Below are 56,310 nucleotides of genomic sequence, written 5' to 3'. Positions count from 1 at the left end.
GACGGCGAGTTCGACCACCTGCTCTGAAGAGGGCGGGTGCGATAGGGTAAATCGCCCTTGTGTCTGGTCTGCTGGGAGTCAGGATGTCCGCCGCGTCGCATCGCATCTCCCGTCTGGAACCCTACCTGGACAGGCCCGAGCCGGCGCCGACTCTGCTGAAGATGCTGGTCGGTGTGCAGCTGGCCGGCTGCCGTGAGGACGCCGGGCTCGCCCAGGACCAAGCGGCACGCGCTGTCGGATTCAGCCCCGCGAAGCTGTCCCGTATCGAGTCGGGCAAGGGCCGCCGCCCGCCGACGGAGAACGACGTCCGCGCGCTGCTGCGGCTGTACAACACCGGCGACTACGAGGCGTCGGTGCTGCTCAAGCTGCTGCAGCGGGCCGGTGAGCCGGGCTGGTGGCAGCGATACGACAAGCGGCTGATGCCCGAGTGGTTCGACCGGCTGGTCGGACTCCAGGAGGCCGCCGCCACCATCCGTACCTTCGAGATCCAGTACGTGCCGGGCCTGCTGCAGACACCCGCCTACACCAGGGCCGTGGTGGAGCGCGGCCTGCCGAACGCGCCCGCCGGCGAGGTGGAGCGGCGGGTCGAACTGCGCAAGCACCGGGCCCGGTTGCTGCTGCGGCGGGAGGCCCCGCAACTGTGGGCGATGATCGACGAGTCCGTGTTGCTGCGCGTCCTGGGCAGTACCGACGTGATGCGGGAACAGCTCGCGCACCTCGTCGAGATGGCCGGACGGCCGAATGTGACGGTGCAGATCGTGCCGCTGAGCGTCACCAACGCCTCGGCGCCGGCCATCCCGGTCACGTATCTGCGCTTCGGCGGCCTCGATCTGCCCGACGTGGTCTACCTGGAGCACATCAAGAGCGCGAACTTCCTCGAGGACCGTGACGAGACGGAGGAGTACCGGATCGCGCTGGACCGGCTCGCGGACGAGGCGCTCAAGCCACGTGACTCCATGGAACTGCTGCGTCGGACGATGGAGCAGCGCTACCCCTGATGATGGAGCAGCGCCCCCCGTGATGTGCGGGTGCTCCCGCTACATCTCCGTCACTTCTCCAGCGGAATCCGTCCCACGCCGCCGAACTCGATCCACTCGTGGGTCAGCTGACGCGGCGCCACCTCCGTGTCCGGTCGCCAGGTGGACACCTCCACGATGCCCGGCTGCAGGATCTCCAGGTCCTCGAAGTACGTCTCGACGTCCTTCGGCTCACGCACGCGGCCCCAGTGCCCCTGGGTGGCCTGGTCCATGAAGTTCGTGACGAAGTCCCGGACTTCGGCATCCTCGCTGACCAGCTGGCACATCACCAGGAAACTGCCGGGCGCGAGCCGCTCGCGCACACGGCGGGCCACCGCGAGCGGCCCGTCGGTGTCGCTGTCCGGGATGCAGTGGAACACCGAGTTGAAGAGCACGCACACCGGCTCGGAGAAGTCGATCAGCCGCTTGGTGTCGGGGTGGTCGAAGATCAGGTCGGTCTCGCGCATGTCCGCGTGGATCACCGTGGTGCGCTCGTCCTGCTCCAGCAGCGCACGGCCGTGGACCAGCACCATCGGGTCGTTGTCGACGTACACCACGTGCGTGGTGGGGTCGATGCGCTGGGCGACCTGGTGCACGTTGTCCTGCGTCGGCAGGCCTGAGCCGTGGTCCAGGTACTGCCGGATGCCGTACTCCTCGGACAGGGTCCGCACGACGCGCTGGAGGAAACGCCGGTTGTTGAGGGCCAGACGGCGCGTGCTGGGCACGACCTTGTCGAGTTCCTCGCACGCGGCGCGGTCCGCCGCGTAGTTGTCCTTGCCGCCCAGGTAGTGGTCGTACATGCGCGCTGCCGTCGGCACGGTCGCGTCGATCTCGGTGGACAACTGCTTCTCGGAGTGCATCGTTCCCCCTGCGAAGTGCCGCGCCTACGGCCTGGCTGGACAGGAAGTACATCCTAGGGAGCGGGAGTTGGGCGGTGCCAGCCTCTCGGCGCACATCCACCGGATCGAACGACAAGATGATTTCCCCGGGCCGGTCCGTCACCGCCGCTGCGCGGCGATCATGGCCCGGTACCAGCGGTAGCTGTCCTTCGGCGTCCGCTGCTGCGTGGCGTAGTCGACGCGGACGATGCCGAAGCGCTTGTCGTAGCCGAAGGCCCACTCGAAGTTGTCGAGGAGGGACCACACGTAGTAGCCGCGGACGTCCACGCCGGCGTCCATCGCGGCCCGCAGCGCGTTGAGATGGTCATGCAGGTAGGCGACCCGGTCGCTGTCGTGGACGGCCCCGTCGGCACTCACCTCGTCGTCCTCCGCCGAGCCGTTCTCGGTGATGTGGAGTGGCGGGAGGGTATCGCCGTAGCGCTCCTTGAGCCCCACCAGCAGATCCGTGAAGGTGCCGGGTGCGACGGGCCAGCCCATCGCGGTGTGCCGTACGCCGGGCAGTCGTACCTCCTCGTAGCGGTTGTCGGTCGCCACGCGCGACGCCGGGTCGCTCTCGCGGTACGGGGCGTCGGCGACGACGATCGGCCGGTAGTAGTTGATGCCGACGAAGTCCAGCGGCTGGGAGATCAGCTTCAGGTCGCCGTCCCGCCGGACGTCCTGGCCGGTGATCAACTCGCCCCAGGTCTCCTCCTCGGTGGCCGGGTAGCGGCCCGCCAGGATCGGCTCGGTCCACACCAGGTTGTGCAGGGTGTCGGCGCGGGTGACGGCCGACCGGTCGGCGGGGGAGCCGGTGGCGGGGAGGTGGTGGTCGAGGTTGAGGGTGATGCCCGCCTCGCGTACGCCGGCCGCCCGCAACGCCTGTACGGCCAGACCGTGCCCGACCAGCAGGTGATGGGCCGCGGCCAGCGCACCCCGGCCCTCGCGGGCACCCGGGGCGTGCCGGCCGACGGAGTAGCCGAGGAAGGCACTGCACCACGGCTCGTTGAGGGTGATCCAGCGCGGCACCCGGTCGCCCAGACGCGCGGAGACGACGGCCGCGTACTCGCCGAACCGCTCGGCGGTCTCCCGTGCCCGCCAGCCGCCGCGGTCCTCCAGGGCCTGGGGCAGATCCCAGTGATAGAGCGTGGCCGCGGGCTCGATGCCGGCCGCGAGCAGTGCGTCGACCAGCCGGGAGTAGAAGTCCAGCCCCTTGGGATTCACCGGACCGGACCCGTCCGGGACGATGCGCGGCCAGGCGATCGAGAACCGGTAGGAGTCCACGCCCAGCTCGCGCAGCAGCGCCACGTCCTGCGGATACCGGTGGTAGTGATCACAGGCGACATCGCCGTTGTCCCCGTTCGCCACCAGGCCGGGGGTGCGGCAGTAGGTGTCCCAGATCGACGGCCCACGGCCGTCCTCCTGCGCCGCACCCTCGATCTGGTACGCGGCGGTGGCGGCCCCGAACACGAAGCCGGGCGGAAAACTCGGGAAGTCAGTCATGCCTTCAACAATGCCCGGTCCTAGAATAATGATCTGGTAATAGTCAGAATTGGCAGGGGATCGAGAGGAGGAACGCGGCCGCTATTCTCACCGGATCAGGCCGATTCCCCAGGAGATGACCATGGACGACTACTACGACCTCGGCACCTACAGCCGTCCCGTCACCACGTCCTCTTCCGCAGCTCAGCTCTGGTTCGATCGCGGTCTGCTGTGGACGTACGCCTTCCATCACGAGGAGGCCGTCGCCTGCTACGAAAAGGCCGCCGAGGCCGACCCGGAGTGCGCGATGGCGTATTGGGGCATCGCCTACGCGCTCGGTCCGAACTACAACAAGCCCTGGGAATTCTTCGACGACGACGAGTTGGTGCGAACCGTCGAACGCACCCACACGGCCGTCGAACGGGCCCACGACAAGGCCGTCCGGGCCACCCCGGTCGAACAGGCCCTGATCGCCGCGCTGCGCGCCCGCTATCCGCAGCCGGAAGCCGTCGAGGACTGCTCGGTCTGGAACGAGCCCTACGCGAACGCGATGCGCACGGTGTACGAACTGGCACCCCACGACCCGGACATCGCCACCCTGCACGCCGACGCCCTGATGAACCTCACACCGTGGCAGCTGTGGGACCTGAGGACCGGGCAGCCGGCCGAGGGCGCCCGGACCGTCGAGGCCAAGGCGGTACTGGACGGCGCCCTCGCCACCGATGCCGGCGTGGGGCATCCGGGGGTGCTGCACCTGTACATCCACCTGATGGAGATGTCCCCGACGCCGGAGCAGGCCCTCACCGTGGCCGACCGTCTGCGCGGCATCGTGCCCGACGCCGGGCACCTGCACCACATGCCCTCGCACCTCGACGTACTGTGCGGGGACTACCGCCGGGTCGTCGCGGCCAACAGCGACGCGATCGCCGTCGACGAGAAGTACCATCGGCGCGCCGGCGCGATGAACTTCTACACCCTCTACCGGGCGCACAACTACCACTTCAAGATCTACGGGGCCATGTTCCTCGGCCAGGCGCAGGTCGCCCTCGACACCGCCGCTCAGCTCGAAGCGGCCATTCCCGAAGACCTGCTCCGCGTGCCGAGCCCCCCGATGGCCGACTGGCTCGAAGGCTTCCTGGCCATGCGCGTCCACGTGCTGATCCGCTTCGGCCGCTGGACCGACATCCTCGCCCTGCCCGCCCCCGCCGACCCCGGGCTCTACTCGGTGACCACCGCCATGCGGCACTACGCCCGCGGCGTCGCCCTCTCGGCCACCGGCGAGATCGGCCCCGCGGAGGCCGAGCGGGAGCTCTTCCGCGAGGCGGTGAGCCGGGTGCCCGAGACGCGGATGCTGTTCAACAACACCTGCCACGACATCCTCGCCATCGCGTCGGCCATGCTCGACGGAGAGCTCGAATACCGCAGGGGCAACCACGACCTCGCCTTCGCCGCCCTGGAGCGCTCCATCGAACTGGACGACAGCCTCCCCTACGACGAGCCGTGGGGCTGGATGCAGCCCACCCGCCACGCCTACGGCGCACTCCTGCTGGAACAGGGCCGCGTGGCCGAGGCCGAGGCCGTCTACCGCGCGGACCTCGGCCTCGACGCCACCCTGCCCCGAGCCCTCCAGCACCCCGGCAACGTCTGGTCCCTGCACGGCTTCCACGAATGCCTGCTCCGGACGGGCAAGACCGGCGAAGCGGCCCTCGTCGCCCAGCAGCTCAAGATGGCGACCGCCCTGGCCGACGTCCCCGTCGAGGCGTCCTGCTTCTGCCGGCTGGAAACGGGGCCCGGCCCCCAGCCGGACGACGCGTGCTGCCACTGACCCGCCGGCCCCGGCAGGCTCGGCCGGCTCGCGGTCAGTGACGGCACTGATCGTGGTGTGCGGCGCGCCAGGTCTCGCAGTTGTAGGTGGTGATGGTGACGTCCTTGGCCGGCAGATAGAGGGGGCGCTGATGCTTGTAGTCGTAGAGGACCACCGTGCTCGGTCCGCGCCCGATGTAGAGCAGCCGGTTGGAGTCGACACTGGTCAGGTCGAGCCGTTTGCCGCCGTCGTCGACCGCGAGCCGAATATCCGCGGGATACGCACGCACGGACAGGAGGGTGACAGGGCCGATATGGAGTGGCTCGACCCACTTGCCGCTCTTGACGTTGTCGGCCATCTCGTCGGCCACGTAGGAGACGAGGGCTCCCACCAGGAAGATGCCCGTAGCACAGCAGGCGAGCATGGTCAGAGCGCGGCGCTCACGGCCCCACAGAAAGGCCCGCGCCCGATCGGCGCGGTCACGAAGGCCGGACCAGCCCCATCGGCGTGCCATCACCAGCCCGAGCGCGACGGCGGCGAAAAGGGCGGCCGACGTGAAGATGCTCAGTGCCGCAAGACCTGCCGAACCGCTCAGCTGCGTGGAGTACTCGATTCCTACGTCGCCGGGGGCCATTCCCAGTTCACGGTAGAACTGGTCGTACTCCACGGTCAGCAGGCCGAACAGCAGTGCGCTTGCCACCGCAAGAGCCGGTAACAGGGACTTCTCGATCCAGGTGTTCCACTCGGGCGGCTCCGCGGCCAGTGCCGAGGTCGACCGGCCGGCGGACGACGTGGGACCCGGGCTTCCCGCCTGCTGCGGCACCTGTGCCGATGGGACGGAGGAACGAGGCGTCGAATTCATGCGGGAACCGTAGTGACCGCGACCTGGCAGACCCATGGAACGGACGCGACGGAGCCTCAAACCACACGTTCAGGTGATCCGGTCGACGAGTGTCGCCACGATCCGGAGAACACGGTGAGGAGGGAGGCGCAGAAGTAGCTCTATGGACCTTTGAGGTCCTGCCCCGTCGGCTCCCCTCGCGGCGGTACGGCCAACGTGGCCGCCGCGAGGAGCAGCACCACGGCGGCGATGACGAGCAGCGCCCGCCCGGTGCCCAGCGGCACAAGCAGCAGCGTGCCCAGCACGCCGCCGGCGAAGATTCCGCCCACGGTGGCAGTCCACCGCGTCCGCGCCAGCCGCTGCCTGGCCGACATCCCGCGCAGCGTCGCCCGGGGGCGCTTCAGTACGTCGTTGATGAGTTCGGCGATGGCTGTCTGGCTCAGCAGGGTCGGCATTCCCGGCACGTGGACCCGCAGCGCCGTGGAGGCACGCACCCCCATGGCCAGCGCGACGAGGGCGACAATGCCGTGATCGGGACCGGCCGCCTCGGTGCCGTGCCGCCACAGGGCCAGCGCCCCGGCGCACACCAGCAGCACGGCCTCACAGACGAGCCCGGCCTGGAACCAGGTGCTGCCCCGCTCCGCGAGCCACTTCAGCGCGACGGCCGCGAGCGCCGCCCCGACCATGAACGCGCCGATCGCGGTGGCGGGCCGCGCCACCGGGACGTCACCTTCACCGGCGAGCGCGAAGGACAGGAAGAGCACGTTGCCGGTCGCCAGCGCGCAGAACACCTTCCCCATCGTCAGAAAGCTGACGGCGTCCACCGCACCGGCCAGCATGGTGAGGACGGTCATGACGGCCACCCGCCGGGCATCGGTCGCGAGGGCTGGAGACGCGTCGGACATTCGGCCAGTGTGAGCAGCGCTGACGCCCCTCCGGGCGAACCGTCGCCCGGACACGCCGCCGAAGGCTACGCCCGGCCTACTGCGGTCCGAGAAAGAGAACTCGTCGATGCCACGTTCGCTCAGGGAACCTGACCCCGAGCGTCGAGGGAGCTTGCTGAACCTCGCGGCGGCCCGGTGCGCGCGACGCACGGGCGAAGGCGTGGCACGCTGACCGACGATCAGCTGCCGGGTGGTGACATGTCTGGGGTACGCGGTTCGCCGGGCATGAGCCATGCTCCCCTGGGATCCCTTCCTCACGTTTGGCCGCCGCTCCCGAGGTCACTCGGGAGGTGACCCCGAAGTCGGACACGACTTGGAGTGAGCGAATCGTGGCTGGAGAGCAGAAGTCCAAGGCGAAGGCCGAGCAGGCCAAGGGAAAGGCCAAGGAGACGATCGGCCGTGCGGTGGGTAACGAGCGGCTGACGGCCGAGGGCCGGGCAGAGCAGTCCAAGGGAGACGCCCGGCAGGCCAAGGAGAAGACCAAGGACGTCTTCAAACATTGAGTGCACAGGGGCCCTGCCGCGGCAGGGCCCCTCTCACATGCCCGTCGGCTCCGGCTCGAGAACGACGGGACGGGGATTGGCAGAATTCCGGATTGTCCAGTGCCAGGGGCACGACGAGGATGGCCGGACATGGGGAGACAGCGTCCGTCGCCGCACGAGGCGCGCAGCGCCGCGGAGTTCGTGGCCTGCTTGCGACGGCTCAAGGAACAGGCCGGCCTGACCTACCGGCAGTTGGAAGCCAACGCGGTACGGCGCGGTGACGTGCTCGCGCGGAGCACTGCGGCCGACGCGCTGCGCCGGGACTCGCTGCCGCGTACCGAGGTGGTCGTCGCGTTCGTCCGGGCGTGCGGAGAGAACGAGGATCCCTCCGTCTGGCTGGAGGCCAGGGACCGGCTGGCCGCCGCCGAGCCGTCGGGAGCGGACGACGGGGCCACGCCCGTGGACGACGGGTCGACGCTCACGCACGACGAACGAACCCCCGGGCACGACAGCCCGACACACACGGACGATCACCCGGCACACACCGCGGGCGCCCCGACCCCCGGTCCCACACCCGCCTCGGCCCCGGAACACCCCACCGTCCCCGGGAACCGACGAGCCCTGGCCGCCTCCGCCGTCGCCGCGCTCCTGCTCGCCGCCGTCGGAGCCTGGGCGCTGCTGCCCGGCGAGACGAGCGGCCGGGGCACGGGAACGCGCGCGGCCGGTGTCGGACCACGCCCGGATCCTTCCGCGATCCCCTCCTCGACCACCGATGTCGAAGGCCCGCCACCAGGACCCGCGCGGATCCGCCCGGCTCTGGCCCCCAAGCTGTGCGTCACCGAAGGCCACGACCGCAAGGGGCGCTACCGGAGCCAGGTCGCCGTCCAGCGCCCCTGTGCCGACGCCACACCGCCCGACCTGTCACTGGTGTCGGTCGGCACCACAGGCTCGTACTACATCCAGTGGCGCCACCCGGTGTACGGCGACGGCTGTCTCACCGCGCTGGGCAGCGGCCATGTCGTCGAGGGACTGCTCGAACCCTGGCCCTGGGAGAGCTGCTCGGCGGACCGCACCAGTCAGCACTTCTTCTTCGACCCCGCCGGAGGATCCGAGGCCGACGGCTATCGGATCCACGTCGTGCAGAACGGGATGTGCCTCGGCGTCAACGGCACCGACGACCGGGCGGCGGGCGCCGAGATCGCCCAGCAGCGGTGCACGGGTGCTCGGGAGCAGGAGTTCCTGGTGGACGCAGTCGAATGACACCACCCGTCAAGCCGTGACCGCGGGTGTCCCCTCAGGTGTCTCCTCCAGAGGGAAGTGGCACGCCGCACCGTGGAGGGGCGCACCCGGCGGGGGTCCGGGTACGACTTCGGCGCACAGGTCCCGCACCCGAGGGCACCGGGTCCGGAACCGGCAACCCGACGGCGGGTCGGCGGGAGACGGGATCTCGCCGGTGAGCACGATGCGTTCCCGCCTGCGACCGCTGCCGGTCACCGGCGAAGGGGCCGCCGACAGCAGCGCCTCCGTGTACGGGTGGCGCGGCCGCTCGTAGACCTCCTCCGTCGGGCCCGTCTCCACGATCCTGCCCAGGTACATCACGGCGACCCGGTCGGCGAGGTGCCGCACCACGGACAGGTCGTGCGAGATGAACACGTACGCCAGCCCCAGCTCGTCCCGCAGGTCGCACAGGAGGTTGAGCACCTGAGCCTGTACCGACAGGTCCAGCGCGGAGACGGGTTCGTCGCAGACGATCACTTCGGGTTCCAGCGCCAGGGCCCGGGCGATGCCGATCCGCTGCCGCTGACCGCCGGAGAACTCGTGCGGGTGGCGGGCCGCGTCCGACGCGCGCAGGCCGACCATCTCCAGCAGTTCGGCGACGCGCGCCGCCCGCCGCGCAGGGGGGACGAGGTCGCGATGGGTCAGCCAGGGCTCCCCGATGAGATCCGCCGCGCTGAGGCGGGGGTTGAGCGAACCGAACGGATCCTGGAAGACCATCTGCACCTTCCGCCGCCACGCGAGCAGCTCCGCACCCGACAGCGTGAACGGGTCGACGCCCTCGTACCGCACGGTGCCCGCGTCTGGCCGCTCCAGCCGCAGGAGGAGCCTGGCCAGCGTGGACTTGCCGCACCCGGACTCGCCGACGAGGCCCAGGGTCTCCCCGCGCCCGAGAACCAGGTCCACCCCGTCCAGGGCCCGGAGCCGGGTGCCGCCGCGCACGGTCCGCCGGACGGTGAAGCTCTTGGCCAGACCGACGGCCTCCAGCAGGGTCCCGCGTTCAGGCATCGGCCAGTTCCTTCCCGAAGTGGCAGGCGGCGGCCCGGCCTGCGCCGGTGCCGGTCAGCGCCGGACGGTGGGTCACGCACCGCTCCCGAGCCATGGGGCAGCGCGTGCGGAAGGCGCAGCCGGCCGGCACCGCGGCCGGGTCCGGCGGACTCCCGGGAATCGACGTCAGGCGCGAGCCCCGGTGCTGCTCGGCCGGCACCGACTCCAACAGGCCCCGGGTGTAGGGGTGGTGGGGTCGGCCGAACACCTCGGCCACCGGCCCGGTCTCCACCACCGTCCCCGCGTACATCACGGCTACCCGGTCCGCGTGCTCGGCGGCGAGCCCGAGGTCGTGCGTGATGAGGACGAGCGCAGTGCGCTGCTCGCCGCGCAACTCGCCGAGCAGGTCCATGATCTGCGCCTGCACGGTGACATCCAGAGCGGTCGTGGGCTCGTCGGCGATCAGGACCTTGGGCCGCAGGGCGACCGCCGTCGCGATGAGGAGGCGCTGCCGCATGCCTCCCGAGAACTGGTGCGGATAGGCGTCCGCCCGGGAGCGGGCCTCCGGGATGCCCACGCGTTCCATCAGCTCCACCGCCCTGGTCCGCGCCGCGCGCCGGGACATGCCCTCGTGGATGCGGAACGGCTCGGCCAGCTGCGCTGCGACCGTGTGGACGGGGTTGAGCGCGCTGAGCGCGTCCTGGAAGACCATGGCCAGGCCCGGGCCGGCCAGTCGGCGCCTGGCCCGCGCTCCGAGCCCGAGCAGATCCTGGCCGTCGAGCCTGACCTGCCCGCCCACCACCTCGGCGACCGGGTCGAGCAGACCGGCGACGGCGTGTGCGGTCATGCTCTTGCCACACCCCGACTCGCCCAGCAGCGCCAGCGTCTCGCCCGACCGCACGGCGAAGCTCACGCCGCGGACGACACGCACCGGCCCCGCCGGGGTGTGCACGTCGACGGACAGGCCGTCCACGACCAGGACGCCGCCCGGAGACAAGCCCTCGGTGCGGTGGCTGTCCACCGGAGCGGCGGTGCCCGTCACCGAACCCTCGCTGCCCCCGCCCCCGCCCGCCCCACGCGGACCCCGGGCACGCCGCCCCAGCCCCTGCCGCCACCGCTGCCCCGGATCCGTCGTCAGCCGGGCCCACGAGGCGAGAACGGTCGCCGACACGGTCGTGACGACGATCGCGAGCCCGGGAAAGAGCGCGATCCACCACGCGCTCTGCAACTCCTGCCGCCCCTGCGCGACCATCAACCCCCAGCTCACGTCCGGCGGTTGGATGCCGATGCCCAGAAAGCTCAGCGAGGACTCGGCCAGCATGACGAAGCAGAAGTCGAGCGCCGCGACGGTGAGCAGCGTGGGCAGCACGCCCGGCGCGACATGGCGCCGGATGGCCGCCCAGCTGCCTGTGCCGAACGTCCGGGCCGCGTCCATGAACAGCCGGCTGCGCAACTCCGCGGCCTCGGCCCGGGCGGTACGGAGATACACGGGGATCCGGGCGACGGCCAGCACCAGCACGATGCTCGCGGCACTCGGCGAGAACACGTACAGCACGACCACGGCCAGCAGCAGCGACGGGAAGCTGAGGATCACATCGGCCACCCGCAGCGACACGCTCTCGCGCCAACCGCCGTGGTAGCCCGCCCACATGCCCCACACCGAGCCGATGACCAGCGAGCACAGCACGGCGGGCACCGCCACGGCCAGGGTCGTCCCGGCCGCGGCCAGCAGTCGCGCGGCGACGGGCCGGCCGAGGGAGTCGCTGCCGAGGACGAAGGCCCAGCCGTGGTCGAGACCGAAGGGCGGCCGGCCCGGGTCACGCAGGTTCTGACGGGTCGCCAGGTCCCCGGCCACGAGCGGCCCCAGCACGGCGCTCAGCGCGATCAGGAACAGGAGCAGGGCCGCCGCGCAGGCGAACCGGTCCCGGAGCAGCAGGGCGAACCAGCGCCGCCGTACGGTCGTACCGTCCGTCTGGGATGTGGCTTTGTGAAGCATGTCCCGTCCTTGGCTCATGCCGCCGCCCGCTGCCGTACCCGCGGGTCGAGGAGCGCGTGGCAGAGGTCGACCAGGATGTTGAGGGCGAAGATCGCCAGGGCGGTCAGGAGCACGGCCGCCTGAAGTACCGCGAAGTCGCGCTGCAGCACCGAGTCGATCATGAGCTTGCCGATACCGGGCCAGCCGAAGATCGTCTCGACGACGACCGCCCCGTTGACCAGCCCCACGGCCAGATCGCCCGCGACGGTCAGCGCCGGTGCGGCGGCGTTGCGCAGCGCGTGCCCGAAGACCACCCGGAGTTCGGAGGCCCCCTTGCCACGCGCCACCTTCACATACGGGGCGGACAGCGCCGAGACCATGGCGCCCCGCACCACCTGGACCAGCACGCCGAACGGGCGGATGAACAGCGTGGCCACGGGCAGCACCCACGCCGCCGCGCCGCTCGTGCCGGAGGTGGGCAGCCAGCCCAGGGTGACCGCGAAGACCAGCACGCCCATGATGGCGATCCAGAAGTCGGGGACGCTGGCGGCCGTGGAGGACAGGAAGCTCGCGATCCGGTCGGTCGCCGAGTTCGGGCGGTAGGCAGCCAGACTGCCGATGACCACCGCGCCCACGATGGCGAGCAGCATCGTCCAGCCGGCCAGCTGGAGTGTCGCGGGGAAGGCCCGCAGGACGGCCTCGCCCGCCGGCTGGGCGGTGCGCAGCGACTCGCCGAAGTCGAGGTGGGCGACCTGGGCGAGATAGTCGCCGAACTGGGTGATCAGCGGGTCGTCCAGGCCGTTGCGGGCGGCGAAATCGGCCCGCATCTCGGGCGTCGCGCTCAGCGGCAGATACAGGTTGGCGGGATCCCCCGTGAGGCGGGCCAGGAAGAAGACTCCGAGGACCACCACGAGCAGCGGGACGACACTGGAGACCGCGCGGCGGCGCAGCAAGGTCAGCACGTGATGTCCCCCTCAGTCCGCGCGGCGCATGTCGGCGAGCCGCATCTCGTCGCTGGTGGCCGAGTCGGGCCGGTAGCGGACCTTGGGGGAGAGGGCCAGCAGTCCGGTCATGTTGGCCATGACGGCGTCCCGGACGACCTCGTCGTTCTGGTGGGTGAACGCCTCCGCGAACGCCTGCTGCCGTTTCCCGCCCGAGGCGAGCTGCGCCTCTTCGATCAGCGTGTCGAGCGTGCCGGTGCCGTAGCTGCTCTGGGCGCCCTCACTGCCGTAGATCTGCCCCATCGTGAAGGCGGCGTCGCCCGCCTGGTTGCCGTGCTGGGCCTGGAGCAGAGTGGGGCCGGTGTCGCCGGCGGGGAAGGGGCGCAGCAGGTACTCCAGCCAGGCGTTGACGTCGAGCATCTTGATCCTGACCTTCAGCCCGGCCTTGATCAGACCGTCCTGGACGACCTCCATCGCCTCGGCGGCCTTCGGGTAGATGCCGTTGCGGCCGACGAGGGTGAGGGTGGTGCCGGTGCGGACTCCGTCGGCGCGGGCCTCGGCGACGAGCTTTCGGGCCCGTTCCGGGTCGTACGGCCATGGCTTGATGCCCGGGTCGTAGCCGGTGACGCCCTTCGACACGAGCTGTCCGCTGGGCCGGCCGGCGAAGACCGCGGTGACCAGCCCCTCCCGGTCGATCGCGTAGTTGACGGCCCGCCGGATCCGGATGTCGTCCAGGGGCGGCTTCGTGGCGTCCATGCGCAGGTACGACACCTCGTTGGTGGCGAACTCGACCGCGCGGTCACCGGCCCCGTCCTCGGGCGCGAGCCCGATCGCGACGTCCGCCTCGTTGTTCGTCACCATGGCCGCGCGCACACTGCCCTCGGCGCGCCAGACATAGGTGGCCGCGGCGAACTCGGGAGCCTTGCCCCAGTAGCCGGGGAAGCGTTTCAGCCGCAGGTGACGGCCCTGGTTCCAGTCGTCGATGCGGTAGGGCCCCGTGCCGACCGGCTCGCGCACCCGGGAGTCGGGGTCGGTGCTCGTCGGCACGATCTCGACGAAGGACAGGCGCAGCGGCAGGATCGGGTCGGGCTTCGCCGTGGTGACCCGGAGGGTGGTGTCGTCGACGGCTGTGGCGGTGAGCTCGCTGTCCGCGAAGATGTAGCCGTCGACGTTGCAGTCGATGCCGGAATCCGTGGCGCGCTGGATGGAGAACGCGGCGGCGGCCGCCGTGAAGGGTGTCCCGTCGTGGAAGGTGACACCCCTGCGGAGGGTGAAGGTCCACGAAGTGGCCGCATCCCGGGTCCACTTGGTGGCGAGGGCGGGTTCCAGGCGTCCGGTGGACGGTTCGCGCTCGGTGAGCGCCTCCGTGATGTTGGCCCGTGTGACCCGGCCCGTCGCGGTCAGCGAGGCGTCACAGGGTTCGAGAGTCGGCGGTTCCTCGGGCAGGACGACGCGCAGGGTGTCCGGACCGCCGCCGATCGGGTCGGCACCGGCCACCGAGCAGCCGGAGACGGCGAGCAGGGCGGCGAGGGAGGCGACGATCGGACGACTGCGGATGGTGCATAAACCGGTCACTGCGCCTCCGTGCTCGCTCACGTACACAACAGAGAACGTCGTTTAGATATGTGGACGGCGGATGGATGGTCATTATTGGGGTGGCGAGGCGGAACGCGTCAAGGGGTGTGCGTCGATCCCAACTCGCCCCACCTCTTGACGTGTTGATTGCCGTCCTAAAACATTCGGGAAACTCGATTGGTTCTGCGCGGTTCTGTTCACTCTCGAAGGGAATCCATGTCCAGCAGACATCGCCTCGCCCCGGCCTTGGCGGTCGCCCTCCCTCTCGTCCTCGGCGCGGGACTCGTGACCGTGCCTCCCGCCGCTGCCGCCGAACCGCCCGGCAGCGCGGTCACGGTACGGATCGACCCGTCCTACCGGCAGCAGGAGTTCGAAGGGTGGGGGACGAGCCTCGTCTGGTTCGCCAACATCACGGGCGGCTACCCGGAACCCATCCGCCAGAAGCTCGCCGACATGCTGTTCGGCGAGGACGGCCTCCGCCTCAACATCGCGCGCTACAACATCGGCGGCGGCAACGCGCCCGACGTCCGCAAGGACTACATGAAGACCGGCGCGACGATGGACGGCTTCTGGAAGGCCCCGGCGGGCACCACCAGGGAGGACACCGACTGGTGGAACCCCGACGACCCCGAGCACTGGGACTGGTCCGCCGACCCCGGGCAGCGCTGGTGGGTGGACCGGGTCAAGAACAAGGTCACCAAGTGGGAGGCCTTCAGCAACTCGCCACCCTGGTTCCAGACCGTCAGCGGCTATGTCTCGGGCGGCTTCGACGCCAACACCGACCAGATACGACCCGACCGCGTCGACGACTTCGCCACCTACCTGGTCAAGGTGACGGAGCAACTGGAGAAGAAGCACCGCATCAAGTTCGACACCCTCGCCCCGCTCAACGAGCCCAACACCAACTACTGGGGCACCCAGATCGGCCCCGACGGACAGCCCACCGGCGGCCGCCAGGAGGGCGCCCACGCCGGCCCGGAGCTCCAGCAGAAGGTCGTACTCGCCGTGCGCCGCGCCCTCGACAGGGCGAAGACCCGCGCCACCGTCTCCGCCATGGACGAGACCAACCCGAGCACCTTCGTCCGCAACTGGAACGCCTACGACAGCTCCGCCCGGGCCGCCGTCGACCAGCTCAACGTGCACACCTACGGCACCGGCATGCGCACCAGCGCCCGCGACAGCGCCAAGGCCGCCGACCGGCCGTTCTGGATGAGCGAGGTGGAGGGCACCTGGGGGACCGGCACCGACTTCACGGGCATGGAGCCGGGGCTCGGCATCGCCACCCGGGTCGTCGAGGACATCCGTGAACTGGAGCCGTCCGCCTGGGTGTTGTGGCAGCCCGTGGAGGACTCCATCCCCCAGGCGCAGGCAGGAAAGAACTGGGGCAGCATCCACATCCCGTTCAACTGCACCGCGAAGGACACCCTGGAGACCTGCCCGGTCAAGGCCAACACCAAGTTCCACACCCTGCGCAACTTCACCCACCACATCCGCCCCGGCGACCACTTCGTGAAGGCCGACGACCCCTCCAGTGTCGCCGCCGTGCGCAAGTCCGGCCGCGGAGCGACCGTCGTGCACGTCAACAGCGGAACGGCCCCGCGCGCCGTGACCCTGGACCTCTCGCGCTTCGGGCGCGTCGCACCCGGCGCCAAGGTGACACCCGTGGTGACCAGCGCCGACGGCGCCCTGGTCCGCGGCACACCGGTGAAGGTGAAGGACGATGCCGCCACGCTGACCGTCCCCGCCAAGTCGGTCACGAGCTTCCTCGTCGACGGTGTCTCCGGTACCGACAAGGCCGCCGCGCTCGTCCAGCCCGGCCACGTCTACCGCCTCGAGGGAGCCCAGAGCGGCAAGTCCCTGGCCCCGTCCACCGACGGCGACGGCGTCGTCGTCCGTACGCCCGACCCGGCCGCCAAGTCCCAGCTGTGGTCCGTGAAGCAGCTGACCAGGGGCGACGGCAACCGTGAGCGCTACGCCCTCGTCAACGCCGCCACGGGCACGCGACTGGCCGTGCGCGACAACGAGGCGGTGCTGGAGGAGAGCGACACCCCTGCCGCGCGGTGGATCATGTCGACCACCGGGGACGGCACCTGGACCTTCGTCAACGCAGCCACGGGCCGACTGCTCGACGTCGTCGGTCAGTCGACGGCGGACGGCGCCCGCGTATCGGCCTTCCTCCCGACCTCCAACGCCAACCAGCGGTGGGCCGTCACCGACGAGACCGTGCTCCGCACCGAGCAGGCCAAGGCGTTCACCGTCCCGGGCCGCACACCCGAGCTGCCCCGGACCGTGACACCCGTCTACCGGGACGGTGCCCGGGGATCGCTCCCCGTGCGGTGGACGCTGCCCTCCGAGCCACGGTGGGGCAAGCCCGGAACCGTCCGGGTGAAGGGCAGGGCGACCGACGCGCTCGGCCGGACCGTCCGGGCCGAAGCGGTCGTCACCGTGGACACCATCGCCTCGACGCTCCCGGCCCGCGCCAAGACCTACACCGGCGGACGCCCCGACCTGCCCACCACGGTCACCGGCGTCGGACGGCACGGCGGAACGGCCGACCTCCCGGTCAGCTGGGACCCCGCCCCCGGCGGCGCGTTCGACGACGCCGGGGTGGTGACCCTGCGCGGCACCGCCCAGGTCCCCGGCGCAACGACGGCAGCGGCGGCCGTACGCGTCCAGGTCACCGCACCCCGGGAGACGAACACCGCGCTCGACGAGGGCGTGACGGCCGGCGCGACCTACACCGAGAGCGGCTACTCCGCCGAGGGCCTGCGCAACGGGAACACGTCCGAGAAGGCCTGGTCGAACTGGAGGTCCGGCACGAAGAACCCGTCCGACACCATCACCTTCACCCTGCCCGAGGCGCGCGATCTGACCCGGGTCGTCACCCACTTCCACCGCGACGGCGGCAACCTCAGCTTCGCGCAGTCCCTCAAGGTGCAGGTGCGTGGAGCCGACGGCACCTGGACCGACGCGAGCGACGAGGTCCCGGTGGGCACCGAGGGCACACCTGTCGTCGACGTCCCGGTGCGCGCCACCGGCCCGGTGACCGGGGTACGCGTGGCCCTGACGGCACGTCCGGGCGGCTACATCACCCTCGGGGAGATCGAGCTGCGCGCCAAGGCGCCGGGGACCTCCTCGGACGCCGGGGCCGCCTCGATCGAGGTCGACGGTGTGCCGGTCGGCGGCTTCGACCCGGACCGGACGAGCTACCGCGTGACCTCCGACCGCCCGGACCGGGCGAAGATCACCGCCACGTCCCGCGACCCGTACGCGACCGTGACCGTCCGCAAGGAGGCATCACGCGAAGCCGTGGTGACCGTGAGCAGCGAGGACGGCTCGCGGACACGGGAGTACAGGGTCGAGCTCGCCCGCTCCTGACGCGTGAGAGCGCGGGGCCCGCACGCCCCGCGCTCTCACCGGACCGCCGGGGTCAGACCGCCGGAGCCGGGTACGTCGGGTACTCCACGCCGGACACGTGCTGCACGACACGGATGACCTGGCACGAGTAGCCGAACTCGTTGTCGTACCAGAGGTAGAGGATCGCGTTGTCGCCCTCGACCTTGGTGGCGCCGGCGTCGACGATCGAGGCGTGGCGCGAGCCGATGAAGTCGCTGGAGACCGCGTCCGGGGCGCTGATGAAGTCGATCTGGCGCTTCAGCGGCGAGGTCAGCGAGACGTCACGGAGGTAGTCGAGCACCTCCTCGCGGGTGGTCTCCCGCGCGAGCTGCAGATTGAGGATCGCGATGGAGACGTCCGGCACCGGCACCCGGATGGAGCTGCCGGTGATCTTCGCCTTCAGCTCGGGCAGCGCCTTGGAGACGGCGGAGGCCGCACCGGTCTCGGTGATGACCATGTTGAGCGGCGCGCTGCGGCCCCGGCGCTCGGACTTGTGGTAGTTGTCCAGCAGGTTCTGGTCGTTGGTGAACGAGTGGACGGTCTCCACATGGCCCCGCTGGACCCCGAACTCGTCGTCCATCGCCTTCAGCGGCGGCACCAGCGCGTTCGTGGTGCACGAAGCGCAGGACAGGATCTGCTCGTCCGGCTTGATCGTGTCGTGGTTGACGCCGTGGACGATGTTCGGGACGTCGCCCTTGCCGGGGGCGGTCAGCACGACCTTGTCGATCCCGGGACGCAGGTGCTCGGACAGGCCCTCGCGGTCGCGCCACTTGCCGGTGTTGTCGATGAGGATGGCGTCCTTGATGCCGTACGCCGTGTAGTCGACCTCGGAGGGGTCGTTCGCGTAGATGACCTTGATCTCGTTGCCGTTGGCGACGATGGTGCTGTTCGCCTCGTCGACGGTGATCGTGCCCTGGAACTGGCCGTGGATCGAGTCGCGGCGCAGCAGCGAGGCCCGCTTGACGAGATCCTCGTCGGCCCGCCCGCCCCCACCCCGGACGACGATGGCCCGCAGCCGCAGACCGTTGCCCGAGCCGGACTTCTCGATGAGCAGCCGGGCCACGAGGCGGCCGATGCGGCCGAAGCCGTAGAGGACGACGTCACGCCCCTCGCGGCGCTCGATCTTGTTGGCCCCGGTGGCACCGGCGACGGCCTCGGCGGTGAACTCCGCGATCGACAGACCGCGGTCGTCCTCGCGGTACGTCGCGGCGAGCATGCCGATGTCGATCTGCGACGGCCCGAGGTCGAGCTCGGCCAGCGTCTTGAGGAACGGCAGCGTCTCGGTGACGGAGAGCTCCGCGCCGGCGATCTGCCGGGCGAACCGGTGGGTCTTGAGGAGGCTGACCACCGACTTGTTCACCAGGGAGCGGCTGTGCAGCAGGATCGTCACGTCCCGCTCCCGGTGCAGCTTCCCGATGATCGGGATCATCGACTCCGCGATCTCCTCGCGGTTCTTCCAGTTGGTGAACGAGTCGTCGTTGACAGTCACAGATCCATCTTTCGAGCTAGGCGGCGCTCATATGTTAAACCGTCGATTTCCCGATCATGAACGGGGTGCCTCCGGAACCTCCCGCGAGCCCCGGACGGTGGGGCCTGAGACGATCGAAACGGAGCTTCCACGCGAAAGGGACGCTCATGGAGTTCGACGTCGTGGCCGACGAGCTGTACGCCCTGCGGCCGGAGGAGTTCACCGCTGCCCGCGCCTCGGCCGTCGCAGCCGCCCGTACCGCCGGTGACCGGGACCTCGCCGAGCGGATCGGCGCGTTGCGCAAGCCCAGTCTCGCGGCCTGGGTCGGCAACCTTCTGGTCCGCGGCCTCCCCGGCGAGGTCGAACCCCTGCTCCGCCTGGGGGAGGGGCTGCGGCAGGCCCACCACGACCTGGACGGCACCCAGCTGCGCGAGCTGAGCCGGCAGCAGCACGCGGTCGTCCGCGCCCTGTCCGCTCAGGCCCGGCAGCTTGCCGCTGAGGCCGGCCATCCGATCGGCGACGGCACGCAGCGCGAGGTCGAGAACACCCTGCACGCCGTCCTGGCCGACCCCGAGGCAGCCCAGGCCTGGGCGAGCGGCCGGCTGGTCAAGCCGCTGAGTGCCGCCGTCGGCTTTCCGGCCGTCGCGGACAGCGCCGTCACGGAGAGCACCAAGGGGCGGAGCCGCCCACCCGCCGCTGCCGCCCCTTCCCGCCCGGACCGGAAGACCGACGGGCAGCAGCGGAAACGAGTGGCCCAGGCTCGACGGGACGCCGAGGCCGCCGAGCGTGAGCTACGAGCGCTGCGGGACGAGGCGGCGGCCGCCGGCCGGGCTGCGGAAGAGGCGAAACAGCAGGTGGACCGCCTTCAGCGGCGCGTGGGAGAACTCACCGACGAACTGGACCGCATCAGGGGCGAGCACGAACAGGCCCGCTTCGCCCAACGGGCGGCCCGGGAGCAGGCGCGCGCAGCGGACCGCCGCGTCCGCGAAGCGGATCGCAAAGCAGCGTCGGCCGCCGCCCAGCTCGAACGCCTGACCTCGGCGAACACCTGACAGACGGCCGTGCTCAGTCGGACACCTGGACCGCATCGGACCGCACGCCGATGCGGGGACGGTTCTCGGCGAGCCGGGCCCACATCCACTCCTCCTCACCTTCGAACCCGCCACGGACGCGGCTGGCACCCGCCGACGGCACCCCAGGACACAATCACTGTGACGGAGTTCACAAACCTGCGATGAGGCCCGCCACGCAAGGCCTCACCAGGATGACACCAAAATTGAACCGTTCGTTTTCTTGAACCGCTCGTGTTTGTGCCGTTAGGTTGTCCGGCATGACCGCATCCCGGAACCCGACCACCGCCGAAGAGCTTCGCGGTGCCGGCCTGCGGGTGACGGCCGCCCGCGTCGCGCTGCTCGAGACCGTGCGGGACGGTGACCACCTCGGCGCCGAGGCCATCGCCTCCGGGGTCCGTGGCCGTGTGGGCCACATCTCCGTCCAAGCCGTGTACGAGGGACTGCACGCACTCACCGGGGCAGGGCTCATACGCCGCCTCGACCCGCCGAACAGCCCGGCCCTCTACGAGGGACGGGTCGGCGACAACCATCACCACCTCGTCTGCCGTTCGTGCGGGGCCGTCGCCGACGTCGACTGCGCGGTCGGCCACGCTCCCTGTCTTACCGCGTCCGACGACCGTGGCTTCGCTGTCGACGAGGCCGAGGTCATCTACTGGGGCCTGTGCCCCGCCTGTTCCACCGCACGCAGTTCCTGAGCAATGTGATCCACCCGAGCACTGTGATCCACCCCGTCCGGAAGGATTTCCATGACTGAGAACCACGACGCGATCGTCACCGACTCCAAGTCGGAGGAGACGGGAGGCGGCTGCCCGGTCGCGCACGGCCGCGCCCTGCACCCGACCCAGGGTGGTGGCAACCGCCAGTGGTGGCCCGAGCGGCTCAACCTGAAGATCCTTGCCAAGAACCCCGAGGTGGCCAACCCTCTCGGTGGGGACTTCGATTACGCCGAGGCCTTCAAGAACCTCGACCTCGACGCCGTCAAACAGGACATCGCCGAGGTACTGACCACCTCGCAGGACTGGTGGCCGGCCGACTTCGGCAACTACGGCCCGCTGATGATCCGTATGGCCTGGCACAGCGCCGGCACCTACCGCATCAGTGACGGCCGCGGCGGCGCCGGCGCCGGCCAGCAGCGCTTCGCCCCGCTCAACAGCTGGCCGGACAACGGCAACCTGGACAAGGCCCGCCGTCTGCTGTGGCCAGTCAAGAAGAAGTACGGCCAGTCCATCTCCTGGGCCGACCTCCTGATCCTCACCGGCAACGTCGCCCTGGAGCAGATGGGCTTCGAGACCTTCGGCTTCGCCGGTGGCCGCGCCGACGTCTGGGAGGCCGAGGAGGACGTCTACTGGGGTCCCGAGACCACCTGGCTCGACGACAAGCGCTACACCGGCGACCGCGAACTGGAGAACCCGCTCGGCGCGGTCCAGATGGGCCTCATCTACGTCAACCCGGAAGGCCCGAACGGCAACCCGGACCCGATCGCCGCTGCCCGCGACATCCGTGAGACGTTCGGCCGCATGGCGATGAACGACGAGGAGACCGTCGCCCTCATCGCCGGTGGCCACACCTTCGGCAAGACCCACGGCGCCGGCCCCGCCGACAACGTCGGCGCCGACCCCGAGGCCGCCTCCATGGCGGAGCAGGGCCTGGGCTGGAAGAGCACCTACGGCACGGGCAAGGGCGGGGACGCCATCACCTCCGGCCTTGAGGTCACCTGGACCACCACGCCCACCCAGTGGAGCAACGGCTTCTTCAAGAACCTCTTCGAGTTCGAGTACGAGCTCGAGCAGAGCCCGGCCGGCGCCAACCAGTGGGTCGCCAAGGACGCCCCGGAGATCGTCCCGGACGCGCACGACTCGTCGAAGCAGCACCGCCCGAAGATGCTCACCACCGACCTGTCGCTGCGCTTCGACCCGATCTACGAGCCCATCTCCCGCCGGTTCTACGAGAACCCGCAGGAGTTCGCGGACGCCTTCGCCCGCGCCTGGTTCAAGCTGACCCACCGTGACATGGGCCCGAAGTCCCTGTACCTCGGCCCGGAGGTCCCGGAGGAGACGCTGATCTGGCAGGACCCGCTGCCCGAGGCCGAGGGCGAGACCATCGGCGCCGAGGACATCGAGACCCTCAAGACCAAGCTTCTCGAGTCGGGCCTGTCCGTCTCGCAGCTGGTGTCCACCGCCTGGGCCTCGGCCTCCACCTTCCGCGGCAGCGACAAGCGCGGCGGTGCCAACGGCGCCCGCATCCGCCTGCAGCCGCAGCGCGGCTGGGAGGTCAACGAGCCCGACGAGCTCGCCCAGGTCCTGCGCGTCCTGGAAGGCATCCAGGAGGAGTTCAACTCCGGCGCGAAGAAGGTCTCCCTGGCCGACCTGATCGTCCTCGGTGGCTCCGCCGCCGTAGAGAAGGCCGCCAAGGAAGCCGGCTTCCAGGTGCAGGTCCCCTTCGCCGCGGGCCGTGTGGACGCGACGGAGGAGCACACCGACGCCGAGTCCTTCGAGGCGCTCGAGCCGACCGCCGACGGGTTCCGCAACTACCACGGCAAGGGCAACCGCCTCCCGGCCGAGTTCCTGCTGCTGGACCGGGCGAACCTGCTCACCCTGAGCGCCCCCGAGACGACCGTCCTGGTCGGCGGCCTGCGTGTCCTGGGCGCCAACCACCAGCAGTCCCCGCTCGGCGCCTTCACCAAGACGCCCGGCTCGCTGACCAACGACTTCTTCGTCAACCTGCTCGACCTGGGCACCGAGTGGAAGTCGACGTCCGAGGACCAGACCACGTTCGAGGGCCGCGACGCCGCCACCGGCGAGGTCAAGTGGGCCGGCAGCCGCGCCGACCTGGTCTTCGGCTCGAACTCCGAGCTGCGCGCGCTCGCCGAGGTCTACGCGAGCGACGACGCGAAGGAGAAGTTCGTGAACGACTTCGTCGCCGCGTGGGTCAAGGTCATGAACCTGGACCGGTTCGACCTGGTCTGATCACCCCCGCCTGAACAGGACGCTCCCGGGCCGACCCGGGAGCGTCCTGCGTTTTCCCTGAGAGACCGTCAAAGACCGTTCAAGGTAAGAACATCACTTACCCAACTCTCACCATGAAACGGCAAGAAAGGCGGCCGGGCGCACATCCGGGCATACGTTCTGGTCGTGAACACAGATTCCGCTGCCCACAGAGGCGCCGGCCGTGAACCGCACCCCTTCGCCGGTCCACGGCCGACCACCGGCGGCACCGTCCGCCGCACTCTCCTGCGCACCGCGCTGACCGGGGCCGCGGCCCTCGGCGCGGGCCTCGGCGCCGCCCGGCCGGCCACCGCCGCCCCCACGCGAGGCCCAAGGCCCGGCACCCCGGCCGAAGCCCTGGAAGAGCTGGCAGCGGGCAACCGTCGCTGGCGCGCCTACCGCGAACGCCACCCCCACGAAACCCCGGCGATCCGGCGCACGTTGGTCACCGCCCAGCACCCCTTCGCGGTCGTGCTCGGCTGTATCGACTCCCGCGTCCCCCCGGAGCTGGTCTTCGACCAGGGACTGGGTGACCTGATGACCGTCCGCACGGCCGGTGAGGTCCTGGACGAGGCCGTGCTCGGCAGCGTCGCCTACGGCGTTCTGGAACTCGGCATACCCCTGGTCGTCGTGCTCGGGCACCAGTCGTGCGGCGCGGTGCGTGCCGCTGTCGAGGCCGAGCGGTCCGGGAGCCACCTGCCCGCGCACATCCAGTACCTGGCCGACCAGATAAGTCCGGCCATAGACCACAGCAAGGAAGGCGACGCCCGCGTCGACGCGACCGTCGACGCCAACATCAGGCTCGTACGCTCCAAGCTGGAAGCGGAGCCCGACCTCGCCGCCAGGATCACCACCGGCAAGCTGGCGATCGTGGGCGCCCGCTACGAACTGACCGACCAGACCGTCCACCGCGTCCGTTGAGAAGCTGCCCGGTCCGCCGCCGCACGCGTCGGCGGACCGGGCAGCCCTGTCACGCCCGCAGCGGATTGCAGCGCGCCGCCGCCATCAGATACCAGGCGGTCGCCCCCGTGTGCCGGTACGGGTAGTAGCCGAAGCCGAACCCGGTGTCCAGCGGACTGCTCGCGGACACCACCCCACCGCGCTCGGGAAGCGCCCTGCCGCCGACGGTCTGACCGCCGCCCAGCAGATCCTGGGCCTGCTCGATCGAGGCGATCAGCCGCCGGGCGCGTGCCTCGTCACCACGGTTCTGCCGGTCCCGCAGGGCGAGCGCGAGGTGAGCCGTCCCCTCGAACCACACCCCGTTGCGGTCGGGCCTGGGCTGGCCCTCGGCGATCGGCGCGTCCTCGTTCGCCACCAGGCTCGCCGAGCTGAAGGTGACCCCCTCGTACGACTGCCCCGCGGGCACCGTGCTGTTCGGGCGCCCGGCATGGTCCCGAACGGCGAGCTCGGCCGCGGCCCAGTCCAGCGAACGCGCGTACCCACGGCCGGCGGAGCCGAGCGCGAGCTGGGTCCAGGTCTGTGTGTCCTCCGGAATCGGGGACGTGTTGACGGTCACGCCGTCGTTGGTGCCGGTGTAGAAGAAGCCCCCGGACGGCTCCCACATCCTCCGCACGAACGCCTCGGCCCGCCCGCGCCGCGCCTGCCACACCCGGTCCCCGGTGAGCCGGCCGAGACGGCCGAAGAGACACACCAGGTCCGTGTTGTGCTCGGTGGAGGTGAACGGCAGCTTCTGGTTCGCCCCGTCCACCCCGAACTTGTAGCCGCCGAGCGGCTCGTCGGTCCGGCCAGTGCGCTCGATCCACTCGCCGATGCGTACCGCACCGGCGAGGAAGCGGCGTGCCTCGGTGCGGCGGGCCAGTGCGCTCAGCGCGATCCCCGCCCAGGCCATGTCGCCCACCGCCGTGCCGGTGAAGCCGAACTGCGTGCCTACGTTGGCGGTGCCGTCCGCCCGTACGAAGCCGTCCGGCTGCCGCGAGCCGTCGTAGAAGGTGTACGGCCCGACGTTGTAGGCCTGCCGGAGCCTGCCGTCGTCGTACGCCGGGTCGTGCGACTGGGCGTAGAGCAGGGCGTCGCCCAGCGCCGTGGCCCTGGTGAGACCGTCAGCGGTCCGGGCCGCGAGATGGGCCAGGATCGCCAGCGCGTTGTCGTAGGTGAACGCGGTGCTGAACAGGCCGGCCTGGTCGGTGTAGCTCTGGGTCAGGCGGATGCCGCCGTGGTCGGGATAGGCGTCCATGGCCGCGGCGAGGAAGGCCCGCCCCCGAGCCGGGGCCGATCCCCGGCCTGCGACGGCCGAACCGGCCGCCATGGCCTGCCCGGAGCCGGCCGCGGCAAGCCCCACGGCACTGACGCCGAGTCCGGCACCGATGAGCGAACGCCGGCTGAGGGCCGGGCCTTGTCTGCCAGTCATGAATCTCCCTTGAGAGCGCTCTCAGAACTGGACGCTCATTCTGCTGACGCCCTGAGGAGGGGTCAACGCCCCGGCAGGAAAGGAGAGTTCCAAGTGAAGACGAACAGCGGGTGGATCACTCGCACATGATCTCGTCACGCGGCGTGTAGTGCGTGCGGTACGGCTCCCGCTTCACTTCCCGGCCGTCGCTGTAGAAGACCCGCTCCACGGTGACGTCGAACCCCTCGAGCGGCGTCTGCGGCACGCACTCCTTGTCCTTGCTCACCTTCTTCGACGGCTTCTTCACCTCGGTGCGCGGCCCCTTGACCGACTTGATCTCGTCGTACTTGCGGGTGCCGAGGAAGGAGACGGTCACGGACGTGTCCGTGGACTCGGCCTGGATGTAGATCGCCTTGCCGGAGTCGTTGGCGAACCTCAGGTCCAGGCTGCCCCAGGCGACCGTGGCCTCGCGGCCCTCCGGGTAACGCTCGATGTAGAAGGAGTGCGCGCCGTGCTCCACGGGCTTGACCCCGGCGAAGAACAGCGCGTTGTACATGGTCGTCGCGACGGCCGAGACGCCGCCGCCGGCCGCCTTGGTGAACTTGTCGTCGAGGATGATGATGCCCTCGACGAAGCCGTTCGCCTCGGTGCGCTCGCCGACGGTCCGGTTGAAGCTCCACGTCTCGTCCGGCCTGACGACGGAACCGTTGATGAGTTCCACCGCCCGGCCGATGTTCTTCGTGCGGTACTCGGCCGGTTCGAAGTGGACGGTGAAGGAGGACATCTTCTCCGTCAGCCCCAGCTCCGGGGCGTTCTCCCGGGTCACCTCCGGCTGGGTCTCGCGTACGGCAACCTCGCCGTCGCGGTCGGCGCCCGAGCGCGTGAGCAGCGGCAGCACCGCCTTGCCCAGCGCCTTGTCGGTGACCTCCCGGCCGACCCTGGCGTCCTCGGCGACCACGACCTTGTCGCCGTCCGGCCTCAGCCTGGCGTTCTCGGCGGTGGCGGTGACGTCGTCCAGCGGGCCGGCCACCGCGGGGTCGGTGCGCAGCCCCTTGGCGTCGAGCTCCGGTCTCAGCCTGCCGCCGCCGTCCGGCCGCATGGTCACATGCGCGCCCAGCACGTCCTGGCCGATCGTGAACCGCTTGTCGCCCGCGGTGAGCGTGACAGGCGCCGACACGGCCGGCTCGGCGAACGTACGCACCGCCCGCCGCACCTCGTCGGCCGTGACCTTCGGCCGGGTCTCACGGGCCGGCAGCGACGTGACCGCGTCGGCGTCCCCACGCAGGAAGGAGTCGCGCAGGGGACCGACCGCGGCATTCACGTCCAGCGCGTACCCCGTGCGCGGCGCGACCTCCTCGACCCGCCCGCCGTCGAAGGAGACGGCACCGTCACGTACCTTCTGGTCGAGCCCCTTCGCCAGCCGCCCGAGGGCCGCCCGGGCCTTGTCCTCGTCGAGACGTACGACCGGCTCGATCACGCCGCCGGAACGGAAGAACCCGCCGAACACGCTGAAGGGATCGGCACCGGTGCGTGCCGCCCGGTCGACGGTCTCCCGGACGTCGAAGGAGAGCCCGGCGCGCCGCGGATCGACCGAGCCCGTGCGCTCCCCGACCTTCACCGGCACTTCCCGCGCGCCGTCCGCGTCCAGCCGCCGCTCCAGCTTCCGCACCGCCTCCGCACGGCTCAGCCCTCCGATCTCCACCCCGCGCACGGTCGTGCCGGTGTCGATCTCCCCGCCCGTGAGCATCAGCCCGGCCAGATACAGACCGCCCACCCCCACGGCCAGCGCGCCGCCGGCCAGGGCGAAGGGCGGGAGGGACGTGATGCGCGGAACGGAGGATATGCGGGGGCGCATGGGTCTCCTGAAGATCGATACGAGGGTGCACCCGATGACGCGACACTGCTGCGGGCAAACACGTCAAGCTATCCACAACCGGGCGGCAAACCGGTATGGCCCAGACCACTTATGTCCGAGATCACGTCGGAACCGGCGGGAAAGCCCACCCCGCGCCCCACGGCCACAGAGTGGTAACGACGAACAACGCTCCGGTCGTAGACGCGGTCTAGGCCACCATGAAGATCTCTTTCCTGATCCACAACGCCTACGGAATCGGAGGCACGATCACCACCACGTTCAACCTGGCCGGGGCACTCGCCGAGCGGCACGACGTCGAGATCGTCTCCGCGTTACGCCACCGCGAGCACCCCAACCTCACCCCGCACCCCCGGGTGCGGCTGCGCTCCCTGGTGGACCTGCGCAAGGAAGCGGACGATCCGCTGCACCGGAGACCGGCGCGGATGTACCCGCCCGCCGAGTACCGCCACCACCAGTACAGCGAGCTGACCGATCAGCGGATCGGCGAGCACCTCGAGTCGCTCGACGCCGACGTCGTCATCGGCACCCGCCCGGGCCTCAACGTGCACATCGCCCGCCAGGCCCCGCAGCACGTCCTGCGCGTCGGCCAGGAGCACCTCACCCTGGACAACCACTCGCCGCGGCTGCGCACCGCGCTGCGCCGTGCCTATCGGAGCCTCGACGTCGTCACCACCGTCACGGAAGCGGACGCCGCCGCCTACCGGCGCAAGATGTGGCTGCCCGGCGTCCATGTGGAAGCCCTCCCGAACAGCGTCCCCGACCCCGCGCTGCCTCCCGCCGACGGCACCGCCAAGATCGTGATCGCCGCCGGCCGGCTGGTGCGGGTGAAGCGCTACGACCTCCTCATCGAGGCGTTCGCCCAGGTCGCCGCCGCACACCCGGACTGGCAGCTGCGCATCTACGGCAAGGGCGAGGAGCAGCCCGCCCTGCGGCAGCTCATCGAACGCCTCGGCCTGTGGAACAACGTGTTCCTGATGGGGGCCGCCACCCCCATGGAGGCCGAATGGACCAAGGCCTCGATCGCCGCGGCCACGTCCGACTTCGAGCCGTTCGGCATGACGATCGTCGAGGCGATGCGCTGCGGACTGCCCGTCGTCAGCACCGACTGCCCCTACGGCCCCGGCGAGATCATCAAGGACGGAGCCGACGGCCGGCTGGTGCCGGTCGGAGATCCTGACGCCCTCGCCTCGGCCCTGCTGGAACTCGTCGGCGACGACGAGCGACGCCGCCGCATGGGCCGCACCGCCCTGGAGAACGCCCACCGCTTCGCCCCGGGCCCCGTCGTCGCACAGGCCGAACGCATCATCGACGAGGCCATGACGGCCAAGAAGACAAGCAGGCCGGCCGCCGGGCAGCACCGTCGTACGGACAGTCCGCTGGCCGCTGGCGGCCACGCCGCCCGCGACCTCGCCCACACCGCCGCCGCCGGCGCCCTGCGCGCGATACGGAAGGGACAACGATGAGCAAGCACCAGGACACCTCCCCGCGCACCGACTGCGCCATCGACACGGACGGCCGGATCACCTTCCGCCTCCCCACGACCTCGGCCGCCCGCCCCCGACTGCTCCTGGCGCTGCGCCCCAAGAAGGGCCGGCCCGAGACGACCCGCCACCACCTCGAACTGGAACCCGACCCGGCCGACGGCAAGTGGCACGCCGTGCTGGAACCGCACCAGGCCCTCGACGAAGGCCGCTGGGACCTCCATCTGCTGCCGGAACCGGGAGCCGAACGACAGCGGCTGCGCCCCGGCCTGCGGGATCTGCGCGCCCTCGTCGACGGACACCTCCGCGACCGCCCCTCGCCCGTCGCCGTCCGGATCCCCTACGTCACGAAGGACGGCTTCCTCGCCCTGCGGGCCTGGCTGCGCACGGCCCACGCCGAGGCCCGCACCCTCGACATCACCGACCGCGCCGTCACGGTCGAGGCCCGCCTGCACGGCGCCCGGCTCCACGAGGACGCCACCGTACGGCTGCGCCTGCGCGGCAGCGACACCGTACGGAGCCTGCGCCCCCGGATCCACGAGGACGGCAGGGGCTTCTCCTTCACCGCAGACCGGAAGGACCTGGCGGTCGACGGTGGGGGAGCCGGCCGGTTCTGGGACGCCTTCGTCCGGCCCACCGCCGACGCGCGTCCGATCAGGATCGGCAGGCTCCTCGACGACGTGGCGGACCGCAAGCACGTGTACGTCTACCCGGCCGTCACCGTGGACGGAACCGCCGCGCGTCCTTACTACACCGTCGACAACGACCTCGCGATCGAGATGACCTGAGCCGAATACCGACATGCCCGAAATGAAAATCCATGGAGTTTCGGGTGGTTATTTCGTCAAAGCGCCGCGACAGGCATGTGTGGGTTTTGTGTAAAGCGGCGGCAAAAAGGTCAGGTGCCAGTTCTCAACAGCCGCAAAAGGGAAGGGGACTTGCGGCAATAACCAAACTCAAGTACCTAGATGAATCATGAACCTGTTCAACCGCGTCGTGTCGTCCCGCCGGCAGGCGCCGCCCCTCCCCCCACAGCGTCCGGCCGGCGCACCGGCATCCCCCACTGCCGTGCTGCCGGACCCCCACCTGACGAACCTCACCGGTGAATGGGTCGTCGACCCCGCGCACAGCAGGATCGGCTTCTCCGTCCGGCACGCCATGGTGACCACCGTGCGCGGCTGTTTCCTGGAGTACGAAAGCCGGCTCTACTTCGACGCGCACGACCCGGCCCGTTCGCGCGCCGACATCACCCTGTTCACCTCCAGCGTCGACACCGGGGTGGAACAACGCGACGCCCATCTGGTCGGCCGTGACTTCCTGGACGCCGCGACCTATCCGCGTATGCGCTTCACCAGCACCGCGGTGGAACACGTGGGCAGTGACCTTTACCGCATGTCGGGTGAGCTCACCATCAAAGGCGTCTCCCGTCCCGTCGTGCTGGACATGACCTATATCGGCTACGTCAGCGACCCCTTCGGCTACGACCGCGTCGGCTTCGACGGCACCACCACCATCAACCGCTCGGACTGGGGCCTGACGTACAACAGCAGGCTGGCCGAGGGAGGTGCGATGGTGAGCGAGAAGGTGCGCCTGCAGCTCGACATCGCCGCCATCCGCATGGCCCCGTCGGTCGGCTGACGACTCCGGGCGGCCGTACGGCTCACGACACGGCGTCGGCCCCGGCCACGACCCGGAACACGGCCGGGCCGAGCGTGAGGACCCCGTCGCTCAGCGGCACGCACCGCACACCGCCCCGCCCCCGCAGGGCACGCTGGGCGCCGGGTCCGATCGTCACGTCCATCCAGGCGCAGGGCCGGGCGGCCCGGCGCACGGCGAACTCCACCGGCCCGCTTCCGCAGTCGAGGGAGATCGTCGTACCGATGCAGGAGTCGATGTCGATGCCTCTGAGCAGGATGTTCCGGCGCGTGTGCCGCAGGTCGACGTCCTCCGGGAGGCTCTCCGAGGCCATGATGGTCACCGACGCGTTCCGGTGGGCGGGTCGGGCGTAGTAGCGGTCACCGACCAGTCCCAGACCGCGGCGTACCTCCGCCCGGGGGACCCGCTCGTCCGACGGGCCGGGGGAGGGCCCGTCCGACGGCCGTCCGGACAGCCGGTGCGCGGGCGACACCAGCAGCTGCAGCACCTCCACCTCGGTCATGACGCCCACCCTACGTTCGGGTGACCGCTCCCGGGCTCGCGTCCGCCGGCCGGCAGAGGCGCACGGTGCCCCGGCCCGTCACCCGTCCTGTCCGCGCCCGAGCCCGCCCTGGTCCGGCGGGCCCCGGCCGTCCGCCGACTCGCCCGCGGTGAGGTGCTCCAGGACCTCGACCAGTTCCTGGCAGGCGCGCTCCACGGAACGCCGGGTGTTGATCTGCTCGGTGATCACGGCCGACAGGATGAGCGCCGTCAGGGCCATCGCCCCGTTGAAGGCCTGCAGCTTGAGCATCACCTCCACGCGGCTGAGCCCGTCGAAGGGCCCGACCCGGTCGGTCGCCGCCACCGTGACCATGATCGAGGCGAAGAGGGCGCACAGCATGCTGCCCGCCAGCTGGAATCGCAGAGCCGCCCAGATCAGCAGGGGGTAGACGAGGAACAGCAGACTGAGCCAGCTGTGCGCGGCCAGCGGAACGACACAGCAGGCGATCAGCGCCAGGCCCGAGGCCTCCTTCCAGCGCGTCAGGCGCAGGGGCGGGCGGATGCGGGCCAGCAGGAGCAGCACCGGGGTGATGATCAGAACCCCCATCGCGTCACCCACCCACCAGGCCAGCCACACGGCCCAGAAGCTCGGCCAGTCGAGCTTGCCCGTGGCGATCAGCATGCCGGCGCCCACGGTCGAGCTGATCAGCATGGCGGTGAACGCCCCGAGGAACACCAGGGCGAGACCGTCGCGCAGCCGCGCGAGATCGGTCCGGAACCCGGCTCGGCGCAGCAGCAGATACCCGACGACGGGCGCCACCGTGTTGCCCGCCAGGACGCCGAGCGAGGACGGGGTGAGGGAGGTGATGGACACGATGACCAAGAAGGCGCCCAGGGCGATCCCCGGCCAGCAGCGCAGCCCGAAGAGCAGCAGGAAAGCGACCGAGACGCCGGTGGGGGGCCAGATGGGTGTGACGACCGCGCCCTCGACGACCAGTTCCCGCAGCAGGCCCAGCTTCCCCGACACGTAATAGCAGGCGGCGACGGCCAGCGTCTGCAGAGCGAGGACGACCGGCGTACGCAGATCCTGGCTACCCACCACAGCAGCCATCAGACACCGAGGTCGCCGCGTCGGCGAGGTGAGAGCGGGGCCCTGCGGCCCTATGGCTGAGCGTTCGGCCCGTCGAGGCCGACCACCAGGACGGCGGCGTCGTCGTCGTGCCCCACCCGCTCCGCACCCTTGATCACGGCCGCCGCCAGCGCGTCCACGTCCATGCCCGCCACCGCCGCGATGCCGGTGAGCCGCGTCACCGTGTCCAGCCCCTCCTCGAGCGGCATCGACGGCCCCTCCACGACACCGTCCGTGAGCAGGACGAACACCCCGCCTGTGGTGAGCTCGTACCGGGTCACCGGATACCGCGTCCCCCTCTGGACGCCGAGAGGCGGACCGCCCTCGTCCGCGGTGAGGCCGGACTTCCCGTCGGCCGTGGCCCAGATACAGGGCAGATGTCCCGCCCGCGCGCTCTCCAGCACCCCGGCGCACGGATCGAGCCGCATGAAGGTGCAGGTGGCGAACAGGTCCGAGCCGAGGGACAGCAGCAGATCGTTGGTCCGGGCCAGGACCTCGCCCGGCTCGCTGGTGACGGAGGCCAGGGCCCGCAGCCCGGCCCGCACCTGCCCCATGAAGGCGGCCGCCTCGATGTTGTGGCCCTGGACGTCACCGATGGACAGGCCGATCCGGCCGTCGCTCAGCGTGAAGGCGTCGTACCAGTCGCCGCCCACATTGAGGCCCTGGGTCGCGGGCGCGTACCGCACGGCCAGATGCAGCCGCCGGGCGACGGGCAGATCCCGCGGGAGCATGTCGCTCTGCAGCGCGAGGGCCAGCTCGACCCGGGAGCGCTGCATCTCGGCCTGCGCTCGTGCCTGGGCGGTCAGATCCCCGAGCCTGGTCAGCAGCTCGTCGCCGTCGTCCGTGGTGCCGGTGCGGGACATTGATCACTCCGGCGAGGGTGGTCACGGTCGGTGACAGCCCTCAGTGGCAAATCATTAGAAATACGTCCATAGGATGATACTCAGTCGAGGGCTCCGACCACGAGTCGCGCTCCCCGCTCTCCCTCACCGCGCCGACCGGACCACCCCGGAGTCCGCACGCCGGCCGACCGCCGCCAGGACGAAGGTCACGCTGATCAGCAACGCCCAGGCGCCGAACTTCCCCACCCCCACGGGCTCCCACCCGTGCTCCTGATACGGATAGCGCCACGCGCCGACCAGGGTGGCCAGATTCTCCGCCACCCACAGAAAGAACCCGATCAGGACGAACGACACGGCCAGCGGCATCCGCCGGCGCACGCCCCGCACCGTGAAGCGCACCGACGTCCCCGTCGTGACGGCCACGAGCAGCCCGGCCAGCAGCCACCGCACGTCGGGCAGCCAGTGATGACTGAAGAAGTTGACGTAGACGGCCGCCGCCACCGCAGCGGTCGCACGCGGCCGATAGCGCACGATCTCCAGGTCGAACAGATGCCAGGCGCGGCAGATATAGCTGCCGACAGCCGCGTAGAGAAACCCTCCGTACAGCGGGACACCGGCGAACTTCAGCACAGCCGGCTCCGGGTAGCTCCAGGAGCCGAGCGACACCTTCACCAGCTCGAAGGCCAGACCGATGACATGGCAGACCGCGATGACGGCGACGTCCCGCCCGTTCTCCCAGCCGCGCACCCAGAACACCAGCGTGAGCAGCACGCCGTAGACCACCAGCAAGTCGTAGCGCGCCACAGGGAGGTCGGGCAGCAGCGTGGACACGGCCACGCCGCACAGCAGGGCGATGGCGAACGCGCAGGCCCGCGTCTGTGTCCACGCGAAGTCGAGCAGCTGACGCACCGGAGCGGCCCAGGGGCCGGCGAAGCCTGAAGGGATCATGGTGCCCTCTAGGACGACACCGCACGCCGACCGGTTGCGGCGAACCTCCCCACTCGCCACTCCTGCGGCGAGAAGCCGAAGATCCGCTTTACGGTGTCCTGGTGCGATCTGTTCCGAAATGGGTCCTGCTGTCGTCCGGCTGCGCACCGGTCGTGCTGATCATGGGCTGGGCGGTGTCGGCATCCCTGCAAGGCCCCTCCTACGATCCCGCCGCCCAGACGATCAGCGTCCTCGCGGCTCCCGGCGGCTCTAGCTACTGGGTGATGACGGCCGCCTTCATCGCCCTGGGCATCTGCCACCTGCTCACCGCGTGGGGACTGCGCCCGGCCGCGCCCGCGGGACGCGCGGCCCTGGCGGTCGGCGGAGTGTCGGCCTTGGCGGTGGCCCTGTTTCCGGCGCCGAGCAGCGGCGGCTCCCTCTCTCACGGTTCGGTCGCCGTCGTCGGCTTCGTCGTCCTCGCGGCCTGGCCCGTCCTGGCCGCCAGAAAGGGCGACGCCGTGCCATGGGCCCTGAGGCCCTTTCCCTCCCTGGGGGCGACCGCCGTGATGGCGCTGGGCGCGGCATGGTTCCTGGCCGAACTCCACCAGCAGGGCGCCCCTGGCGCGGTGGAACGCGCGGTGACGACGATCCAGTCGGTCTGGCCTTTCGCGGTCGTCCTGTCCTGCTTCTCCATCCCTCGGTCCGCACATGACGAGTACCGAGGCTGACCTCTCAGCCCCGCACCTTTCGGTACGCGGCTTCCGGCACGTATGTGGGCAGCGAGGGTGCGGCCGTCGGGACTGAGCGCGAGCGCGGCCGCCGACTCACGCTCCCCGCCGTTCAGCACCATCAGGCGAAGGCCGGCCGGCCCTCAGCGGGAAGCCAGTCCCCGCTCCTGGGCCGCCGCTCCGAAGTAGTCGCCACCCTTGCGCTTGACGTCGTCGGTGCCCCAGGCCTGCTCGCCGTCGGCGGCGGAACCGTCCGCTCTGGTGGTGTTCTGCCGGAGCGGCACTTTGACCAGCCTCGGTATGTGCTTCGAGCAGTGGATGTACGCCTCCTCGACCTCCACCTCCACCCACACATGGGGACGGCGGCCGGGTACCGGATCGACCGGCAGGTCCGGATACCTCTGGCGCATCGTGTCGTCGGTGACCAGCCGCGCGCTGCCGTTGACATGCAGGCCGATACGGTCCCGGGAGAAGTCGATCATCAGCAGGCCGACATGCGGGTTCTCCCGGATGTTGCCGAGCGAGGCCATGACACCGTTCCCGCGGTACTCCGGGTATGCCAGGGCCCTTTCGTCGAGCACCTGGAGAAATCCGGGCGGGCCGGCCCGGAAGGTGCTGTCGCACTCGCCGTGGCGGTCCGCGGTCGCGAGGAAGAACATCTCCTGGCGGGCCACGAACTCCTGCATACGTGGGTTGAGCCGGTCCAGCACCTGCTCGTCGTAGAACCGGTCGGCGCGGTCGACGGTGCCCAACTCACGTTGGATCTGGTGCTCGCCCCGACTTCCGGGCCGGTCTGCCCGCTCATCGTGGTGCAACGGTCCTCCTGACGGGGATCTCGGTGTTCACCTAGGCGCAGGTGACTGATTCAGTCACCTGGCAGGCCGAAAAGCACCACCGGCCATGCACGAGAGAGTAGAGCACTGCGAATCTCCGTCCCCTGCCTTCTTTTGGCGTAGGAGTTGTGTTCTCAGTTCGCCACTTATGTGACGAGATGCAACGGTCTGCATATGGTTTCGTCACAGAACGCTGAAATGATCAGAACGAGCGACTGCCGCCGCCGCAGGGCGAGTCCGGCATTCGTGCTCTTCGCGGCCGCCGTGATACTCGGCGTTGCCACCAGCGCGGAAGCCCTGCCGTCTGCCCGGTTCGGGCCCGACTGGGACGCCATCGCCGCGTGCGAGTCGGGCGGGAACTGGAAGGCGAACACCGGCAACGGCCACTACGGCGGCCTGCAGTTCACCCAGTCCAGCTGGGTAGCGGCCGGAGGACGCAAGTACGCCTCGCGCGCCGACCTGGCCACCCGCAAAGAGCAGATCACGGTGGCCAGGCGTTTGGCCGCGTTGCAGGGGATGTCCGCATGGTCCTGCGCGCGGGTGAACTAGCCGGAATCGCCGCCGATTTCTGAGTCCGCTCGGCGAATCAGTACTCACCATGAGGGTGACTGGTGGTGATGGTCCCCGCGCTCCTGAGCGCCGGCACCGCTTCGAGCACGAGGATGGCGAGGTCGTCGGCGATGGGCTGGGTGCTGAAGTCATGGGTGGTCTGACGGATGCGCTCGGCGATGGCCTTGGCGCCGAGCCCCGTGCAGGTGGCGAGTATGCGCGCGAGGCCGTTGTCGTCGTCGAGTTGGCGTGTGCCGTTGCGGCGTTCGGTGACGCCGTCGGTGACGCAGAGAAGCGTTTCGCCCGGCGTGAGGGTGATGGTGTCGGCGTGGTAATTGGCGTGCTCTTCGACGCCGAGGAGTATCTGGGGGCGCGCGGCGGATATGACGGTGCCGTTTGTCGTCAGTCGTAGAGGTGGCGGGTGTCCGGCGCTGGCGATGGTGCACTGGGTGTTGCCGGTGGCCGGATCTGGTTCGAGTTCCCCGTAGAGCAGGCTGAGCAGGCGGGGGCCTTCGTGTTCGCCGCGCGGCGTGGTGGCTTCGGCGGCTTCCTCGGTCATCGCGTGGTTGAGGCGGTTGAGAAGGGCTTCGACGCCGTGGCCCTCGCGTGCGAGAAGTCGTACGAGGTGGCGGGCGAGACCGGTGACGGACATGGCTTCCATGTCATGGCCGGAGACGTCGCCGAGGAGGAAGCACCACCGGTGCCGGCCCATGGGGAACAGGTCGTAGAAGTCGCCGCCGACGGTCTGGCCTTCCGCCCAGGGCTCGTAGACGATCGCCGTGTCGATGCCGGGGATGGCGGCGAGCGAGGTGGGGAGCTGGCCGCGCTGGAGCGTACGGCTGATGGTCGCCTGGCGGGTGTAGTGGCGGGCGGTGACCACCGCCTGGGCCGTACGGCGGGCGACGTCTTCGATCAGTCGTACGACGGTGTCGGTGAGTTCGGGTTGTCCTGCCTGGCCGATGAGGAGTGTGCCGTGGTACCGGCCGCCGGCGACGAGGGGGAAGGCCAGCGCGGAGCCGCCTGTGTCGGGGGTCTTCTCGCCTTCGGGCCACGGCCAGGGGAGGCCGGTCGTGCTGAGCGCCGCGCTCGGGGGGTCCTTCTCCAGGGACCGGCGGAGGGTGCGGATGTGCTGTTCGTCGGTGTGCCAGACACGGGAGAGCCGCAGGCCGGCGTGGTCGGTGGTGAGCCATATGGCGCACCAGTCGGCGAGCCTGGGCACCAGGAGCTGTCCGGTGAGCGCGGCGACCATGTCCTCGTCCAGCTGTCCCGCGAGGAGTTCTCCGGCCTCGGCGAGGAACCACTGCCCTTCGCGTTCGGCCCACTGGGCTCGGTGTCCGGGATGTCCGCGCGGCAGGGCGGGCTCGGGAGGTGGCGGCGGGCGGCGGGTGACCTCGGCCGGGAGGCCGGCGACGCGGTGCTCGGTGGCGGTGAGCGGGGGTGCCGTCGCGCATTCCAGGCGGACCCACGTGGCCTTCCCGGTGCGCCGGCAGGTCACGCCCCAGGATTCGGCCAGTGAGTGCATGAGTTGCCGGCGGTAACCGTGCACGGGGCTGTGCGGGCTTGTGGTGCCGGCGGGACGGTCGGCGGGGCCGTGCTCCAGCACCTCGACCACGACACCCACCCACCCGGCCCCGGCACGGGTCTGTGCGGTCCCGGCCTCGGCCCAGGGACCGTGTGCGTGCGGTCCGGGCCCGACCTGGAGGTGACAGGCCACTTCGAGGCCGGACCCGGCGTGTGCGGCAGCGCTGGTGACCAGTTCGCTGGCGAGGAGCACGGCATCGTCGACGGACCGGTCGCTGATCGCCGGCGCCTCGGGGGAGTGGGGCGCGGTCCGTTCGGTGAGCACGGCGCGCACGAACTTGCGTGCCGCTGCCGCCGCGAGTTCGTTGGCGGGTACATGCATCCGTGCTGCTGCTGTTGAACGCGGACCCAAGGACCGTCGTGTCTGCGACCCCGCTTGTGGCCTCACGGCAACCCCTGCCAGCTCACTGCGGACGAGTACAGGACGAATGTAGCCTAAATGGTGAGTGGTCATATTTTGTGCCAAGAGAAGTGTGTTGTCATGGATTCTGTCGCTCGCTCCGAACTCGTTTCTTCTGAGCCGGAATCCGGGGAGCGGGAGCCCGGTGGACCCGGTTCCGCGGCCGCGACTCGGCCTGCGCCCGGCCCGGGGGGTGAGTGGGTGCATGTGGCCGAGTTGCGGCCGCTGCTGGCGGCCATGAGTTCGCTTTGTGACGGCGATTTCACTGTACGTATGGGTAACGTGCCCGAAGGGATTGTCGGGGAGCTGGCGGGGGCGTTCGACCAGCTCACCACGCGCAACGCGCATCTGGCGTCGGAGCTGGAGCGTGTGCGCCGTGAGGTGGTCCGGCAGGGGCGGCTGGACGAGCGGCTGGCGGCGAGTCCCGGGTCGGGCGGCTGGACGGCGAGCGTGGATGCGGCCAACGCACTGCTGGAGGCGCTGGCCGTCCCGATCGTGAATGCCACGCGCGTCCTGGACGCCGTCGCTGACGGTGATCTGACGCAACGCGCCGAGCTGCACGACGGCAGGCGCCAGCTGCGCGGTGATCTGCGGCGCCTGGGGCGCGGTGTGAACCGCATGGTGGAGCAGCTGTCGCTGTTCACCGGCGAGCTCACCCGGGTCTCCCGGGAGGTCGGTACCGAGGGCCGCCTCGGCGGGCGTGCCACGGTGCAGGGGCTGTCCGGCGACTGGCGCTATGTGACCGAGGCCGTCAACACGATGGCGTCCCGGCTGACCGCGCAGGTGCGTGACATCGCGGTGGTGACCACGGCGGTCGCGCGGGGTGATCTGACCCGGCAGGTCACGGTGGAGGCGACCGGCGAGCTGCTGGAGCTGAAGCTGACGGTGAACACGATGGTCGACCAGCTGCGGGCGTTCGCCGACGAGGTCACCCGGGTCTCCCGCGAGGTCGGCACGGAGGGGCAACTGGGCGGCCGGGCCCAGGTGCCGGGCGTGTCCGGGGTGTGGAAGGACCTCACGGACAACGTCAACTTCATGGCGTCGAACCTGACCTCGCAGGTGCGCAACATCGCCCAGGTGACCACGGCGGTCGCCACCGGCGATCTGAGTCAGAAGATCACGGTGGACGCCCGGGGCGAGATCCTGCAGTTGAAGCTGACGGTGAACACGATGGTCGACCAGTTGTCGGCGTTCGCGGGTGAGGTCACCCGGGTCGCCCGGGAGGTCGGCACGGAGGGCCGTCTCGGCGGCCGGGCCCAGGTCCGCGGGGTGTCGGGGGTGTGGAAGGACCTCACCGAGAACGTCAACTTCATGGCGGACAATCTCACCTCGCAGGTGCGCAACATCGCCCAGGTGGCCACGGCCGTCGCCCAGGGCGATCTGGGCAAGACGATCACGGTGGAGGCCAAGGGCGAGATCCTGGAGCTGAAGTCGACGATCAACACGATGGTCGACCAGCTGTCGGCGTTCGCGGGCGAGGTCACCCGGGTCGCCCGCGAGGTCGGCACCGAGGGCAACCTGGGCGGGCAGGCCCAGGTCCGCGGGGTGTCGGGGGTGTGGAAGGAGCTGACGGACAACGTCAACTTCATGGCGTCGAACCTGACCTCGCAGGTCCGCAACATCGCGCAGGTGACGACGTCGGTCGCCAACGGTGACCTGTCGAAGAAGATCACCGTCGATGCCCGCGGCGAGATCCTGCAGCTGAAGGAGACCGTGAACACGATGGTCGACCAACTGCGGGCGTTCGCCGACGAGGTCACCCGCGTCGCCCGCGAGGTCGGCACGGAGGGCCGGCTGGGGGGCCGGGCCCAGGTCCGCGGGGCGTCGGGGGTGTGGAAGGACCTCACCGACAACGTCAACTTCATGGCCTACAACCTGACCTCGCAGGTCCGCAACATCGCCCAGGTGGCCACGGCCGTCGCCCAGGGCGATCTGTCGAAGAAGATCGACGTGGACGCGCGCGGCGAGATCCTGGAGCTGAAGACCACCATCAACACGATGGTCGACACGCTCTCCTCGTTCTCCTCCGAGGTCACCCGCGTCGCCCGGGAGGTCGGCAGCGAGGGACAGCTGGGCGGCCAGGCGCGCGTCGAGGGCGTCTACGGAACGTGGAAACGGCTCACCACCAACGTCAACGAGCTGGCGCTGAATCTCACCACCCAGGTCCGGGCGATCGCGGAGGTGGCCAGCGCGGTCACCCAGGGCGACATGTCCCGCGCCATCACGGTCGAGGCGCAGGGCGAGGTCGCCGAGCTGAAGGACAACATCAACCTCATGGTCTCCAACCTCCGCGAGACCACCCGCGCCAAGGACTGGCTGGAGTCGAACCTGACCCGCATGGCCGGACTCATGCAGGGCCACCGCGACCTGGTGGAGGTCGCCGACCTGATCCTGCGCGAGCTGACCCCGCTGTTGAACGCACAGTTCGGCGCGTTCTTCCTGGCCGAAGCGGGGGCGCCACCCGGTGAGGGGCTGCAGTTCATCGCCGGGTACGGCACGGACCAGGCCGGCGGGGGCAGCCCGCTGCCGGGCACCGGTACCCCGGGCCGTGGGCTGATCGCACAGGCCGCGCAGGAGAAGAAACGCATCCTCATCACGGACGTACCGCCCGACTACATCACCATCAACTCCGGGCTCGGCACCGCCCGCCCGGCCAGCATCGTCATCCTGCCCATCATCTTCGAGGACCAGGTGCTCGGCGTGATCGAGCTGGCCTCGCTCAGCAAGTTCAACGATGTGCACCTGGCCTTCATCGACCAGTTCGTCAACACGATCGGCGTCTCGACCAACACGATCATCGCCAACTCCCGTACGGAGTCGCTGCTGTCGGAGTCCCAGCGGCTCACCTCCGAGCTGCGCGAGCGGTCCGACGAACTGCAGCGCTCCAACGCCGAGCTCGAGGAGAAGGCCGCACTGCTCGCGACCGCCTCGCAGTACAAGTCGGAGTTCCTGGCGAACATGTCGCACGAACTGCGCACCCCGCTGAACTCCCTGCTGATCCTGGCCCGGCTGCTCGCCGACAACCCCGACGGACACCTGGCTGAACAGGAGGTGCAGTTCGCGACCACCATCCACCGCTCCGGCTCGGACCTGCTCCAGCTGATCAGCGACATCCTCGACCTGTCGAAGATCGAGGCCGGGCGGATGGACGTGCGCCCCAAGACGCTCCCGCTGATCAAGCTGCTCGACTACGTCCACGCGACCTTCCGGCCGCTGACCATCGACCGCGGCCTGGGTTTCGAGATCGCGGTCGAGAAGGACGTACCGGCCGAGCTGTACTCCGACGAGCAGCGCCTGCAGCAGGTACTGCGCAACCTGCTGTCCAACGCCGTGAAGTTCACCCACGACGGCCATGTGGAGCTGCGCGTCAGCCGGGTGCTGGGCATGCACTTCACCGAGGAGACGCTCAAGAACGCCGAAGCCGTCATCGCCTTCTCCGTGAAGGACACCGGGATCGGCATCGCCTCCGACAAGCTTCCGATGATCTTCGAGGCGTTCCAGCAGTCCGAGGGGACCACCAACCGCAAGTACGGCGGCACCGGCCTCGGCCTGTCCATCAGCCGCGAGATCGCCGGAATGCTCGGCGGCAAGATCGTCGCCGAGAGCGAGCCGGGCGTGGGCTCCCGCTTCACCCTCTACATCCCCGCCCTCCACCCCGGAGCCACCGCCGTACAGGGCCCCGCGGACCTGCGCACCGTCGGCACCGCGCCCGCCCTTCCCCCGGAGCCCGCGCCGTCGGCGGTCACAGCCGCGGGCACCTCACCGGAGCACATGCTCGACAGTACGGAAGCCCTCCAGCCCGGCACCCAGGCCCCGCACCCGCCGGACGACCTGACGGGCAGTCAGGCCGCCGAGCCCACCAACGGCCGCGAGGACACCTGGCCGGAGACCACCCGGCTCAAGGAATGGCTCAGCGGCCGCCCCGGCCGCGTCCTGGCGGGTCGCCGCATCCTCATCGTCGACGACGACATCCGCAACGTCTTCGCCCTCACCCACGCCCTGGGCCGAGTCGGCATCACCGTGCGGTACGCGGAGAACGGCCGGGAGGGCCTCGAGGTCCTGGAGCGCGCCGCTGACGTCTCCCTGGTCCTGATGGACATCATGATGCCGGAAATGGACGGCTACGAGACCATCCGCACCATCCGGGACACCCCCCGCCTCGCCCACCTGCCGATCATCGCGCTCACCGCCAAGGCCATGCCCCAGGACCGCGACAAGGCGATCGACAGCGGCGCCAACGACTACGTGCCCAAGCCGGTCAACATCGACCGCCTGCTCTCGGCGATCTGCGACCTGCTCGACCCGCCCGACGACCCCCCGGCACCCGCAGAGGACCCGGACACCACTGCCGACGATCCGCCCGAGGACGCACGATGAACACCAACCTGGCCAACCCGTGCAGCATCCTCATCGTCGACGACATGGAGGAGAACCTCATCGCCTTCGAGGCCGTGCTCGGCCCACTGCACCAGCACCTGGTCCGCGCACGCTCAGGAGAACAAGCCCTCAAAGCCATGCTGCGCCAGGAGTTCGCCGTCGTCCTCCTCGACGTCCGCATGCCCGGCATGGACGGCTTCGAGACCGCCGCCAACATCAAACGCCTCGACCAGACCAAAGACGTCCCCATCATCCTGGTGACCGGAACCGAAGGCGGCGCCGACTACGCCTACCGGGGATACGCCATCGGCGCCGCCGACTTCATCGCCAAACCGGTCGACCCCTGGGTACTGCGCACCAAAGTCACCGTCTTCCTCGATCTGCACCGCAAGAACCGCCAGTTGGCGATGCGCGCAACCGGCACGGACACGGACCGGCTCACAGAGATCGCCCAGCAGCTCACCGAGATCAAGCTGCTACTGCGCAACAGACCGGAAGCCGAGGCCGATACGGCGGCACTCGCCGACCGCGTCGCAGAGGTGGAGCGCGCCGTGGGAACCCTCCTCCCGGAACGCACCGGCACTGAGTAAGGGCCTTCGCCTTCCGCTCCGCACCCGCACCGGAACAAGGCCTGATTGGGTTAAAGGAGGAGGTTAAATGAGGAGGTAAGGATTGCTAGGGTGGCCACGCGAAGGGAGATCCGCATGGCCACCGAGGAAGAGCTGTTCGCGTCCGTCGACGCCCTGTTGGAAGAGGAGCCGCAGCTCCCGCCCCCGGCGGAACGCGCCCGGCTGCGTGAGGCCGCCGGTATCACCCAGGCCCGTCTCGCTCTCGCGTTGAAGACGTCGACGCAGACGGTGAAGAACTACGAGAACGGCAGGAGCGAGCCGAAGTCGCCGCGCCTGGAGGCGTACCAGCGCCTCCTCAACGGCTGGGCGGCGAAGTACCCCGCGCATGGCATCCCGACTGCCCCGGCCACCGCGTCGAAGCCGGACACGCCGGACACGCCGGACACGCTCACCGGCCCGCCCGCCCCCGAACCGGAGAGCGCCGCGCCGCCGGAGGCACCCGCCGTCCCGGCCACCCCGCAGCGCCCCGTGCGCCCGGCCGCCCGCCCGGCGACCTCGTCGCAGCGCCTGGCCGCAGCGAATTCCGCGAAGCCCACCGTCGACACCGCCTTCCCGCACGGTCCGCTCGCCGTCCTGGACGGCGACGGCTCCGCATACGGCGTCGACGGGATCGTGCTGGACTGCCCCGCCTCCACCGTCCCCGACCTGGTGGAGTGGACGCTGCGCGAGTCCGGGCTCGGCGCGTCCAGGCTGCACCGCAACGGCCGTGACGCCGACCCGCTGATCGTGCTCACCACGGCCGCCGCCGTGAAGCTCGGACTGCCCGAGCGGTTGGAGGACCGCAGGGGCCTGCGGCTGGCGGAGGATCACCCGGTCGTCAAGCAGGTCACCAGGGCGAAGTGGAAGCTGACCAGACGCGGATTCGGCCCGTGGGCCCGCGTGTACCGCCCGGCCCAGGGCAATCAGCGGCAGTGCGTACAACTCGCGATCCTGCCCTGGGACGCCCTCGACGAGCGGTCCTGGCCCGGCGTGACGGACCTGGAACCGGCCGACATCGCCCGCGTCCTGGGCGTCTACGCACAGCGGGTCCTCACCCCGCGCGGGTCGACGGCCGTCTCCGGCCTGGAACTGATGACAGCGCTGCGCCCGCCCACACGCGCGGTGCAGGATCGTACGACCGGCCAGTGGAGTTCGGGCCACAACCCCGGCTCGCTCGGAACGGAACCGATCGACCCGGCCCCACCGGAATGCGTCCCCGAACACCCCCTGGTCGTGCACCACGACTGGCAGGGCGGCTTCCTCGACGAGGAGGCCTACCAGTGGGTGCGCGACGTCAATCTCCTCACCGGGGACGAGGTCTCCCTGCCCTGGGCGCTCGGGCTCGACCTGAACACCGCCTTCCTCGCCTCCGCCGCCCGCCTGGTGGTCGGCCTGTCCGCCCCGGACCACTTCCGTGCCCCGGTGTTCAACCCGAAGATTCCCGGCTCCTGGCTGGTGGACCTCTCGCACGTCGAGCTGGACCCTCGTCTGCCCAGCCCGTTCACACCCTCCGGCACCCGTCCCACCGGCCCGGCCTGGTACCAGACCCACACCGTCGCCTACGCCCAGGAACTGGGCTTCAACGTCCAGCCGCTGGAGGCATACCTGCGGCGGGAGACCGGCGCCTACCTGGACCCTTGGCACGACCGGCTGCGGACCGCGTACGTCGACACCATGGCCGACCTCGGCGTCACCCGGGACCTGGACGACCGCGCGTTCCTCGCGGCGATGGAGCGGCACAAGGACACCGACCCGGCCCTGGCCGCCGTACTCGCCGCCATCAAGGCCACCGTGAAGGGCGGAGTCGGCAAGCTCCGCGAGCGCCCCCAGGGCAAGGACTACCGGGAGGGCGATGCGTGGCCGGCCATGGAGCGCCCGACCTGGCGCCCGGACATCCGTGCCGCGGTCATCTCCAAGGCCCGGGTCAACATGCACCGCAAGCTGCTCAACATGGCCAGGATGACGGGCCTGTACCCACTCGCCGTGCTGTCCGACTGCGTCGTCTACCCCGCGCCGTCCCGCTCGCCGATCGACATCCTCCCCTACAGCACCTCCGGCAAGCCCATCCCCGGCACCTTCCGCCTCGGACCCACCCCGGGCCTGGCGAAGTTCGAAGGCGTCCAGGAGATGTCCTGGGCCGTCGACCTGATGGAAGCGGGCTACAACCCCGCCCGCCACATCAAGGGCGGCGACGCCGTCCTGGAAGAAGGGGAGTGACCGGTGACGGAGATCGAGGACGCGATCGAACGTGCGGACCGGGAGTCCTTCACCCGGGAGCCACCCAAGACGCTGAAGGGCCGGATCGGCTACCTGATCCGGCAGTTGGGCAGCGCGAAGGCCGTCGCCCAGGAGATCGGTGTCACCGCCGACTCCGTCAACCGCTACCGGCGCGGCGCCCGCAAGCACCCCCGGGCCGACGTCGCCACGAAGATCGACGAAGCGGTACGGGCCCGCTGGCAGCCACAGGTACGCAAGCGCCGCCGACGGCAGGCCGCCGCCACGGGCGGGATCACGGTGGAGACGAGGGCCCGCTTCGGTTACACCGCGCCGATCGGCACCACCGACGACGGCCGCTTCCGCCGCCTCACAGTGCACCTCCCACCGGAGTACGCCGGCCGCCTGTTCGACGCACAGGACGCCGGCGCCGGCGACGAGCAGATGCGGCAGATCATCGCCGACGGGTTCAAGGACGTGTACTTCCAGGACGGCGGCGCACGCGCGATGGGACTGTCGGACGTCGCCATCAACGACATCGACTACCTGGATCTCGACTTCTGACGCGGCCCCCCGCGGAACACGGCAGGCCGACGGTACCTCCGGACCTCTTGCACAGCGGCGGCTGCATAGGATCGTCGGCATGCCACTGCGACCTGTCAACGTGAACATGAAGGCTCTTGACGACTCGGCGGTCGGCCGATTCTGGGCGGAGGCGCTCGGCTGGGGCGTCTCCAGCGAGGGACCCGGCGTGACCAACGTCGAACCCGTCGGTGACTACGTCTGGCCGGACCCGGTCGCCGTCTGCGTCGACGTCGTCACCGTCCCCGAACCCAAGACAACGACGAAGAACCGCGCGCACCTCGATCTCGCCACCACCTCCGCGGCCCATCAGGCGGAGTTGATCGCGCGCCTCCAGGCTCTCGGTGCGACGCCCGCCGACGTGGGCCAGGGCGACGTGCCGTGGACGGTCCTCGCCGACCCGGAGGGCAACGAGTTCTGTGTGCTGGAGCCCCGGGAGATCTACCGCGACACCGGGCCCATCGCCGCGGTGGTGGTCGACTGCGTGGATCCGCGGGCCATGGCCCGGTTCTGGGGCGAGGCGACGGACTGGACCCTGCACGAGGTGACGGACGATCAGGCGGTACTGCGCTCCGCCAAGGGCGTCGGCCCGTATCTGGAGTTCCTCCGCACACCCGGAGTGAAGACCGTGCCGGACCGCGTTCACATCGACCTGCTGCCGTACCCCGGTGACGACAAGGCAGCAGAGGTGGCCCGCCTGCGCACCCTCGGCGCCACCGACCTCGACCTCGGCCAGGGCGACGTCCCGTGGACATGCCTGGCCGACCCGGAGGGTCACGAGTTCTGCGTCCTCGGCCGTCCTGACACGCAGCCTTGACCCGACGTATCCGAGTGCGGACACCACTTGTCCATCACAGAGCCGGAGTTGTTGACTCGCTCGGTCCGGCGACCAGCGCCGTACCGATCTCGCGGAAGCCGAGTCGGGCGTAGATCTGCGCGATGTCGTCGTCACTTGCCGACAGGAAGACGATCTCGGCACCCCGCGACCGGGCGTCGGCCACCAGCGCCCCGGTGACCGCGAGTGCGAGACCGCGACGTCGAGCCGCGGGAAGCGTTCCGACGCCGACGATCTCGCTGACTCCTCCGAGCGGTTGGTGCCGGCCCGCGGACAGAGCACCCCCGTGCTCGACGGCTGCGGCGACCACGGTAAGACCTGCTCGCATACGCGCGATCGCGTTCCACCGATCCGTCAACCTCAGTGCGCAGCGCCTCGGTGGCCTCCTCCCGCCCTTCAGGGCTGTCCAGTCGGACGTCTGGCTGCAGCGCGGTGAACTCGATCCGGGTCTGGCCGGGAAGGTGTTCGTTCGCGGCCAGTACCCACCCTTGTGCCTGCCCGGTCGCCTCGACCAGATGGCCAGCGGTATGCAGCGCGGCATGCGCGATGCCCGCCGGAAGGTCGATGCGGACCTCGACCGGCTGCCCGACCCAGAAGACCGGCAGTGCGGCCTCGCCGCAGGCCACGGCCACGACGAGCCCGGAATCATGGCCCGCACGGGGACGATCTCGTGGCCGTCCATCCACCCCCGGTCGGCGGGCTGGCCTCGCTTTGCGGATGGAACAGACAGTGCTCGACCGCCGCCCACGGCACACCGTCGCGCTCGCCGATGGCGGCCACCTGGGTATGGGCCTGCTCCTCGTACGTGTCCGAGTAGGAGGCGGGTATCTGCATGACGCCCTCACTGGTGGTCCCGAACCCGTCGGCGTTGGTGAACTCGAAGAAGGTCTCGACAGCTCTGCCGAGGAGTCGGCCGAGCCGCGTGGTACTGCTTCGGTCCGACCCGGGGGTCGGAGCCGCGCCCGTCGTCCGGAGCGTTCACGTTCAATCCATTGCAATGAACAGACTCTGCTCGTTGCGTTCTGTGGAAGCTATTGCAATGACATTGAGGTAGCTGACCTGCACGAATAGCAACTCCCCGCGAAAATGCGCTTGCGCATACTATGAACGCAACGTAGCGTTTCTATTGTAAGAAACAGGGCATGGGAGACGTCGCAAGCCGAGAGGTACACGTTTCGGGCAGCGGCCGATCAAGGGGGTTGTTCATGGCAGCGCAGAGCCGACAAGTGGCGGCACCCGGCGTCTCTATCGCCTTCGCGCGCTTCGTGCTGTGCGGCGGCGGAGTGGGGCTCGCCTCGAGCTTCGCCGTGGCGGCGCTCGCCTCCTGGATCCCGTGGGTTCTGGCCAACGCCTTGGTCACCGCGGTTTCCACGCTCATCGCAACCGAGTTGCACGCCCGTTTCACCTTCGGTGCCGGCGGGCGCGCGACGCGGCGCCAGCACGCGCAGTCGGCCGGGTCCGCGGCGGCCGCGTATGCGGTGACCTGTGTGGCGATGCTGATCCTGCACCAGTGGGTGGCCGTACCCAGTGCGGTGATCGAGCAGGCCGTCTATCTGTCCGCCTGCGCCCTCGCCGGTGTCGCACGGTTCGCGGTGCTGCGCCTTGTTGTCTTCGCCCGGAACCACTCGCAGGCCGCGGCCGCTGCCCGCACCGCACGTCCCGTGCACGCGACCCTGGCCCGCGCCGCAGCACCGGCCGGCCCGGCGACGCTCTGCCGGACCGCCTGACCCTTCCGCCGACAACGGCCCGCATCACGAGCTGTCCACCAGCGGCACGGCGGCACGGCGGGCAGCCCGCAGCCGTACTCGCGGGCTCCGCGCTGACCCGTGGGCCACGGACCGATCAGGCCACCGGCGCAAGGACTGGCGTAGCGCGTTCTACTCCACGCCTCGCCCGCCGCCGCGTCGTTCCACCAGTCCGTCGGCACCGCGACCACCGCAGCTCCGTTCATCTGGCTTCGGAGTTGAGTCCCGACCTCACAAAACGATCGGTCGATACGCCAGGGCCTGATCGACCACCTCACCAGCCGAAAGCTCCCGCTCCGGCGGCCAGAAGACCAAGTCGCTGACGTGACCAGGCGGGCATGCCAGTGATCTGTCGAGCCTGTCCAGCCAGTCGGCCACCTCGTCGTCGGAGGCGTGGTCCGCCTCCATGATCTGCTGTCCGAGCGCGACCGCCTCCGCCCGGCTCACCCCCGCCCGGGTCCGCCGAGGGTTCAGGAACATTCGCGCTCACCTGGCCTGCCCGACCCGTGTTCCCAAACGTCGAGGCGCCGGCCCCGGACGGCCACCCGGCGCCAAGAACAAACACCGGGCACCCCGCTACGACGTCGGCAGAACCGTCAAACGCCCCGAGACCCTCAAGGCCATCGGCAAGCCCGGAAGATCTTGGTAGATAAAGAACAAGCTGAGCGGAAGTCCACCGGGTGGCCGATCGCCGGCGCTCGGTGATCGGCCACGGGTGCACCTACCGGTTCAGCGGCCTGCTGAGGAGGCGCGCTCCTGGCGGGGCGTAACCAGAGTCACCGCGCAGCCAGGCGCGAAGAAGCCCTTCCCGCCGTACGGACGGGTGAACTCTCAGAGAGTGCCGGAGTCGGCGATGGTGACGGTGGCCGAGGTACGGCCGGATCGCGAGCCGTAGCCCTCGATCTTCCGTACGAGTTCCATGCTGCTCTCGTCGGCGACCTCGCCGAACACGACGTGCTTGCCGTCAAGCCACGATGTCACGATCGTGGTGATGAAGAACTGAGAGCCGTTGGTGTTCGGGCCGGCGTTGGCCATGGAGAGCTGGCCCGGCTTGGTGTGCTTGAGTGTGAAGTTCTCGTCGGCGAACTTTTCGCCGTAGATGCTCTTGCCGCCCGTGCCGTCGCCGCGGGTGAAGTCACCGCCCTGGAGCATGAACTGCGGGATGACGCGGTGGAAGGAGGAGCCCTTGTAGCCGAAGCCCTTCTCGCCGGTCGCCAGCGCGCGGAAGTTCTCCACGGTCTTGGGGGCGACGTCGTCGAACAGGTTCATGTTGATCCGGCCGGCGGGAACATCGTCGATGGTGATGTCGAAGAACACCTTGATAGTCATGCCCACATGCTGACATCTGGGCATCGTCCGGAACGGCCCACCCCCCCCCAGGCGCCCCTCCCTCCCTCACAGACCGCGTTGCACCCAGACGCGGGACGGCGAAGAAGCGGTGCTCGGCGTCGGCCAGATCCGAACAGTCCGTCGGCGATCCGCCGCAGTACGGCCTCCCCGCCAGAAACTGGTGTCTTCACCGAGGCTATTTGCCGCTCCCAGCTTCATGGAGGGCTAAGCACAGGTGAGCACAAGTGTTCGCCCTATGGTTCCTCGGCTCCGGGATTGTGTGGCTTGATCCGTCTTCGCGCAGACAGCGCCTGTTACGGCGAGAGTCGTACGCTTTGTCACCGCTGACATGACCGGGCCGGATGCGGGCCTGCTCGCCCTGCGGGCGAATACTGCAACTCCCGAATACCCGCTGCGCTCAGGGCCGGCGACCCCATGCCGCCCGTCGACATCCGTCCATCTGTGTGTCCTGCGCGGCCGCCGGGCAGCACCACCGGTATGACATGCCGGCCCGCCGAACGCACCGCCGGCCCGCCCGCGTTCGGCGCACCACAGCAGGTCTGGGAGGATGGCCGGCAGCCGTCCGTACCGGGTCCGGGAATCCGCGGGCGGCGAGAGACGGGCGGGTACGGGCAGCGGCCCGGCGGGCGGGAGAGCGGAGCGGTGCGGCATATGCCTCAGTACCCGGAGTACCTCGCCGCGGTCGTGTTTGCCGCGGGCGGCGTCGTCAACGCCCTGCTGGCACCGCACCGGTTCTCCACCGCCGTCCTGTTCTGCCTCGCGGTGACCTCTGCCGGACTCGGCGTGGCCGGTCGCAGTGCGGCGGCCCACCCGACCATCGCAACCGTCCTCGCCGTCGCCGCTCTTCTCCTGGCGCTCGTGTTGGGCCTGCTGTTGCTGGCCGACGGCGTCCTCCTGGTCCGGCGCTACGGACCGCAGGCAGCCCTGCTGGCGACCGGGGCCGCCGGCTGCGGGGTGCTGGCGGTGCTCGGCCTCAACGCAGTCTTCCACGCGGTGGGCGGCGAAGCGTTCGGTGTCATCGTGGTCGCGGTGAACGCGGCCGCGGGATATCTCACTCTGCTCTTTCTCGTCTTCGCCGGCTATGTGTTCGTCCGGGGCCGGAGCACCCCCTTGCCGGAGTCCACCCATGTCGTCGTCCTGGGCGCGGGGCTCGACGGCGACCGGCCCGGCCCACTGCTGACCCGCAGGCTGGAGCGCGCCCTTGAGATTGACGCCGCTCGCGCACCGGACACGCCTCGTGTGGTGTTCGTCCTCTCGGGCGGCCAGGGTGACGACGAGGTCCGCTCCGAGGCGGACGCGATGGCCGAGTATCTGCGCGGACGCGGAGTGCCCGCCGACCGGATCGTGCGGGAAGACCGCTCCGTCAACACCGGGCAGAACCTCCGCTTCAGCGCGGCCCTCGTGGACGGCACCATTCCCGGCCACCGTGCCACGGTGGTCACCAGCGGCTTCCACGTCTACCGCACGACCCTGCTGGCCCGCCGCGTCGGCGTGCCCGTGCACGTCGTGGGCGCGCCGACCTCCCCCGCCTACTGGCTGGCCGCGACACTGCGCGAATTCGCCGCCACCCTGTGGCTGGACCGCCTTCTGCTGGTCGGACTCAGCCTGCTGCTGGCAGTCCCGGTGGCGACGGCGGTCTTGGAGCACTGAAGCGCCGGCCGCAGATACGAAGCCCTAACAAAGGCGCCGTACATGGCGCGGTTGAGGCTGAGGAGGGGAGAGGGCTGGCCGGGCTGCCCGAGCGGTGCGCGCAGCCCGCTGCGCGGGGTGCGTGCGGCTATGGCTGTGACCGGAAACGTTCACCGGTCTGGGGCCCGGGGCATCCACCGGATTGTGTGACACGGAGGGTTTGCTCGTTCCGTTAGGGTGCGCCGACCCTGTACTTCCATCCTGACTATCTCGATGCAGTACGCGCCGAACAGAGAACGACCACGGTACGTTTCCGTGACCCGGTAGAGACAGGCACTACCGGGTGTCGTCACGCAGGTCACTGCTAAGGGGGGAGCGGCAGAGATGGGACGGAGGTTAAAGAACAAGCTGAGACCGTGTTCGAGATCTCGATCTAGGGATGGTCAGGTCGGGGAACAGAATCCGGTTGCGCCGTGGTGAAGGATGAGCAGCGTGGTTACCAAGGAGCGCGCCGTGCAGCTGGTCAAGGCCCTGCTGTCGAGACAGCGGCAGGAGTCACCATGGATGGCACGACTGCCCGCGCTAGCAGTCTGCGACGTAAAGGAGCACGCTCTCGGGTGGCTGGTCGTCTGGCAATCGGTGGAGTACATCCGCAGCCGCGACGTCGGGAAGATGTTGGTGGGCCACGGGCCCTACCTTGTGGACCGGCAGGACGGGAGTATCCACCACATCCCTGCCACCACATACGTAGCCGGTGTCTGGGAGGACCTCTACCTCCAGCAGATCAGGGGGGTCCGGCCGCCCGACCCGCTGGTCGCGGCCGTTGAGACGCTCGTGCACTCCGAGGGGACCATGGCCGCGATGCGCCACCTGCGGAAGCAGGCCCCGCTGTTGGGGCTGCACCAGGCGAAGGCCTATGTCCTGGCCGTCCGGGACGGAGACGAGCCGCCGGAGGAGCTGGTCGACCTCACCCGGTCGCCGGAGACATGCCCTCCGCTGTCCATCGGCACCCTGGCTGGCCCGGTTCAGTAGCGGTCCGGTAAAGGGGACGGGGTCCTAGCCGTGCGGCCGGCCCTCGCCGGGCGAGTCGGCGGACCATGATGCCGATCGTCACCCGCCGCGCCGCCACCGTGCGCGACATGGGCATCGAGCAGCGCCCCGTCCCCGACCGCACCTCCGGCCACTCCCTGGTTGGCGTCCACGCGGCCACGGCCAACCAGCTCGCCAACTCGCTGCGCACCGGGAGCTTCGGGGCTCCGCCCCTTCCCCTGGTCCTCGGCAACCAAGGCTCGGGCACGGTCGACGAAAGCGACATCTTCCCCACCGGCACCCGGGTCGCCCTCTACGGCCACAGCGACCTCGGCGTCACTCCCGACGGCTCCTACCAGCAGTGGGTCAGCGTCCCGGACAACCGCCTGCTCCCACTGCCGGACGCCGTCGACCTCGACGAAGGCGCCGCACACACCGTCAACTTCCTCACCGCCTACCTCGCCCTCACCAGCGCCGCCCACGTACAGCAGGGGCAGACCGACCTGGTCTCCACCGCACACAAGGCCCACCAGGCCCTGGACCTGGGCGCCGAGACTGCCATCGACCTGTTGGCGCAGGACCTGGCAACGGCCGTCGCCGAGACCACCGGCGGGCAGGGCGCGGACGCTGATCTGGACCCCGTGGGCGGCGACCGGCTCGGCGAACTGCTGCGCTCCGTCCGGCCGAGTGGCACCGTGGTCTCCCTCGGATTCACCGGCGGCAAGCAGACCGAACTCGACATCGTCGACCTGCTCATGGGCGAGAAGCACCTCACCGCCTACGCCGTCCACAACGAACCCGAGGAAGCGATCGCTCCTGGGCTCAAGACGATCGGCGAACTGGCCGCGCAGGGCGCCCTCCACCCCGTGATCGACAGCCGGTTCGCCCTCGACGACTTCGAGAACGCCTTCACCCGCCTCACCTCCCGGCAAGCGATCGGCGCGATCGTCCTCAACTTCTAATGGGGCGGCGGCGAGCAGGTCGCCCGGCTGGCACTTGAGGTACCTCGCAGAGTGCGGTGAGCGTCGCGAAGCGCACCGCCTTGGCGCGGCCGTTCTTGAGTACCGCCAGGTTGGCGGGCGTGATCCCTACGCGGTCCGCGAGCTCGCCCACGGACATCTTCCGCCTGGCCAGCATCACGTCGATGTCGACAGCGGTCGGCATCAGATCACCTCGTCCAGCTCAGCCTGCATCTGCGACGCTTCGACGTCGCGCGCGACGGCCTGGGCGAGCAGCATCCGCAGCACGAGGACGATGAGCGCGACCCCCAGGATGGCCACACCGACCCCGCCCATGATGACGGTGACGCCCGGGTCGTCCCGCTGGCCCGGCGCATTGATGAGCGTGACCGCGAACCACAGGAGGGCAGCCCCGACGATCGCGCCGATCACGCCGTCCACGTACCGGAAGGCGGCGTGGGAGAACACGGTTGCGCGTCGCACCATCGTCACCAGCCGCCATACGCAGATCAGGGCGACCTGGGCCGACAGCATGCCCAGGATCGTGATCACCCGCAGCGGGGTCAGCGGGAGCGACCCGTCCTCCGGGTCGCTCCCGCTGACCAAGGTCCACACCATCAATGCCTGCACGAACACGGTGCCGACGAGCACCACCACGAGCACGGCGCGCAGCGCACGCACGGTCAGCTTTCCCATGACCCATCCTTCCATCGAAACGCGATGGGAATCTATCGATATTCGATAGCTAGGGCAAGTGCTGGGATGAAGTGAGCGGCACTTTCGCTGTTTGCGGATCGGGCGCGATCGGTGGGCGGGGGAGGGGCCAGCCGCAGTCGTTGCGGCTTTCTGCCGCGCGCCTTCCCCGCCCGGCCGAAGCAATCGGCAACTGTCGCATGGCCGTTACCCGCGCACCCGCCTGGTCCAGCCAGTGCCGACCGCGTCCCGACCCAGCTCCGCACCCAGCTCCGCTCCGCCCCCGCCGGGCGGGGCTCTGGCTCTCAGGCCTGTCGGCGTCCGGAACTCACGGGCGGTCTCGGCGCGCACTCGGTCGTCGAGGCGGTCGGCACCTAGGAGTCGTTCATGCAGGCCATCGGCGCCACCCGCGGCGGCGGGCACCTGGGCTAGGTTGGCGTGAACTACGACGTGACGGTCCCCGGGATCGAGCTGTTCTTCGCTGGCATCCACACCCTTGGCGGACCCGCCCCGGTCCGCCGGTTCCTGCCCGACCTGATCCAGACGTGACCGACCCCGGGACGGCGGGCGTGCGCACGTCTGGGCACCGGTATGGGCATCGGTGCCCGGACTGTGTCCGGCTCGCCGTGGAGGTCAGGCGGTGAGGTCTTTCCGGAGGAGGGTGGTGAATGCGGTGGCGGACGCTTCCTGCTGCACGTCGACACTGGGCGCTGGTCCGCTGACCGCGGGGAGCTTGAGGGATTTGACCTCGGAGGCGGGGAAGTCCTCCCGTGCCAGGCCGAGCGTGACGTGGGGCCAGAAGCCGTCTTCCACGATGTTCAGGTGCTGGGTGATGTCCTGCTGGATGCGGGCGAGCTCGGGGTGGTGCTCGACGCCCAGGCGGACTTGTTCGCCCTTTTGGACGGTGGCCTCGTCGTATCGGTAGGCCGGGTTCTTCTTCAGGGTCCAGCTGCTGTGGCGTACCTCGCCGGTGAGGCGGATGGCCGGAGCGGACCAGGGGCCTTCGCTGATGAACGTGCGGGCGTCGGCCAGTTTCTGCTCGTCGGCGCCGTGGAGGAATCCCAGAGTGATGTGGATGTGCTCGGGTTGCTGCGGGTCGACGCGGTCCTGGACCTCGCGCTGCAGGTCGACCAGGTCGTCCACCAGCTCGGGCGGGACCCTCAAGCAGATGAAGGCATTCGTCGTCTGACCAATGGCCATCGCTTTCCTCCGTGTCGCTCAGCGCTTCCGCAGGGGCTTGCCGTCCGTGGGCGATCTCGTGGCCTCGGCCTCTGCGATGCAGGACGGGCCCAGCGCGCGAGGTACCCGCTGTTGGGCTGGCTGGCGCGAGGCAACACGGTGACCGCGATGGACGGGGTGCTCCTTCAAGAAATCAGCTCCGCCGCGCTCGCGCACCTCGGGATCTCACGCTTCGTGAGGGGCCCCGCCCGCTGGGGGGCCTTCCCGGCGAGGCCGGGCACGGTGCGCGTCCGGTTGGCCGTGCCGTAGCCGGTGGCCGCGCAGCTCGGCGCCGAGGACCCGTCCGGCGAACTCCCTCCGCAGTTGACGTCGCGGCACGCAGTCGCCCGCTGCGGCACAGGCAAGATGGCTGAGCGGGAGTCCCATCGGGTGGCCGATCGCCGGCACTCGGTGATCGGCCACGGGTGCGCCTACCGGTTCATCGGCTCACTGGGGAGGCGCGCTCCTGGCGGGGCGTAGGTGGAGGGCTTTGCCGTAGCTGTTGTCCAGCCAGATCCGGTGCTTCTCGCCGCTCCCGATCAGGCTGGGGTGGTTGCAGGTGTGGGCGTTGGAGGTCCCGGGGTTGACGGTGACCTCCACCCACTCCAGGCACCACGGCCGCGCGCTGCCGGCGCCTTCCATGCGCAGGTAGACCGGGAAGTACTCCAGGTCGGTGGTGTCGAGCTGCGGTGTGCGCGGGTCGTTCTCCTCGGCGTTCTCGACGTTGGAGCCCTCGCCGAAGTGGAACGTCGGGTCCGCGTTGCGGCCGAAGTCGGAGCCGGTGCTGTCGACGAGGAACTCGCGGCCTGCGATGCCGAGGTAGGCCCACGACCCTGTGTCAGCCCCCTCGACGTCCGCAGTCCAGATTCGCGCGGCGATCTGTGTGATGGCAGCCATGCTTCCCCTTTTCCTGCTTCGGTAGCGGCCCGCTCGGCCGCTGGTCACACGGGGTGTTCCGAGCAGAAACGATCCGCTACGCGCGGCCTCAACCCCGGTGGGGGGGGGGGGGGGGGGGGGGGGGGGGGGGGCGGGGGGGGGGGGGGGGGGGGGGGGGGGGGGGGGGGGGTGGGGGGGGGGGGGGGGGGGGGGGGGGGGGGTGGGGGGGGGGGGGGGGGGGGGGGGGT

The 56,310-nt window shown here is 70.1% G+C and carries 48 protein-coding genes and 4 pseudogenes (1 of these 52 running past the window's edge); 26 read left to right on the top strand and 26 right to left on the bottom strand.

Annotated features, from left to right (window positions below; genetic code table 11):
• Window positions 1-27, top strand: the 3' end of a protein-coding gene (locus ACZ6I3_RS19980; protein ID WP_454641476.1) for a DUF397 domain-containing protein. 204 nt of this gene lie to the left of the window's left edge; the window shows 27 of its 231 coding nt (coding positions 205-231); its start codon lies beyond the left edge, outside the window; the stop codon is at window positions 25-27.
• A 56-nt stretch (window positions 28-83) separates the two neighbouring features.
• Window positions 84-998, top strand: a complete 915-nt coding sequence (locus ACZ6I3_RS19975; RefSeq protein WP_469416116.1) for a helix-turn-helix domain-containing protein — start codon at window positions 84-86, stop codon at window positions 996-998.
• A gap of 50 nt (window positions 999-1,048) precedes the next feature.
• Here the strand turns inward: ACZ6I3_RS19975 and ACZ6I3_RS19970 are convergent, their stop codons facing one another.
• Together ACZ6I3_RS19970 and ACZ6I3_RS19965 are read right to left on the bottom strand one after the other, a co-directional pair.
• Window positions 1,049-1,876 (bottom strand): SAM-dependent methyltransferase, encoded by an 828-nt coding sequence (locus tag ACZ6I3_RS19970; RefSeq protein ID WP_469416114.1) that lies wholly within the window; start codon window positions 1,874-1,876, stop codon window positions 1,049-1,051.
• Between the two features lie 138 nt (window positions 1,877-2,014).
• Window positions 2,015-3,394, bottom strand: coding sequence for a GH1 family beta-glucosidase (locus tag ACZ6I3_RS19965; RefSeq protein WP_469416112.1), 1,380 nt, complete (start codon window positions 3,392-3,394; stop codon window positions 2,015-2,017).
• A gap of 121 nt (window positions 3,395-3,515) precedes the next feature.
• On the opposite strand from ACZ6I3_RS19965, the gene ACZ6I3_RS19960 reads away from it, so the two are divergent.
• Complete coding sequence (locus ACZ6I3_RS19960) at window positions 3,516-5,198, top strand: hypothetical protein (RefSeq protein WP_469416110.1); 1,683 nt, start codon at window positions 3,516-3,518, stop codon at window positions 5,196-5,198.
• Between the two features lie 34 nt (window positions 5,199-5,232).
• Here the strand turns inward: ACZ6I3_RS19960 and ACZ6I3_RS19955 are convergent, their stop codons facing one another.
• Window positions 5,233-6,039: a hypothetical protein gene (locus tag ACZ6I3_RS19955; protein WP_469416108.1), complete on the bottom strand. Its 807-nt coding sequence runs from the start codon at window positions 6,037-6,039 to the stop codon at window positions 5,233-5,235.
• A gap of 140 nt (window positions 6,040-6,179) precedes the next feature.
• A complete protein-coding gene (locus ACZ6I3_RS19950) occupies window positions 6,180-6,923 on the bottom strand; it encodes a YoaK family protein (RefSeq protein ID WP_469416106.1) in 744 nt (247 codons plus the stop codon).
• Between the two features lie 368 nt (window positions 6,924-7,291).
• Here ACZ6I3_RS19950 and ACZ6I3_RS19945 point away from each other — a divergent pair, with 368 nt between their 5' ends.
• Both ACZ6I3_RS19945 and ACZ6I3_RS19940 read left to right on the top strand, forming a co-directional pair.
• The gene (locus tag ACZ6I3_RS19945) at window positions 7,292-7,465 is read left to right on the top strand and encodes a CsbD family protein (protein ID WP_184586600.1); all 174 of its coding nucleotides are present in this window, start codon (window positions 7,292-7,294) and stop codon (window positions 7,463-7,465) included.
• Between the two features lie 129 nt (window positions 7,466-7,594).
• Entirely contained in the window at window positions 7,595-8,704 is a 1,110-nt protein-coding gene (locus ACZ6I3_RS19940; protein WP_469416104.1) for an XRE family transcriptional regulator, read from the top strand.
• A gap of 9 nt (window positions 8,705-8,713) precedes the next feature.
• Here the strand turns inward: ACZ6I3_RS19940 and ACZ6I3_RS19935 are convergent, their stop codons facing one another.
• The 4 genes from ACZ6I3_RS19935 to ACZ6I3_RS19920 are packed head-to-tail and all read right to left on the bottom strand — an operon-like array spanning window position 8,714 to window position 14,197.
• Window positions 8,714-9,727, bottom strand: coding sequence for an ABC transporter ATP-binding protein (locus ACZ6I3_RS19935; protein WP_469416103.1), 1,014 nt, complete (start codon window positions 9,725-9,727; stop codon window positions 8,714-8,716).
• Entirely contained in the window at window positions 9,720-11,702 is a 1,983-nt protein-coding gene (locus ACZ6I3_RS19930) for a dipeptide/oligopeptide/nickel ABC transporter permease/ATP-binding protein (RefSeq protein WP_469416102.1), read from the bottom strand. The genes ACZ6I3_RS19935 and ACZ6I3_RS19930 overlap by 8 nt, the downstream gene beginning before the upstream one ends.
• 14 nt (window positions 11,703-11,716) lie before the next feature.
• Complete coding sequence (locus ACZ6I3_RS19925; protein ID WP_469416100.1) at window positions 11,717-12,643, bottom strand: ABC transporter permease; 927 nt, start codon at window positions 12,641-12,643, stop codon at window positions 11,717-11,719.
• A gap of 12 nt (window positions 12,644-12,655) precedes the next feature.
• The gene (locus ACZ6I3_RS19920; RefSeq protein ID WP_469416098.1) at window positions 12,656-14,197 is read right to left on the bottom strand and encodes an ABC transporter substrate-binding protein; all 1,542 of its coding nucleotides are present in this window, start codon (window positions 14,195-14,197) and stop codon (window positions 12,656-12,658) included.
• A 216-nt stretch (window positions 14,198-14,413) separates the two neighbouring features.
• Between ACZ6I3_RS19920 and ACZ6I3_RS19915 the strand changes: the two genes are divergently transcribed.
• Window positions 14,414-17,575, top strand: coding sequence for an RICIN domain-containing protein (locus ACZ6I3_RS19915; RefSeq protein ID WP_469416097.1), 3,162 nt, complete (start codon window positions 14,414-14,416; stop codon window positions 17,573-17,575).
• A gap of 52 nt (window positions 17,576-17,627) precedes the next feature.
• On the opposite strand, the gene ACZ6I3_RS19910 is transcribed toward ACZ6I3_RS19915, so the two are convergent.
• Window positions 17,628-19,082 (bottom strand): glyceraldehyde-3-phosphate dehydrogenase, encoded by a 1,455-nt coding sequence (locus ACZ6I3_RS19910; protein ID WP_469416095.1) that lies wholly within the window; start codon window positions 19,080-19,082, stop codon window positions 17,628-17,630.
• 146 nt (window positions 19,083-19,228) lie between these two features.
• On the opposite strand from ACZ6I3_RS19910, the gene ACZ6I3_RS19905 reads away from it, so the two are divergent.
• The 4 genes from ACZ6I3_RS19905 to ACZ6I3_RS19890 all read left to right on the top strand — a co-directional run bounded on the left by ACZ6I3_RS19905 (window position 19,229) and on the right by ACZ6I3_RS19890 (window position 24,039).
• A complete protein-coding gene (locus tag ACZ6I3_RS19905; protein ID WP_469416094.1) occupies window positions 19,229-20,113 on the top strand; it encodes a hypothetical protein in 885 nt (294 codons plus the stop codon).
• Between the two features lie 278 nt (window positions 20,114-20,391).
• Window positions 20,392-20,829, top strand: coding sequence for a Fur family transcriptional regulator (locus tag ACZ6I3_RS19900; RefSeq protein WP_469416093.1), 438 nt, complete (start codon window positions 20,392-20,394; stop codon window positions 20,827-20,829).
• Between the two features lie 51 nt (window positions 20,830-20,880).
• Window positions 20,881-23,100 carry a catalase/peroxidase HPI gene (katG, locus tag ACZ6I3_RS19895; protein WP_469416091.1) on the top strand — a complete coding sequence of 740 codons (2,220 nt, stop codon included), beginning with the start codon at window positions 20,881-20,883 and terminating at the stop codon, window positions 23,098-23,100.
• Window positions 23,101-23,265: 165 nt separating this feature from the next.
• A complete protein-coding gene (locus tag ACZ6I3_RS19890; RefSeq protein WP_469416090.1) occupies window positions 23,266-24,039 on the top strand; it encodes a carbonic anhydrase in 774 nt (257 codons plus the stop codon).
• Window positions 24,040-24,088: 49 nt separating this feature from the next.
• On the opposite strand, the gene ACZ6I3_RS19885 is transcribed toward ACZ6I3_RS19890, so the two are convergent.
• Complete coding sequence (locus tag ACZ6I3_RS19885; protein WP_469416088.1) at window positions 24,089-25,486, bottom strand: Tat pathway signal sequence domain protein; 1,398 nt, start codon at window positions 25,484-25,486, stop codon at window positions 24,089-24,091.
• Between the two features lie 115 nt (window positions 25,487-25,601).
• Entirely contained in the window at window positions 25,602-27,320 is a 1,719-nt protein-coding gene (locus ACZ6I3_RS19880) for a VanW family protein (protein ID WP_469416087.1), read from the bottom strand.
• Between the two features lie 218 nt (window positions 27,321-27,538).
• Here ACZ6I3_RS19880 and ACZ6I3_RS19875 point away from each other — a divergent pair, with 218 nt between their 5' ends.
• From ACZ6I3_RS19875 to ACZ6I3_RS19865, 3 genes are all read left to right on the top strand, one after another.
• Window positions 27,539-28,804: a glycosyltransferase family 4 protein gene (locus ACZ6I3_RS19875; protein WP_469416085.1), complete on the top strand. Its 1,266-nt coding sequence runs from the start codon at window positions 27,539-27,541 to the stop codon at window positions 28,802-28,804.
• Window positions 28,801-29,610: a transferase gene (locus ACZ6I3_RS19870; RefSeq protein WP_469416084.1), complete on the top strand. Its 810-nt coding sequence runs from the start codon at window positions 28,801-28,803 to the stop codon at window positions 29,608-29,610. The genes ACZ6I3_RS19875 and ACZ6I3_RS19870 overlap by 4 nt, the downstream gene beginning before the upstream one ends.
• Before the next feature lie 187 nt (window positions 29,611-29,797).
• Window positions 29,798-30,460, top strand: a complete 663-nt coding sequence (locus ACZ6I3_RS19865; RefSeq protein ID WP_469416083.1) for a YceI family protein — start codon at window positions 29,798-29,800, stop codon at window positions 30,458-30,460.
• Window positions 30,461-30,482: 22 nt separating this feature from the next.
• On the opposite strand, the gene ACZ6I3_RS19860 is transcribed toward ACZ6I3_RS19865, so the two are convergent.
• From ACZ6I3_RS19860 to ACZ6I3_RS19845, 4 genes are all read right to left on the bottom strand, one after another.
• Window positions 30,483-30,980, bottom strand: a complete 498-nt coding sequence (locus tag ACZ6I3_RS19860) for a molybdenum cofactor biosysynthesis protein (protein WP_469416082.1) — start codon at window positions 30,978-30,980, stop codon at window positions 30,483-30,485.
• A gap of 78 nt (window positions 30,981-31,058) precedes the next feature.
• Window positions 31,059-32,060 carry an MASE1 domain-containing protein gene (locus tag ACZ6I3_RS19855; protein ID WP_469416080.1) on the bottom strand — a complete coding sequence of 334 codons (1,002 nt, stop codon included), beginning with the start codon at window positions 32,058-32,060 and terminating at the stop codon, window positions 31,059-31,061.
• Window positions 32,061-32,119: 59 nt separating this feature from the next.
• A complete protein-coding gene (locus ACZ6I3_RS19850) occupies window positions 32,120-32,950 on the bottom strand; it encodes a PP2C family protein-serine/threonine phosphatase (RefSeq protein WP_469416079.1) in 831 nt (276 codons plus the stop codon).
• 123 nt (window positions 32,951-33,073) lie between these two features.
• Window positions 33,074-33,877, bottom strand: coding sequence for a DUF817 domain-containing protein (locus ACZ6I3_RS19845; RefSeq protein ID WP_469416077.1), 804 nt, complete (start codon window positions 33,875-33,877; stop codon window positions 33,074-33,076).
• Between the two features lie 101 nt (window positions 33,878-33,978).
• Between ACZ6I3_RS19845 and ACZ6I3_RS19840 the strand changes: the two genes are divergently transcribed.
• A complete protein-coding gene (locus ACZ6I3_RS19840) occupies window positions 33,979-34,584 on the top strand; it encodes a DUF998 domain-containing protein (RefSeq protein ID WP_469416075.1) in 606 nt (201 codons plus the stop codon).
• A gap of 143 nt (window positions 34,585-34,727) precedes the next feature.
• Here ACZ6I3_RS19840 and ACZ6I3_RS19835 read toward each other — a convergent pair whose 3' ends face one another.
• On the bottom strand, window positions 34,728-35,336 hold the full coding sequence (locus ACZ6I3_RS19835; protein ID WP_469416073.1) for a pyridoxamine 5'-phosphate oxidase family protein: 609 nt from the start codon (window positions 35,334-35,336) through the stop codon (window positions 34,728-34,730).
• 279 nt (window positions 35,337-35,615) lie between these two features.
• Here ACZ6I3_RS19835 and ACZ6I3_RS19830 point away from each other — a divergent pair, with 279 nt between their 5' ends.
• Complete coding sequence (locus tag ACZ6I3_RS19830) at window positions 35,616-35,966, top strand: transglycosylase family protein (RefSeq protein WP_469416072.1); 351 nt, start codon at window positions 35,616-35,618, stop codon at window positions 35,964-35,966.
• A 37-nt stretch (window positions 35,967-36,003) separates the two neighbouring features.
• Here the strand turns inward: ACZ6I3_RS19830 and ACZ6I3_RS19825 are convergent, their stop codons facing one another.
• The gene (locus tag ACZ6I3_RS19825) at window positions 36,004-37,869 is read right to left on the bottom strand and encodes a SpoIIE family protein phosphatase (protein WP_469416071.1); all 1,866 of its coding nucleotides are present in this window, start codon (window positions 37,867-37,869) and stop codon (window positions 36,004-36,006) included.
• Between the two features lie 315 nt (window positions 37,870-38,184).
• Between ACZ6I3_RS19825 and ACZ6I3_RS19820 the strand changes: the two genes are divergently transcribed.
• From ACZ6I3_RS19820 to ACZ6I3_RS19800, 5 genes are all read left to right on the top strand, one after another.
• Window positions 38,185-42,324, top strand: a complete 4,140-nt coding sequence (locus tag ACZ6I3_RS19820; RefSeq protein ID WP_469416362.1) for a HAMP domain-containing protein — start codon at window positions 38,185-38,187, stop codon at window positions 42,322-42,324.
• On the top strand, window positions 42,321-42,914 hold the full coding sequence (locus tag ACZ6I3_RS19815; RefSeq protein ID WP_469416070.1) for a response regulator: 594 nt from the start codon (window positions 42,321-42,323) through the stop codon (window positions 42,912-42,914). Before ACZ6I3_RS19820 ends, ACZ6I3_RS19815 begins: the two co-directional genes overlap by 4 nt.
• A gap of 114 nt (window positions 42,915-43,028) precedes the next feature.
• The gene (gene tap / locus ACZ6I3_RS19810; protein ID WP_469416069.1) at window positions 43,029-45,149 is read left to right on the top strand and encodes a telomere-associated protein Tap; all 2,121 of its coding nucleotides are present in this window, start codon (window positions 43,029-43,031) and stop codon (window positions 45,147-45,149) included.
• 3 nt (window positions 45,150-45,152) lie between these two features.
• Window positions 45,153-45,710, top strand: a complete 558-nt coding sequence (gene tpg, locus ACZ6I3_RS19805; RefSeq protein WP_469416067.1) for a telomere-protecting terminal protein Tpg — start codon at window positions 45,153-45,155, stop codon at window positions 45,708-45,710.
• Window positions 45,711-45,789: 79 nt separating this feature from the next.
• Window positions 45,790-46,545, top strand: a complete 756-nt coding sequence (locus ACZ6I3_RS19800) for a VOC family protein (protein ID WP_469416065.1) — start codon at window positions 45,790-45,792, stop codon at window positions 46,543-46,545.
• Between the two features lie 34 nt (window positions 46,546-46,579).
• Here ACZ6I3_RS19800 and ACZ6I3_RS19795 read toward each other — a convergent pair whose 3' ends face one another.
• Window positions 46,580-46,891, bottom strand: coding sequence for a GNAT family N-acetyltransferase (locus tag ACZ6I3_RS19795; RefSeq protein ID WP_469416063.1), 312 nt, complete (start codon window positions 46,889-46,891; stop codon window positions 46,580-46,582).
• A 317-nt stretch (window positions 46,892-47,208) separates the two neighbouring features.
• Window positions 47,209-47,397 (bottom strand): hypothetical protein, encoded by a 189-nt coding sequence (locus ACZ6I3_RS19790; protein WP_469416062.1) that lies wholly within the window; start codon window positions 47,395-47,397, stop codon window positions 47,209-47,211.
• 371 nt (window positions 47,398-47,768) lie between these two features.
• Between ACZ6I3_RS19790 and ACZ6I3_RS19785 the strand changes: the two genes are divergently transcribed.
• Window positions 47,769-48,290 (top strand): GtrA family protein, encoded by a 522-nt coding sequence (locus ACZ6I3_RS19785; protein WP_469416061.1) that lies wholly within the window; start codon window positions 47,769-47,771, stop codon window positions 48,288-48,290.
• A 249-nt stretch (window positions 48,291-48,539) separates the two neighbouring features.
• Here the strand turns inward: ACZ6I3_RS19785 and ACZ6I3_RS19780 are convergent, their stop codons facing one another.
• A complete protein-coding gene (locus ACZ6I3_RS19780; RefSeq protein ID WP_469416060.1) occupies window positions 48,540-48,788 on the bottom strand; it encodes an e9imm peptide in 249 nt (82 codons plus the stop codon).
• On the opposite strand from ACZ6I3_RS19780, the pseudogene ACZ6I3_RS19775 reads away from it, so the two are divergent.
• Window positions 48,742-48,957, top strand: a pseudogene (locus ACZ6I3_RS19775) (NF041680 family putative transposase); the annotation flags it as partial. The gene ACZ6I3_RS19780 and the pseudogene ACZ6I3_RS19775 overlap by 47 nt on opposite strands.
• Before the next feature lie 182 nt (window positions 48,958-49,139).
• Here the strand turns inward: ACZ6I3_RS19775 and ACZ6I3_RS19770 are convergent.
• On the bottom strand, window positions 49,140-49,637 hold the full coding sequence (locus ACZ6I3_RS19770) for a peptidylprolyl isomerase (RefSeq protein WP_469416058.1): 498 nt from the start codon (window positions 49,635-49,637) through the stop codon (window positions 49,140-49,142).
• 247 nt (window positions 49,638-49,884) lie between these two features.
• Window positions 49,885-50,007 (bottom strand): annotated as a pseudogene (locus ACZ6I3_RS19765) (IS5/IS1182 family transposase); the annotation flags it as partial.
• Window positions 50,008-50,309: 302 nt separating this feature from the next.
• On the opposite strand from ACZ6I3_RS19765, the gene ACZ6I3_RS19760 reads away from it, so the two are divergent.
• The 3 genes from ACZ6I3_RS19760 (at window position 50,310) to ACZ6I3_RS19750 (ending at window position 53,278) form a co-directional block, all read left to right on the top strand.
• Window positions 50,310-51,308 (top strand): YdcF family protein, encoded by a 999-nt coding sequence (locus ACZ6I3_RS19760; protein ID WP_469416057.1) that lies wholly within the window; start codon window positions 50,310-50,312, stop codon window positions 51,306-51,308.
• A gap of 462 nt (window positions 51,309-51,770) precedes the next feature.
• A complete protein-coding gene (locus ACZ6I3_RS19755) occupies window positions 51,771-52,319 on the top strand; it encodes a YrhB domain-containing protein (RefSeq protein ID WP_469416055.1) in 549 nt (182 codons plus the stop codon).
• 65 nt (window positions 52,320-52,384) lie between these two features.
• Window positions 52,385-53,278 carry a quinone oxidoreductase family protein gene (locus ACZ6I3_RS19750; RefSeq protein WP_469416054.1) on the top strand — a complete coding sequence of 298 codons (894 nt, stop codon included), beginning with the start codon at window positions 52,385-52,387 and terminating at the stop codon, window positions 53,276-53,278.
• Here the strand turns inward: ACZ6I3_RS19750 and ACZ6I3_RS19745 are convergent.
• Both ACZ6I3_RS19745 and ACZ6I3_RS19740 read right to left on the bottom strand, forming a co-directional pair.
• Window positions 53,261-53,480, bottom strand: a pseudogene (locus tag ACZ6I3_RS19745) (helix-turn-helix domain-containing protein); the annotation flags it as partial. The gene ACZ6I3_RS19750 and the pseudogene ACZ6I3_RS19745 sit on opposite strands and share 18 nt — an antisense overlap.
• Window positions 53,480-53,971 (bottom strand): DUF2975 domain-containing protein, encoded by a 492-nt coding sequence (locus ACZ6I3_RS19740; RefSeq protein ID WP_469416052.1) that lies wholly within the window; start codon window positions 53,969-53,971, stop codon window positions 53,480-53,482. The pseudogene ACZ6I3_RS19745 and the gene ACZ6I3_RS19740, both read right to left, overlap by 1 nt.
• 312 nt (window positions 53,972-54,283) lie before the next feature.
• Between ACZ6I3_RS19740 and ACZ6I3_RS19735 the strand changes: the two are divergent.
• Window positions 54,284-54,511, top strand: a pseudogene (locus ACZ6I3_RS19735) (IMP dehydrogenase); the annotation flags it as partial.
• Window positions 54,512-54,601: 90 nt separating this feature from the next.
• Here ACZ6I3_RS19735 and ACZ6I3_RS19730 read toward each other — a convergent pair.
• Together ACZ6I3_RS19730 and ACZ6I3_RS19725 are read right to left on the bottom strand one after the other, a co-directional pair.
• The gene (locus ACZ6I3_RS19730; protein WP_469416050.1) at window positions 54,602-55,168 is read right to left on the bottom strand and encodes a 2'-5' RNA ligase family protein; all 567 of its coding nucleotides are present in this window, start codon (window positions 55,166-55,168) and stop codon (window positions 54,602-54,604) included.
• Window positions 55,169-55,633: 465 nt separating this feature from the next.
• Window positions 55,634-56,083: a hypothetical protein gene (locus tag ACZ6I3_RS19725; RefSeq protein WP_469416049.1), complete on the bottom strand. Its 450-nt coding sequence runs from the start codon at window positions 56,081-56,083 to the stop codon at window positions 55,634-55,636.
• Window positions 56,084-56,310: the final 227 nt, after the last annotated feature.

The organism is Streptomyces sp. NPDC041940 (assembly GCF_055589465.1).
Note: the sequence above shows the minus strand (reverse complement) of the source record. Positions and strands in the feature narration are given on the sequence as shown.

Bases quoted from the DNA above. Each gene is read 5' to 3' on its own strand.
- ACZ6I3_RS19815 (WP_469416070.1), top strand. From the start codon at position 42,321: ATGAACACCAACCTGGCCAACCCGTGCAGCATCCTCATCGTCGACGAC.
- ACZ6I3_RS19730 (WP_469416050.1), bottom strand. From the start codon at position 55,168: ATGGCCATTGGTCAGACGACGAATGCCTTCATCTGCTTGAGGGTCCCG.
- ACZ6I3_RS19905 (WP_469416094.1), top strand. From the start codon at position 19,229: ATGGAGTTCGACGTCGTGGCCGACGAGCTGTACGCCCTGCGGCCGGAG.
- ACZ6I3_RS19915 (WP_469416097.1), top strand. From the start codon at position 14,414: ATGTCCAGCAGACATCGCCTCGCCCCGGCCTTGGCGGTCGCCCTCCCT.
- ACZ6I3_RS19780 (WP_469416060.1), bottom strand. From the start codon at position 48,788: ATGTTCCTGAACCCTCGGCGGACCCGGGCGGGGGTGAGCCGGGCGGAG.
- ACZ6I3_RS19820 (WP_469416362.1), top strand. From the start codon at position 38,185: ATGAGTTCGCTTTGTGACGGCGATTTCACTGTACGTATGGGTAACGTG.
- ACZ6I3_RS19935 (WP_469416103.1), bottom strand. From the start codon at position 9,727: ATGCCTGAACGCGGGACCCTGCTGGAGGCCGTCGGTCTGGCCAAGAGC.
- ACZ6I3_RS19845 (WP_469416077.1), bottom strand. From the start codon at position 33,877: ATGATCCCTTCAGGCTTCGCCGGCCCCTGGGCCGCTCCGGTGCGTCAG.
- ACZ6I3_RS19830 (WP_469416072.1), top strand. From the start codon at position 35,616: ATGATCAGAACGAGCGACTGCCGCCGCCGCAGGGCGAGTCCGGCATTC.
- ACZ6I3_RS19750 (WP_469416054.1), top strand. From the start codon at position 52,385: ATGATGCCGATCGTCACCCGCCGCGCCGCCACCGTGCGCGACATGGGC.
- ACZ6I3_RS19740 (WP_469416052.1), bottom strand. From the start codon at position 53,971: ATGGGAAAGCTGACCGTGCGTGCGCTGCGCGCCGTGCTCGTGGTGGTG.
- ACZ6I3_RS19960 (WP_469416110.1), top strand. From the start codon at position 3,516: ATGGACGACTACTACGACCTCGGCACCTACAGCCGTCCCGTCACCACG.
- ACZ6I3_RS19825 (WP_469416071.1), bottom strand. From the start codon at position 37,869: ATGCATGTACCCGCCAACGAACTCGCGGCGGCAGCGGCACGCAAGTTC.
- ACZ6I3_RS19875 (WP_469416085.1), top strand. From the start codon at position 27,539: ATGAAGATCTCTTTCCTGATCCACAACGCCTACGGAATCGGAGGCACG.
- ACZ6I3_RS19900 (WP_469416093.1), top strand. From the start codon at position 20,392: ATGACCGCATCCCGGAACCCGACCACCGCCGAAGAGCTTCGCGGTGCC.
- ACZ6I3_RS19800 (WP_469416065.1), top strand. From the start codon at position 45,790: ATGCCACTGCGACCTGTCAACGTGAACATGAAGGCTCTTGACGACTCG.
- ACZ6I3_RS19770 (WP_469416058.1), bottom strand. From the start codon at position 49,637: ATGACTATCAAGGTGTTCTTCGACATCACCATCGACGATGTTCCCGCC.
- ACZ6I3_RS19755 (WP_469416055.1), top strand. From the start codon at position 51,771: ATGAGCAGCGTGGTTACCAAGGAGCGCGCCGTGCAGCTGGTCAAGGCC.
- ACZ6I3_RS19975 (WP_469416116.1), top strand. From the start codon at position 84: ATGTCCGCCGCGTCGCATCGCATCTCCCGTCTGGAACCCTACCTGGAC.
- ACZ6I3_RS19950 (WP_469416106.1), bottom strand. From the start codon at position 6,923: ATGTCCGACGCGTCTCCAGCCCTCGCGACCGATGCCCGGCGGGTGGCC.
- ACZ6I3_RS19965 (WP_469416112.1), bottom strand. From the start codon at position 3,394: ATGACTGACTTCCCGAGTTTTCCGCCCGGCTTCGTGTTCGGGGCCGCC.
- ACZ6I3_RS19785 (WP_469416061.1), top strand. From the start codon at position 47,769: ATGGCAGCGCAGAGCCGACAAGTGGCGGCACCCGGCGTCTCTATCGCC.
- ACZ6I3_RS19930 (WP_469416102.1), bottom strand. From the start codon at position 11,702: ATGCTTCACAAAGCCACATCCCAGACGGACGGTACGACCGTACGGCGG.
- ACZ6I3_RS19795 (WP_469416063.1), bottom strand. From the start codon at position 46,891: ATGCGAGCAGGTCTTACCGTGGTCGCCGCAGCCGTCGAGCACGGGGGT.
- ACZ6I3_RS19860 (WP_469416082.1), bottom strand. From the start codon at position 30,980: ATGACCGAGGTGGAGGTGCTGCAGCTGCTGGTGTCGCCCGCGCACCGG.
- tap (WP_469416069.1), top strand. From the start codon at position 43,029: ATGGCCACCGAGGAAGAGCTGTTCGCGTCCGTCGACGCCCTGTTGGAA.
- ACZ6I3_RS19940 (WP_469416104.1), top strand. From the start codon at position 7,595: ATGGGGAGACAGCGTCCGTCGCCGCACGAGGCGCGCAGCGCCGCGGAG.
- ACZ6I3_RS19865 (WP_469416083.1), top strand. From the start codon at position 29,798: ATGAACCTGTTCAACCGCGTCGTGTCGTCCCGCCGGCAGGCGCCGCCC.
- ACZ6I3_RS19870 (WP_469416084.1), top strand. From the start codon at position 28,801: ATGAGCAAGCACCAGGACACCTCCCCGCGCACCGACTGCGCCATCGAC.
- ACZ6I3_RS19850 (WP_469416079.1), bottom strand. From the start codon at position 32,950: ATGTCCCGCACCGGCACCACGGACGACGGCGACGAGCTGCTGACCAGG.
- ACZ6I3_RS19880 (WP_469416087.1), bottom strand. From the start codon at position 27,320: ATGCGCCCCCGCATATCCTCCGTTCCGCGCATCACGTCCCTCCCGCCC.
- ACZ6I3_RS19885 (WP_469416088.1), bottom strand. From the start codon at position 25,486: ATGACTGGCAGACAAGGCCCGGCCCTCAGCCGGCGTTCGCTCATCGGT.
- ACZ6I3_RS19955 (WP_469416108.1), bottom strand. From the start codon at position 6,039: ATGAATTCGACGCCTCGTTCCTCCGTCCCATCGGCACAGGTGCCGCAG.
- ACZ6I3_RS19970 (WP_469416114.1), bottom strand. From the start codon at position 1,876: ATGCACTCCGAGAAGCAGTTGTCCACCGAGATCGACGCGACCGTGCCG.
- ACZ6I3_RS19725 (WP_469416049.1), bottom strand. From the start codon at position 56,083: ATGGCTGCCATCACACAGATCGCCGCGCGAATCTGGACTGCGGACGTC.
- ACZ6I3_RS19760 (WP_469416057.1), top strand. From the start codon at position 50,310: ATGCCTCAGTACCCGGAGTACCTCGCCGCGGTCGTGTTTGCCGCGGGC.
- ACZ6I3_RS19790 (WP_469416062.1), bottom strand. From the start codon at position 47,397: ATGCAGATACCCGCCTCCTACTCGGACACGTACGAGGAGCAGGCCCAT.
- katG (WP_469416091.1), top strand. From the start codon at position 20,881: ATGACTGAGAACCACGACGCGATCGTCACCGACTCCAAGTCGGAGGAG.